The organism is Parvularcula bermudensis HTCC2503 (genome assembly GCF_000152825.2).
Lineage (GTDB): Bacteria > Pseudomonadota > Alphaproteobacteria > Caulobacterales > Parvularculaceae > Parvularcula > Parvularcula bermudensis.
Window position 1 is genome coordinate 2,389,146 of the sequence record NC_014414.1, and the last position, 57,041, is coordinate 2,446,186.

General features: G+C 60.8%; 55 protein-coding genes and 2 tRNA genes (1 of these 57 only partly in view). 24 read left to right on the forward strand and 33 right to left on the reverse strand.

Translation table 11 applies throughout. The features are described 5' to 3' along the window. Window positions 1–91: 91 nt before the first annotated feature. The 4 genes from PB2503_RS11185 to PB2503_RS11200 form a co-directional block, all read right to left on the reverse strand. Window positions 92–168, reverse strand: a tRNA-His gene (locus PB2503_RS11185). 95 nt (window positions 169–263) lie between these two features. Further along, window positions 264–1,067 (reverse strand): M48 family metallopeptidase, encoded by an 804-nt coding sequence (locus PB2503_RS11190; RefSeq protein WP_013301367.1) that lies wholly within the window; start codon window positions 1,065–1,067, stop codon window positions 264–266. A gap of 90 nt (window positions 1,068–1,157) precedes the next feature. After that, window positions 1,158–1,967: an SDR family NAD(P)-dependent oxidoreductase gene (locus PB2503_RS11195; protein ID WP_013301368.1), complete on the reverse strand. Its 810-nt coding sequence runs from the start codon at window positions 1,965–1,967 to the stop codon at window positions 1,158–1,160. Between the two features lie 79 nt (window positions 1,968–2,046). Then, complete coding sequence (locus PB2503_RS11200) at window positions 2,047–2,226, reverse strand: YdcH family protein (protein ID WP_013301369.1); 180 nt, start codon at window positions 2,224–2,226, stop codon at window positions 2,047–2,049. Between the two features lie 156 nt (window positions 2,227–2,382). On the opposite strand from PB2503_RS11200, the gene PB2503_RS11205 reads away from it, so the two are divergent. From PB2503_RS11205 to PB2503_RS11215, 3 genes are read left to right on the forward strand one after another with little or no spacing between them, the layout of a single operon-like run. Then, window positions 2,383–2,970, forward strand: coding sequence for a UbiX family flavin prenyltransferase (locus PB2503_RS11205; RefSeq protein ID WP_013301370.1), 588 nt, complete (start codon window positions 2,383–2,385; stop codon window positions 2,968–2,970). After that, window positions 2,945–3,520: a TIGR02444 family protein gene (locus tag PB2503_RS11210; RefSeq protein ID WP_013301371.1), complete on the forward strand. Its 576-nt coding sequence runs from the start codon at window positions 2,945–2,947 to the stop codon at window positions 3,518–3,520. The genes PB2503_RS11205 and PB2503_RS11210 overlap by 26 nt, the downstream gene beginning before the upstream one ends. Then, complete coding sequence (locus PB2503_RS11215) at window positions 3,510–3,791, forward strand: YdcH family protein (RefSeq protein ID WP_013301372.1); 282 nt, start codon at window positions 3,510–3,512, stop codon at window positions 3,789–3,791. Before PB2503_RS11210 ends, PB2503_RS11215 begins: the two co-directional genes overlap by 11 nt. Before the next feature lie 35 nt (window positions 3,792–3,826). Here the strand turns inward: PB2503_RS11215 and mgtE are convergent, their stop codons facing one another. From mgtE to glpK, 12 genes are all read right to left on the reverse strand, one after another. Continuing rightward, window positions 3,827–5,275 (reverse strand): magnesium transporter, encoded by a 1,449-nt coding sequence (gene mgtE / locus PB2503_RS11220; RefSeq protein WP_013301373.1) that lies wholly within the window; start codon window positions 5,273–5,275, stop codon window positions 3,827–3,829. Between the two features lie 101 nt (window positions 5,276–5,376). Then, a complete protein-coding gene (locus tag PB2503_RS11225) occupies window positions 5,377–5,625 on the reverse strand; it encodes a DUF1467 family protein (RefSeq protein WP_013301374.1) in 249 nt (82 codons plus the stop codon). Between the two features lie 3 nt (window positions 5,626–5,628). Continuing rightward, window positions 5,629–7,245, reverse strand: a complete 1,617-nt coding sequence (locus tag PB2503_RS11230) for a ribonuclease J (protein ID WP_049782055.1) — start codon at window positions 7,243–7,245, stop codon at window positions 5,629–5,631. A 55-nt stretch (window positions 7,246–7,300) separates the two neighbouring features. Further along, on the reverse strand, window positions 7,301–8,119 hold the full coding sequence (locus PB2503_RS11235) for a type III pantothenate kinase (RefSeq protein WP_013301376.1): 819 nt from the start codon (window positions 8,117–8,119) through the stop codon (window positions 7,301–7,303). 73 nt (window positions 8,120–8,192) lie between these two features. Next, window positions 8,193–8,969: a biotin--[acetyl-CoA-carboxylase] ligase gene (locus PB2503_RS11240; protein ID WP_013301377.1), complete on the reverse strand. Its 777-nt coding sequence runs from the start codon at window positions 8,967–8,969 to the stop codon at window positions 8,193–8,195. After that, window positions 8,966–10,408, reverse strand: a complete 1,443-nt coding sequence (gene nuoN / locus PB2503_RS11245) for an NADH-quinone oxidoreductase subunit NuoN (RefSeq protein ID WP_013301378.1) — start codon at window positions 10,406–10,408, stop codon at window positions 8,966–8,968. The genes PB2503_RS11240 and nuoN overlap by 4 nt, the downstream gene beginning before the upstream one ends. After that, window positions 10,408–12,045, reverse strand: coding sequence for an NADH-quinone oxidoreductase subunit M (locus tag PB2503_RS11250; protein WP_041535654.1), 1,638 nt, complete (start codon window positions 12,043–12,045; stop codon window positions 10,408–10,410). The genes nuoN and PB2503_RS11250 overlap by 1 nt, the downstream gene beginning before the upstream one ends. A gap of 20 nt (window positions 12,046–12,065) precedes the next feature. Then, complete coding sequence (gene nuoL / locus PB2503_RS11255; protein ID WP_013301380.1) at window positions 12,066–14,249, reverse strand: NADH-quinone oxidoreductase subunit L; 2,184 nt, start codon at window positions 14,247–14,249, stop codon at window positions 12,066–12,068. 7 nt (window positions 14,250–14,256) lie between these two features. Beyond that, the gene (nuoK, locus tag PB2503_RS11260) at window positions 14,257–14,562 is read right to left on the reverse strand and encodes an NADH-quinone oxidoreductase subunit NuoK (protein ID WP_013301381.1); all 306 of its coding nucleotides are present in this window, start codon (window positions 14,560–14,562) and stop codon (window positions 14,257–14,259) included. Window positions 14,563–14,565: 3 nt separating this feature from the next. Beyond that, entirely contained in the window at window positions 14,566–15,168 is a 603-nt protein-coding gene (locus PB2503_RS11265) for an NADH-quinone oxidoreductase subunit J (protein ID WP_013301382.1), read from the reverse strand. A 311-nt stretch (window positions 15,169–15,479) separates the two neighbouring features. Continuing rightward, window positions 15,480–16,562 carry a recombinase RecA gene (gene recA / locus PB2503_RS11270; RefSeq protein ID WP_013301383.1) on the reverse strand — a complete coding sequence of 361 codons (1,083 nt, stop codon included), beginning with the start codon at window positions 16,560–16,562 and terminating at the stop codon, window positions 15,480–15,482. A gap of 204 nt (window positions 16,563–16,766) precedes the next feature. Further along, window positions 16,767–18,245 carry a glycerol kinase GlpK gene (gene glpK / locus PB2503_RS11275; protein WP_013301385.1) on the reverse strand — a complete coding sequence of 493 codons (1,479 nt, stop codon included), beginning with the start codon at window positions 18,243–18,245 and terminating at the stop codon, window positions 16,767–16,769. A 129-nt stretch (window positions 18,246–18,374) separates the two neighbouring features. On the opposite strand from glpK, the gene PB2503_RS11280 reads away from it, so the two are divergent. The 7 genes from PB2503_RS11280 to PB2503_RS11310 all read left to right on the forward strand — a co-directional run bounded on the left by PB2503_RS11280 (window position 18,375) and on the right by PB2503_RS11310 (window position 24,315). Continuing rightward, a complete protein-coding gene (locus PB2503_RS11280; protein WP_013301386.1) occupies window positions 18,375–18,662 on the forward strand; it encodes a PilZ domain-containing protein in 288 nt (95 codons plus the stop codon). Between the two features lie 101 nt (window positions 18,663–18,763). Then, window positions 18,764–19,897, forward strand: coding sequence for a sensor domain-containing diguanylate cyclase (locus PB2503_RS11285; protein WP_013301387.1), 1,134 nt, complete (start codon window positions 18,764–18,766; stop codon window positions 19,895–19,897). Between the two features lie 56 nt (window positions 19,898–19,953). Then, complete coding sequence (locus PB2503_RS11290) at window positions 19,954–20,937, forward strand: cysteine synthase A (protein ID WP_013301388.1); 984 nt, start codon at window positions 19,954–19,956, stop codon at window positions 20,935–20,937. Continuing rightward, window positions 20,925–21,476: a GNAT family N-acetyltransferase gene (locus tag PB2503_RS11295; RefSeq protein WP_013301389.1), complete on the forward strand. Its 552-nt coding sequence runs from the start codon at window positions 20,925–20,927 to the stop codon at window positions 21,474–21,476. The genes PB2503_RS11290 and PB2503_RS11295 overlap by 13 nt, the downstream gene beginning before the upstream one ends. Further along, window positions 21,473–22,618 (forward strand): cystathionine beta-lyase, encoded by a 1,146-nt coding sequence (gene metC / locus PB2503_RS11300; protein WP_013301390.1) that lies wholly within the window; start codon window positions 21,473–21,475, stop codon window positions 22,616–22,618. The genes PB2503_RS11295 and metC overlap by 4 nt, the downstream gene beginning before the upstream one ends. Before the next feature lie 38 nt (window positions 22,619–22,656). Further along, window positions 22,657–22,980, forward strand: a complete 324-nt coding sequence (locus tag PB2503_RS11305; RefSeq protein WP_013301391.1) for a PEGA domain-containing protein — start codon at window positions 22,657–22,659, stop codon at window positions 22,978–22,980. Between the two features lie 72 nt (window positions 22,981–23,052). Beyond that, a complete protein-coding gene (locus tag PB2503_RS11310; protein WP_013301392.1) occupies window positions 23,053–24,315 on the forward strand; it encodes a hypothetical protein in 1,263 nt (420 codons plus the stop codon). Here PB2503_RS11310 and PB2503_RS11315 read toward each other — a convergent pair. Further along, on the reverse strand, window positions 24,312–25,472 hold the full coding sequence (locus tag PB2503_RS11315; RefSeq protein ID WP_013301393.1) for an anhydro-N-acetylmuramic acid kinase: 1,161 nt from the start codon (window positions 25,470–25,472) through the stop codon (window positions 24,312–24,314). The two genes, PB2503_RS11310 and PB2503_RS11315, sit on opposite strands and share 4 nt — an antisense overlap. Before the next feature lie 173 nt (window positions 25,473–25,645). Between PB2503_RS11315 and tyrS the strand changes: the two genes are divergently transcribed. Then, window positions 25,646–26,917: a tyrosine--tRNA ligase gene (tyrS, locus tag PB2503_RS11320; RefSeq protein WP_013301394.1), complete on the forward strand. Its 1,272-nt coding sequence runs from the start codon at window positions 25,646–25,648 to the stop codon at window positions 26,915–26,917. Continuing rightward, the gene (locus tag PB2503_RS11325; protein ID WP_013301395.1) at window positions 26,914–27,807 is read left to right on the forward strand and encodes a 50S ribosomal protein L11 methyltransferase; all 894 of its coding nucleotides are present in this window, start codon (window positions 26,914–26,916) and stop codon (window positions 27,805–27,807) included. Before tyrS ends, PB2503_RS11325 begins: the two co-directional genes overlap by 4 nt. Window positions 27,808–27,862: 55 nt before the next feature. On the opposite strand, the gene PB2503_RS11330 is transcribed toward PB2503_RS11325, so the two are convergent. Together PB2503_RS11330 and tig are read right to left on the reverse strand one after the other, a co-directional pair. Next, a complete protein-coding gene (locus PB2503_RS11330) occupies window positions 27,863–28,930 on the reverse strand; it encodes a hypothetical protein (protein WP_013301396.1) in 1,068 nt (355 codons plus the stop codon). A 139-nt stretch (window positions 28,931–29,069) separates the two neighbouring features. Continuing rightward, on the reverse strand, window positions 29,070–30,422 hold the full coding sequence (gene tig, locus PB2503_RS11335) for a trigger factor (RefSeq protein WP_013301397.1): 1,353 nt from the start codon (window positions 30,420–30,422) through the stop codon (window positions 29,070–29,072). 196 nt (window positions 30,423–30,618) lie between these two features. Here tig and PB2503_RS11340 point away from each other — a divergent pair, with 196 nt between their 5' ends. From PB2503_RS11340 to PB2503_RS11365, 6 genes are all read left to right on the forward strand, one after another. Further along, entirely contained in the window at window positions 30,619–32,424 is a 1,806-nt protein-coding gene (locus tag PB2503_RS11340) for a hypothetical protein (protein WP_013301398.1), read from the forward strand. After that, window positions 32,421–33,431, forward strand: a complete 1,011-nt coding sequence (locus PB2503_RS11345; protein ID WP_013301399.1) for a glycosyltransferase family 2 protein — start codon at window positions 32,421–32,423, stop codon at window positions 33,429–33,431. The genes PB2503_RS11340 and PB2503_RS11345 overlap by 4 nt, the downstream gene beginning before the upstream one ends. Continuing rightward, a complete protein-coding gene (locus PB2503_RS11350; RefSeq protein ID WP_013301400.1) occupies window positions 33,431–33,763 on the forward strand; it encodes a DMT family transporter in 333 nt (110 codons plus the stop codon). Before PB2503_RS11345 ends, PB2503_RS11350 begins: the two co-directional genes overlap by 1 nt. Before the next feature lie 131 nt (window positions 33,764–33,894). Beyond that, a tRNA-Arg gene (locus PB2503_RS11355) sits at window positions 33,895–33,971 on the forward strand. Between the two features lie 353 nt (window positions 33,972–34,324). Then, on the forward strand, window positions 34,325–34,801 hold the full coding sequence (locus tag PB2503_RS11360) for a DUF3299 domain-containing protein (RefSeq protein WP_013301401.1): 477 nt from the start codon (window positions 34,325–34,327) through the stop codon (window positions 34,799–34,801). Window positions 34,802–34,870: 69 nt separating this feature from the next. After that, on the forward strand, window positions 34,871–36,379 hold the full coding sequence (locus tag PB2503_RS11365) for an alkaline phosphatase (protein WP_013301402.1): 1,509 nt from the start codon (window positions 34,871–34,873) through the stop codon (window positions 36,377–36,379). A 205-nt stretch (window positions 36,380–36,584) separates the two neighbouring features. Here the strand turns inward: PB2503_RS11365 and hflX are convergent, their stop codons facing one another. From hflX to PB2503_RS11390, 5 genes are all read right to left on the reverse strand, one after another. Next, window positions 36,585–37,994 (reverse strand): GTPase HflX, encoded by a 1,410-nt coding sequence (gene hflX, locus PB2503_RS11370; RefSeq protein WP_013301403.1) that lies wholly within the window; start codon window positions 37,992–37,994, stop codon window positions 36,585–36,587. Between the two features lie 4 nt (window positions 37,995–37,998). Next, window positions 37,999–38,244, reverse strand: a complete 246-nt coding sequence (gene hfq / locus PB2503_RS11375; RefSeq protein WP_148235272.1) for an RNA chaperone Hfq — start codon at window positions 38,242–38,244, stop codon at window positions 37,999–38,001. Window positions 38,245–38,323: 79 nt separating this feature from the next. Further along, the gene (locus PB2503_RS11380) at window positions 38,324–39,736 is read right to left on the reverse strand and encodes a potassium transporter TrkG (RefSeq protein ID WP_013301405.1); all 1,413 of its coding nucleotides are present in this window, start codon (window positions 39,734–39,736) and stop codon (window positions 38,324–38,326) included. A gap of 11 nt (window positions 39,737–39,747) precedes the next feature. Beyond that, a complete protein-coding gene (gene trkA, locus PB2503_RS11385) occupies window positions 39,748–41,121 on the reverse strand; it encodes a Trk system potassium transporter TrkA (RefSeq protein WP_013301406.1) in 1,374 nt (457 codons plus the stop codon). Between the two features lie 80 nt (window positions 41,122–41,201). Further along, the gene (locus tag PB2503_RS11390; protein ID WP_013301407.1) at window positions 41,202–42,494 is read right to left on the reverse strand and encodes an adenylosuccinate synthase; all 1,293 of its coding nucleotides are present in this window, start codon (window positions 42,492–42,494) and stop codon (window positions 41,202–41,204) included. Window positions 42,495–42,696: 202 nt separating this feature from the next. On the opposite strand from PB2503_RS11390, the gene PB2503_RS11395 reads away from it, so the two are divergent. Continuing rightward, window positions 42,697–43,632, forward strand: a complete 936-nt coding sequence (locus tag PB2503_RS11395; protein ID WP_013301408.1) for a DMT family transporter — start codon at window positions 42,697–42,699, stop codon at window positions 43,630–43,632. Window positions 43,633–43,710: 78 nt separating this feature from the next. On the opposite strand, the gene PB2503_RS11400 is transcribed toward PB2503_RS11395, so the two are convergent. The 4 genes from PB2503_RS11400 to PB2503_RS11415 form a co-directional block, all read right to left on the reverse strand. Further along, entirely contained in the window at window positions 43,711–44,418 is a 708-nt protein-coding gene (locus PB2503_RS11400; RefSeq protein WP_013301409.1) for a TerB family tellurite resistance protein, read from the reverse strand. 111 nt (window positions 44,419–44,529) lie between these two features. After that, the gene (locus tag PB2503_RS11405; RefSeq protein ID WP_013301410.1) at window positions 44,530–44,739 is read right to left on the reverse strand and encodes a cold-shock protein; all 210 of its coding nucleotides are present in this window, start codon (window positions 44,737–44,739) and stop codon (window positions 44,530–44,532) included. Window positions 44,740–45,055: 316 nt separating this feature from the next. After that, window positions 45,056–45,547, reverse strand: coding sequence for an SsrA-binding protein SmpB (gene smpB / locus PB2503_RS11410; protein ID WP_013301411.1), 492 nt, complete (start codon window positions 45,545–45,547; stop codon window positions 45,056–45,058). 157 nt (window positions 45,548–45,704) lie between these two features. Beyond that, on the reverse strand, window positions 45,705–46,322 hold the full coding sequence (locus PB2503_RS11415; RefSeq protein ID WP_013301412.1) for a hypothetical protein: 618 nt from the start codon (window positions 46,320–46,322) through the stop codon (window positions 45,705–45,707). 219 nt (window positions 46,323–46,541) lie between these two features. On the opposite strand from PB2503_RS11415, the gene PB2503_RS11420 reads away from it, so the two are divergent. Both PB2503_RS11420 and PB2503_RS11425 read left to right on the forward strand, forming a co-directional pair. Beyond that, entirely contained in the window at window positions 46,542–47,855 is a 1,314-nt protein-coding gene (locus PB2503_RS11420; protein ID WP_013301413.1) for an MFS transporter, read from the forward strand. Between the two features lie 107 nt (window positions 47,856–47,962). Next, on the forward strand, window positions 47,963–49,300 hold the full coding sequence (locus tag PB2503_RS11425) for an ABC1 kinase family protein (RefSeq protein ID WP_013301414.1): 1,338 nt from the start codon (window positions 47,963–47,965) through the stop codon (window positions 49,298–49,300). Here the strand turns inward: PB2503_RS11425 and dapA are convergent. Continuing rightward, on the reverse strand, window positions 49,292–50,149 hold the full coding sequence (dapA, locus tag PB2503_RS11430) for a 4-hydroxy-tetrahydrodipicolinate synthase (RefSeq protein ID WP_238525772.1): 858 nt from the start codon (window positions 50,147–50,149) through the stop codon (window positions 49,292–49,294). The two genes, PB2503_RS11425 and dapA, sit on opposite strands and share 9 nt — an antisense overlap. Before the next feature lie 149 nt (window positions 50,150–50,298). Here dapA and PB2503_RS11435 point away from each other — a divergent pair, with 149 nt between their 5' ends. Continuing rightward, complete coding sequence (locus PB2503_RS11435) at window positions 50,299–52,521, forward strand: lytic transglycosylase domain-containing protein (protein ID WP_013301416.1); 2,223 nt, start codon at window positions 50,299–50,301, stop codon at window positions 52,519–52,521. 21 nt (window positions 52,522–52,542) lie between these two features. Here the strand turns inward: PB2503_RS11435 and PB2503_RS11440 are convergent, their stop codons facing one another. Further along, complete coding sequence (locus tag PB2503_RS11440; protein WP_013301417.1) at window positions 52,543–52,980, reverse strand: DNA polymerase III subunit chi; 438 nt, start codon at window positions 52,978–52,980, stop codon at window positions 52,543–52,545. A gap of 8 nt (window positions 52,981–52,988) precedes the next feature. On the opposite strand from PB2503_RS11440, the gene PB2503_RS11445 reads away from it, so the two are divergent. Together PB2503_RS11445 and PB2503_RS14880 are read left to right on the forward strand one after the other, a co-directional pair. After that, window positions 52,989–54,014, forward strand: a complete 1,026-nt coding sequence (locus PB2503_RS11445; protein WP_013301418.1) for a mitochondrial fission ELM1 family protein — start codon at window positions 52,989–52,991, stop codon at window positions 54,012–54,014. Then, window positions 54,011–55,336: a pentapeptide repeat-containing protein gene (locus tag PB2503_RS14880; RefSeq protein WP_083811074.1), complete on the forward strand. Its 1,326-nt coding sequence runs from the start codon at window positions 54,011–54,013 to the stop codon at window positions 55,334–55,336. Before PB2503_RS11445 ends, PB2503_RS14880 begins: the two co-directional genes overlap by 4 nt. A 42-nt stretch (window positions 55,337–55,378) precedes the next feature. Here PB2503_RS14880 and lipA read toward each other — a convergent pair whose 3' ends face one another. The 3 genes from lipA to eno all read right to left on the reverse strand — a co-directional run. Beyond that, window positions 55,379–56,332 carry a lipoyl synthase gene (gene lipA, locus PB2503_RS11455; RefSeq protein WP_013301420.1) on the reverse strand — a complete coding sequence of 318 codons (954 nt, stop codon included), beginning with the start codon at window positions 56,330–56,332 and terminating at the stop codon, window positions 55,379–55,381. A 31-nt stretch (window positions 56,333–56,363) separates the two neighbouring features. Continuing rightward, window positions 56,364–56,774: an FtsB family cell division protein gene (locus PB2503_RS11460; protein ID WP_158305849.1), complete on the reverse strand. Its 411-nt coding sequence runs from the start codon at window positions 56,772–56,774 to the stop codon at window positions 56,364–56,366. Window positions 56,775–57,002: 228 nt separating this feature from the next. Next, window positions 57,003–57,041, reverse strand: the final stretch of a protein-coding gene (gene eno, locus PB2503_RS11465; protein ID WP_013301422.1) for a phosphopyruvate hydratase. The gene runs 1,236 nt beyond the window's last position; the window shows 39 of its 1,275 coding nt (coding positions 1,237–1,275); the start codon falls outside the window, past its right edge — the gene reads right to left on this strand; the stop codon is at window positions 57,003–57,005.

Sequence of the window (57,041 nt, forward strand, 5' to 3'; positions counted from 1 at the left end):
CAGTGCTGCAATTCCGAGAACATTGCGCGAAATGTGTGCGCTAGTTTCTCCGCGGCCACATTCAAAATTCGCTGTAAGTAATTGAGTTTGCTGGTACCGCCTCCCCGGTTCGAACGGGGGACCTCTTGATCCACAATCAAGCGCTCTAACCGACTGAGCTAAGGCGGCCCTGAAGGCGGCGAGGATTAGGCGTCCTCGCCGAGAAATTCAAGTCGCGATCCGCCGTGCCTCTGGTCGTTGAACCGGGGCGCTGCGCGGTCAGATCAGGAACAGCGATAGCCCAAGCGCTGCGCTTCGGTCCGCAAAGTCGTGATCCGATTGTCCGAGCCGGGGTGGGTAGACAGAAATTCGGGGGGCCGCGACTGATTGGCCGATGCCCGCTGCATGTTCTGCCAGAACTCGATGGCTTCACAGGGATTATATCCGGCCTTCGCCATGAGCCTCAGCCCACCGACATCCGCCTCCAATTCCTGACTGCGACTATGCGGCAGGAGGAACAACGCCATGGCTCCAACACTCGCGGCTGTCAGGGCGCCCTGCTGGCATTGGTCACTTTCACAGGCGGTCGCACCGATCACCGCCCCCACGCCGAGGACACCGATTTGCGCCAAGGTCGACTGCGCCATACGTTCCTGGCTGTGGTTGAACCGCACATGGGCAACTTCGTGGCCGACCACCGCCGCCAGTTGGGCATCGTTCTCCATGATATCCATGATCCCGGTATAAACGCCGATATGGTTGCCGGGCAGCGCGAAGGCGTTGAGGTCGTCAGAATCAAAAACAACGTAATCCCACGTCGCGGGATCCTCTCCTAAGGCGCGAACGATCTTTGGGGCCACACGATTGAGCCGAGAGGTATAGCGCGTGTCCGTGGACACTTTCTCTTGCTCTTTGATTTGTGCCCATGCCTGGTCAGCCTGGGCGGCAATCGATCCCGCCCCGCCGATCAGTAATTGGTTTCGCCCAAGCTCTTCATTGTAGCTGCAGCCAGCAAGACCAAGGGTGAGGAGAGCGAGTCCGGCCACAGCAGACTGTGCGGCACGCTTGAACGGAGACAATGTGTGCATCGGAGCCCATACCTTTTCCACTAAGACAATCTTGTCCGAAAACCATCTGCGGCCAGCAAGCAAAACCGACGGTCTCGCCCTGAAATATCGCTAATCCTCGGACGGTAAGACTGAGCGCCGATGAACGGCCAGGCGTCCCCCATCGACGAAAACGCATTGGCCGGTGATAAAGGAGGCCTCCCCGGAAGCAAGAAAATGAACGGCGCCCGCCGCCTCCTCGGGCTCGCCCCTTCTGGCCAAGGGGGTTTCGGCCACGGCGGCAAGCCGCTGCTCGCGGGTCTCCAGTTCGACATCGTCGATTTCGGATTTGATGGCGGCGATGCCCACCGCGTTTGCTCGTGCCCCATAGGGTGACAAGGTCAGCGCAACGGCTTTGGTCAATTGCACGATGGCGCCTTGGGTCGCGACAAAGATCGCATGATCGGCACTGGCAGTTACGGCCTCGTTTGACACGACATTCACAATCGCCCCCGACCTGGCAACATCCACGCCGCCATCGCCTGGATTGCCCGCCTGCTTGATGATTTCGCGCGTGACCGCCCGGTTGAGGAGAAATGCCGCGCGGACATTGCGGTCAAAAAGATTGTCGTAATCTTCCTCGGTCGTCTCAAGCAGCGGCGCGGCTTTGAAAAAGGTCGCGCAATGGGCGAGGATGTTGATTTCGCCGTAGCTGTCGAGCGCCTCGGCAATAATATTGTGGACATCGAGCTTGTTGTGCAGCTCCGCCTCGATGAACACCGCCGTCCCCCCGGCATTCTCGATCTCCTCCTTCACCGCCTCCCCATGGGCCGGTTCCTCATCGGCCAGGATCAACCGATCCTTGGATTTTGCGAAACGGAGAGCCACGGCGCGGCCAACGCCACTCCCCGCCCCTGTCACGATAACCGATCGACCTGCCATGAATATGCTCTGTTCCACTAAAAAGGCCCTGGGCATACCATGCACCAGGGCCATCGGAAACGGGGAGTGATCGACGCACTCAGTAGGAATGCGCCTCTGATTGCAACGCGGACATCTCGTCCTTGATCGCCAGCTTCTGGCGCTTCAAATGCATCAAGCGTTGATCGTCTTGCTGCGGGCGTCGTTGCTCATCAGCGATTTTCGCCTCAAGCGCCTTGTGGCGCTGATCGAGACTATCGAGGCGGGCAAAGATCGTCATAGGACACTCCTTTCATGGCTGAACGGTCCCCTATGGGAGCATCGAATCCTTTCCGAAGTCACGAGAAAAAGGCTTAACAATGCAGTTTCAGGAAAATCTTGGAACAACCCGCTCTTTATCTTAATCGTCAATGCTTTAAGCGAGAAATGTTTGCCTATGTCGGAAAAGCAGCCCCGTTTGATTGTCGGTGTGAGCGGCGCCTCGGGAACGATCTACGCGCAGACACTCCTTGCGATGCTGGCGGACATGCCGGTGGAGACCCATTTAGTGGTCAGCAAAGCCGGGCGCCTGACGGCCGCCTATGAGCTTGGCGCCAACACCACCATCGGGCCTGCCGACCATACCCACGGGATTGCCGATATCGGGGCACCGATCGCGAGTGGCTCTTTTGAGACTCTGGGGATGATCGTCGCGCCCTGCTCGATCCGCACAATGGCGGAAATCGCCACGGGGGTCACCTCGACCTTGCTCACCCGGGCGGCGGATGTCTGCTTAAAGGAACGACGGCGACTGGTGCTGATGGTCAGGGAGACCCCGTTTCACCTCGGCCACCTGCGTACCATGACGGCGTTGACGGAGATGGGGGCGGTGATTGCCCCGCCGCTACCCGCTTTTTATGCCGCCCCTCAAACGATCGAGGATCTCGTACATCAGTCGGTTGCTCGCACGCTCGATCTGTTCAATCTCAAGGCGCCGTCCATTCACCGATGGGGAGAAGATGTCGACAGACCTGACCCTAACTGAGGATACGGCGGGGGAGCTGTTCTGGCAGTGGTCCTTGCAGCTCTATGGACACAGCGATGTTAAGGATCGCCTCCTCATCCTTCAAAATCGGTATCAGTATGACGTCAATATCGTCCTTTGGTGTCTGTGGACCGCCGTCATGGGCTGGCGCCTCCAGGACGACGATGTCGCCTCGATCACCGCAACAGTGGACGACATGGCCAATTATGTCGTTCGGCGCATAAGGGAGATACGCGTCTACATCACGACGCCGAAAGCGCATTTCCCTGATCGCCCGTTACGCCTTTTACGCGATCACCTCCTGACATCTGAATTGATGGGCGAGAAAATGATCCAAGAGCGACTGGCGCGGGAGACGGTGCAACGCCTCGGCACCCCCAACGCCAAGGACTGGGCGATGGACGCGCTCGCCTCGCTGCACTTCAATTTGGTATCAGAACGGCAACCTCTTGCGTGGTTGTCTGCGCAAAATCCCTCGCACGAGACTCCCCATACGCTTTTCGCCGGTGTAGTGGCCGCAGCCCAACAGGAGCCCGCCCATGACGGATGACGACCCCAAACGCCCTCGTTTCATCGCAATCGACGGCGACAGCGCAAACGGGGAACCGATGCCGCCCAAAGGGGCCAATGACGAGGCCAAAGAGATGCGCCTCACCGCGCTCGAACAGGAGCATCGCGACCTCGATACGGCCATCGATACCCTCGAAGAGCGCATGCCGTATGACCGGTTGACGATCCAACGGCTCAAGAAAAAGAAGCTCTCGATCAAGGATGAAATCGCCCGGCTACGGGATGAGCTGTGGCCTGACATCATCGCGTGAGGGGGCGAGCGGCCCCCTGCCCGGGCAAGGGGTCCTCACCCCACCAGAAAAATGGCCGCCAAGCCTAAAAAGGCGAAGAACCCAACGACATCGGTGACCGTTGTGACAAAGACCGCCGAGGAAACCGCGGGGTCCGCCCCGAAACGCTGAAGGGTGACCGGCACCAGAATGCCGGCAAGCCCCGCCGACAGCATGGTCACCACCATGGCGGCCGCCAGGACCGCTCCAAGGATGACCCCCTCCCCCGGCCCCCCTCCGCCGATCGCTTCGTACCAGATCCCCGCCGTCACCCCGAGCAGGACAGCAAAGGCGGCCCCGTTGATCAGTGACACCGCCGTCTCTCGCCCGACAACGCGAAAAGTATTCGCGCCGGTAAGATCCCGCGTGGCCAAATTCCTGACGGCCACCGTCAGCGTTTGCGTCCCGGCATTTCCGCCCATTGAAGCAACGATCGGCATAAGGACCGCAAGGGCCACCACTTGCTCGATCGTCGCATCGAAAAAGCTGATGACGAAGGACGCAAGGATTGCCGTGCCCAAATTGACAGCCAACCAGATAAAACGCGATCTGGCGATTTTCGGAACGGGTACGGAGAGACCGCTCTCTTCACGGTCCACCCCGCCGAGGGCGAGCAAATCTTCGTCCGCTTCGGTTCTGACCACTTCGACGACGTCGTCAACCGTCATCATCCCCACCAACCGGTCGCTCTCATCTACCACCGGTGCTGAGATCAGATTGTACTTTTCGAAAAGATACGCGACCTCCTCCTGGTCCATGAGAACCGGAACACGGACTAAATCGTCCGCCATCAGATCCGTCAGCCGTGTATCACGCGGTGCCTTCAGGAATCGGGACAAAGGCACGCTGCCCAGTACTTTATAGCCGGGATCGACGACGAAAACCTCATAGAAGAGATCGGGCAGTCGTCCCCCCGACCGAAGGCGGTCGATGATTTGCCCAACCGTCGAGAAGGAGGGGGCGGCGAACACCTCCCGCTGCATCAGGCGTCCCGCACTCTCATCGGGGTAATCAAGGCTCGCCTGCAAGGCCAGACGATCTGCCAGGTCGAGGGCGGCGAGGACCTCTTCCCGGTCGGCGTCGTCCATATCTTGGACGACAAAGGCCGCTTCATCGGTATCGAGCTCGGCCACCGCCTCGGCGATCTGCGCATTCGGCATCGCCTCGATAATCTCGTCACGGACCTCCTCGGCGAGCTCGGCAAGCGTCTCAGGGGCCAGTTGCGGCCCCAAGACCTCGACAAGGTGATAGCGTCGTCCCTCCGGCAATTGCTCAAGGAGGTCGGCCATATCGGCAGGCCGCAATTCCTCGCACAGGCCTCGGGTTTTCTCGTTATCCTCGTCAAGGAGGCTTTCATCGACGCTGCGAACGAACTCTGCGGTCAACGACATCCGCTCGTCGAGCGCGGCATCGTTCGCATCGACGGTGTCGTCCGTGAACTGACCCTCAGAAATCTCGGGCACCATAGCTGTGGCAGTCCTTCTCGTTGAGGGCCGATCCCGTGCTCACTACCTATCTGCCGCCCCGTCTTAAAAGGGCAGACAGGGCACGCGATCGGGAACGCTCCCTATCGCTCGTAAAGGGATATCCATCCAGAATTGATGACGACAAAGATGATGCCCCACACGATAGCGGCAATCCAGGTGGTGCGTCTGATTTTGAACCAAAGTTTCGGATCGACCGGGGCGCCCCGCTCCTGCCCGCGGACAAGCGGCTGCTCGTCCTCATAGGCATTCCGCACCCGCATCGGCAGAACGGCAAACAAGACGGTCCACCAAACGATCAGATAGGTGACGATGCTTCCTGTTACGCCCATGGTCTACGCCCTGATGATCGACGCCAAAATATCGCCTCTCTTCCCCCATCGTGGGGCGAGGATGGCGCGAATGGCGCGACGGATATGTGTTTCTAATTCTCGGTCATCGGCCATTTTCGGTCGAGGGAGGCTCGCCATCAATGCTTCGAGCGTCTCTTCGATCAATGGCAGGAGCGGCTCGCCCTCATTGTCTTCTTCAGGAACCCCAAGGGCAGTGACCGCCGGCCCACCGACAAGTCGCCCTTTGGCGTCGAACGCGACCGAGACGACGATCACCCCCTCCTCGGCCAGGCGTCGCCGAGACTTCAGCGCCCGACTGTCCTCCGGCAAAAGGATCCTGCCATCGAGATAGAGGCGCCCGGCTGGGACCTGATCGATCCGTACCGGCCCGTCCGGCGCCAAGCGAATCATATCGCCGTTCCGCGGAACAAGGGTGCGACCAACCCCTAATTCCTCCGCCAACCGCGCATGCTCTCGCATATGACGAGGCTCCCCATGGACGGGGATCGCGGCCTCGGGCTTCACCCAACCATACATATCGCGAAGCTCATCCCGGCAAGGATGACCCGACACGTGGATATACGTTTCTTCGGCGGTGATGACGGTCACACCGAGATCGGTGAGATCGTTGATCAGATCAAAAATCCCGCGCTCATTTCCAGGAATGATCTTTGAGGAGAAAAGGACCGTATCCCCCTCTCCCAAAGACAATTCGGGGTGATCCTCACGCGCAATCCGGCCGAGGGCCGCTCGGCTCTCCCCCTGGCTGCCCGTACACAGATAAAGAACCTTGTTATGCGGCAAATAGCCGGCTTCCGACGGCTCGACGAAGGAAATGCCCGGCGGCAGCAGTCCGACCTGCTGGGCGACGTCCATCATGCGCAGCATCGACCGCCCCAATAGACAGACACTGCGATCGGTGACTTGCGCGGCGCGGCAAACCGAAAGCAGACGGGACACATTCGAGGCGAAGGTCGTCACCGCCACCCGGCCCGTCTGTTCTCCGATGATCTGTGCCAAGGTCTCCGCCACATCGCTTTCAGACCCCGACCGTCCCTCCGACAGGACATTGGTCGAATCGCAAATCATGGCCATGACGCCTTCGCGCCCAAGGTCCTCAAGTGTCGTGCGATCGGTCACGTCCCCCAGCACCGGCATCGGATCGATCTTCCAATCGCCCGTATGCAGAACCGTGCCGAATTTTGTCCTGATCGCGATGGCATTCGGCTCAGGAATAGAATGGGTCAGTGTAATGAATTCAAGGTCGAAGCCGCCGAGGGAAAAGCGAGCGCCGAGATCGATAATCTTGATCGGCGGATTTTTGATGCCCACCTCATGAAATTTTCGGCGCACCAGCTCAGCCGTAAAGGGCGTGGCGTAGATATCGCAATCGAGGTCGGGCCAGAGATGGGCGACCGCCCCGATATGGTCTTCATGACCATGGGTCAGAACCAGACCGAGTAAATCGGCGCCATCATCCAACTCATCCAGCAGATAATTATGGTCAGGCGTAATGAGATCGATGCCGGGCCATTCATCCCCCGCAAAGGTCACCCCGCAATCGATCATCATCCACTGGCGCGCATTCGCCGGTCCCAAGGCGAACATGTTGAGATTCATCCCAATCTCGCCCGACCCGCCAAGGGGTAGGAAAATCAACTCATCTTGCACGTTGTTAGCCTTTCACCCCTGTCTTCTGTGAGGGGGCGTTTCCAAGCGGCTCGCCCTCCATCATCCGACGGGCGATTTCTTTGAGACCACTTATGGTGAGGTCGGCATCATAATGATCGATCGTCTCGGCCGCGCTACTGAAGAGCGAAGAGACGCCCCCCGTGGCGACGACCGTCAGCTCTTGGCCATATTCCTTCTCGATCCGTCTGACCATCCCATCGATCAAATCGACATAGCCCCAAAAGACGCCCGACTGCATGGCGCCGACAGTGTTGGTGCCAATCACCTTGGCCGGTCGCTCAATCCCCACGCGCGGGAGACGAGCGGCAGCGTTATAAAGGGCCTGCATGGATAAATGGATCCCTGGCGCGATGATCCCGCCCAGAAAATCGCCCTTCTCGCTAATGAGATCGAAATTCGTCGCCGTGCCGGAATCCACCACAACAGTAGGCCCCCCATAGGTGACAAAGGCGCCCACGGCATTGGCGAGGCGGTCCGCCCCCACTTCGGCGGGACGGTCGATCAGCACCTCGATCCCGGGGACCGTGGTTTCCATCACGACCAGGGCCTCTTTGCCGACATAGCGGCGCGAGAATGTCTGAACATTATGGAGGGCATGGGGAACAACGCAGCAGACGATGCAATCGGTGACGTCATCGAGACTGAACGCTCCCTCGATCCGAAAGATCTGGGATAACCAGACGGCATATTCGTCGGCCGTCCACCCGACCGAGGCGGAGGCGCGCCAGCGACCCACGGTCGTTGTTCCTTCGATCATCGCGAAGACCGTGTTGGTATTGCCGATATCGACGGCGAGGAGCATGCCGTTCCTTTCCTTCCGGCCTTTCTGTCGGGCCTTTCTGTCGGGCGACGATCACCCGTTGCGTGAAACTGACTTAGGCCGTTTGCCGACGCAAAAACACGTCCCCCGCCAAGAAACGCGTCACCTCCCCCTGATGCTCGAGCAGCAATGCCCCATCTTTGTCGAGCCCGCGAAAGATCCCCTCAAGGGTGCGATCGCTCAATCTGACGACCAAGGCCTGGTTGAGGCCCGTCGCCCGCTCCAGCCAGGCCGATCTGATGCGGGAGAAGCCGTGTGCGCCATAAATCGCCCACCATTCGTCGAAGCGCGCGTCGAGCGTCTCAAGAAAAGCGGTGGGGGGGGGAGGGGTAATCCATTGGCTGAGTGCCCGGCCTTCGGGCGGCGCATGGGGGGGCACCTGCGCCAGATTGACGCCGATGCCGATGGTGGCCGCCATCAAGCCCTCTAATCCTGCCACGGTTTCAACGAGGATCCCGCACACTTTCCCCCCCTCAAGGAGGACATCATTGGGCCATTTCAGGCCGATGATCGTCCGAGGAATCCCCACCGCCTCAAAAGAATCGACAATAGCGAGGGCCGCGAGGAACGAAAAAAGGGCCGGCGTTCGGCCGTGTTCCGGCGCCAATGGCCATAACAGCGTCCCGGAAAAATTATCGGCATGGTCTGACCACGCCCGCCCCCGCCGACCGCGACCAGCGGTTTGGTGATCGGCGATAACCCAACAGGGGGAGCGGTCCATTTCCCCCTGCATGCGGGCCAATTCGGCCGCGGTATCATTGGTCGAGCCGACAGCGCGATAGTGCCAGACGGGTCGCCCAGCTCGGGTCCGTCGCAGCTCTGCGTCACTCACCCTGAAAAGAGCGGCGCCGCCGCCGCGTCAGCGAGGCGATAAAGGGGGGGCAACAAAAACAGCAGGCCAATCGTCATCAATAGAGCGACCCCGGTAGCGGTCACGGACACGGCTGTGCCGCGTTCACTGACAAACACATCGCTGCCTGCAGAGAACCAAATTGTTTTGATGACGGAAAGATAGTAGAATGTCGAAATCACGCTCGCCACCACCCCAATCACCGTCAAGAGATAGAGGCCCGCCTCCACCCCGGCGGTGAACACCGCGAATTTAGCGAAAAATCCAAGAAACGGTGGGATCCCGGCCAGAGACAGGAAGAGCGCCGTAAAGGCGAGCGCCAACCCCGGTTGGCTTTGACTGAGACCCGACAAGTCGGAAATATTCTCCGCCATCCCCTCGGGCCGCCGCATGGCCAGAATGCAGGCAAAGGTCCCGAGGGTCATCAGCAGATAGATCCCCAGATAGACCACAACCCCAGTCACCCCGGCCTCCGTCCCGGCGGTCAACCCAATCAACGCATATCCAATATGGCCGATCGACGAATACGCCATAAGACGTTTGATATTGGTCTGCATAAGCGCCGAGATTGAGCCGATCCCCATAGAGAGGACGGCAATGATCCAGAGAACGGGCTGCCAGTCCGCGACAATCGTGCCGAACCCTTCGATCATGACACGGATAAAAACGATCATGCCCGCGACCTTGGGCGCCGCGGCGAAAAACGCCGTCACCGGCGTCGGCGCCCCCTCATACACATCCGGCGTCCACATATGAAAGGGAGCGGCGGACACTTTAAAGGCAAGACCGGAAAGCAAGAAGATCAGCCCGAAAGTCACGGCCACGCGATCCTCACCAGCGGCAATTTCGGCGGCGATGGCGTCGAGGCGAATTTCGCCGGTAAACCCGTAAATCAGTGAAATACCGTAGAGAAGCAGCCCTGAAGACAGGGCCCCAAGCACAAAATATTTCAGCCCCGCCTCAGTCGACCGAACCGAGTCGCGATTGAACGCTGCCATGACATAGAGCGCGAGAGATTGCAGTTCGATCCCCATATAGACGACAAGCAAATCGTTCGCCGTCACCATAATCCCCATGCCCACTACGGAGAGCAGCACCAGAATGGGATATTCAAAGCGCGCAAGGCGCTCTATCTCGAAATACCGGACTGAAAGGAAAAGGCTGACGATCGCCCCAATATAGACGAGGGCCCGCCCCGCCTTTGCCAACCCGTCAAGGCTGAAGGACCCGCCAAAGGCGGTGGCGCGGTCCGCTGCGCCAAACCATGCCAAAAAGAAGGCCCCCACCAGAGCAAGGATCGCTCCATAGAGCACAGGTCGTACGGGGTCGCTCTTCACCGAGACGCCGAACACCAACAGCGCCATGGACGCGAGGGCCAGCAAAAGCTCAGGCCCCAGAGCGGTCAAATCCTCGATCAACATTATCGTACCTCCGCCGGGTCGACAGCGCGCGCCGCGGTGACGCTCTCCATCTGCTCCGCCTCATCGCCGCCGGCAATGCGGATTTGCACCAATTCAGTCGCAGGACGGAATACCGCCAAGGTCGGAGACGGATGCACGCCAAGATAGAGGGCCATGGCGGCCAGCACCGTCAAGAGACTGAGCTCCCGGCGATCGAGATCAGGCATCGTCTTCACCTCGGGGTTCGTGACCGTCCCAAAGGCGACCTCACGATAAAGGCGAAGCCCATAGCTTGCGGCCAGAACCATCCCGAGCGCAGAAAGGGCCGCCACCCATGTATTGACCTGAAACGCGCCGACCATTGTCAGGATCTCTCCAACGAACCCGGACAATCCCGGCAGACCGACATTCGCCATGCTGAACAGCAAAAAGAAGAAGGCAAACCATTTCATGTGACCGACCAAGCCGCCATAGGCCGAGATTTCACGGGTATGGAGGCGATCGTAAACAATCCCGACACAGAGGAATAAGGCCCCGGATATAAATCCGTGGCTGAGCATCTGGAACAGGGCCCCCTCAAGCCCCTGATCGGTCATGGTGAAAATGCCCATGGTTACAAAGCCCATATGCGCCACGGAGGAATAGGCGATGAGCTTCTTCATATCCTCCTGCGCAAAGGCGACCAGCGAGGTGTAGAGGATTGCAATGACACTCAGCGTGAAGACCAAGGGTGCAAAATAAAGCGACGCATCGGGGAACATAGGCAAGGAGAAGCGCAAGAACCCATACCCCCCCATTTTGAGGAGAATCGCTGCGAGCACGATTGATCCAGCGGTGGGCGCCTGAACATGGGCATCCGGAAGCCAGGTATGGACCGGCCACATCGGCATCTTCACCGCGAAACTGGCAAAGAAGGCCAACCAAAGCCATTTCTGCGCGCCGTCACCAAAGCTGACCTGCTGGAGGGCCACCACGTCCGTCGTGCCCGTTTGCAGATACATATAAATAAGCGCGAGCAGCAGCAGTAGCGATCCAAAGAGGGTATAGAGGAAAAACTTGAACGCGGCATAGATGCGATTTTGAACCGTCAGCCCAAAGATCGAACGTTCGCCTTTCGACCCCCAAATTCCGATGATCAAGAACATCGGAATAAGTGATGCCTCAAAGAACACGTAGAACAGTAGCAAATCCAGGGCGCAGAAGACGCCGATGATCAAGGTCTCAAGGACGAGAAAGGCCACCATATATTCGGCCACACGCGACGAGATCGAGCGCCATCCGGCAAGGATCGCGATAGGCATAATGAAGGTTGTGAGAAGCACGAACAGGATGGATATACCGTCCACCCCCATTTTGTAGGTGATGCCCTGCGGCAGACAGGTCTCATCGACCGCCTGATCCACGCCCGCGGACGACGCCTCCGCACACCCCGTCAGCCACGCAGTCTGCTCGACGAGCTGATAGCCCTGCGCACTCTGATCAAATTGCAGATAGACATATCCCGAAAAAGCGAAGGTGAAGAGCGTCGTTGCCAGGGCGACCCATTTGGCCGCCCGCGCCGCCCCATCCCGCTCATCGGGGCGTGATGTCGCCTGCCGCAACATGATGAATGCGACCCCGACCAAAGGCAAAAAAGTCAGGATCGTAAGAAGCGGCATGTCCGCGAAGCTTTGGTCGATCACGCCCCACCTCGCAACATTGTGAAGAGAACAATCAAGGTCACCCCCGCCAGCATGATGAACGCGTAGGTGAAGACATAGCCGGTCTGTATCCCAACCAATCGCTTAGCACTTGAGAAGAAAAATCCACTCAAGCCATTGGGCCCAAGGCCGTCGATGGTCCGCTCATCCCCTTGGCGCCAGAGCGCACGCGCAAGGATACGCGCCGGTTCGAGGAAAATCCGACGATAAAGAACATCAATATACCAACGATTTTGGAGAAAGCCGTAAAGAAGCCCACCGCGACTGATGAGGCCGGGGCGAAGCGGATCGCTGGTTGCACGATATTGGGTGAAGGCCGCGAAGAAGCCAATCAGCCCCGCGATCAGGGGGGCCCATAAGACCCAGGCTGGGAAGTCGTGGTGCGCCTCCCCATGCCCTTCGGCCTTATGCGCCTCAGCCCCATGATCCGTGACAGAAGGGGCCGCCCCGTGATCTCCCTCTGCCCCCGAGATCTCGTGGGTCGAGCTCATCCCATGATCTGCGTTTACCGCCGCAGGACCAGCTTCGGCAGCGTCATAGGCGGCATCGTCATGGGCGGCCGCCTCATAACTGGCTTCAATATGTAAACTCTCCCCCCAAAAAGCGGTCTTCCCGGCACCGACAAAGGGTTTGTAGAAAGCCATCCCGGCAATCACGGCGCCAAGCGCCAGGGGGAGCAAAGGCAAGATCATCGTGTTCGGGACCGGGTGAGGATGCTTTTTCACCGCATCATCGGCGCGCCAGCCCCCATCAAAGGTGAGGAAGATGAGCCGCCATGAGTAAAAACCGGTCAGAACCGCCGCCAATATACCGAGCACAAACGCATAGGTCGCGAAGGGCACACCGAGCGTAATGCCCTCATAGGCCGCTTCAAGAATGTAATCCTTGGACACGAACCCAGCGAACCCGAAGGGCGCCCCGAAGACCTGAACCATCGGAATCCCCACACCGGTGATGGCCAGCGTCCCCAACAACATCGCCACGAAGGTGACGGGCATATGATTACGAAGCCCCCCCATGGACCGCATGTCCTGTTCATGGTGGCAGAAATGAATAACCGCCCCAGCTCCGAGAAAGAGAAGGGCCTTGAAAAAGGCATGGGTGGTGAGATGGAACATCGCCTGGGCGTACCCACCGACCCCCGCCGCGAAGAACATATATCCCAGCTGTGAGGCCGTCGAATAGGCGATAACCCGTTTGATATCCGTCTGCACGAGGCCGATCGTGGCGGCGAATATCGCCGTACTGGCACCGATGACCGTGACCAGCGCGGAGGCCGCCGGCGCAAGGGCGTAAAGATCCGACATCCGACACACCAAGAACACCCCGGCGGTCACCATTGTCGCCGCGTGGATCAGCGCCGACACCGGGGTCGGCCCCTCCATAGCGTCGGGCAACCAAGTGTGTAGCCCGAGCTGCGCAGATTTCCCCATGGCCCCGATAAAGAGGAGAACGCCGATCAGATCGAGCACGGAATATTGCCGATCCAGAAATGTCATGCTCGCTTCGGCGATGGGGATCGGCCCCTCCCCGCCCAAAGGCAGGATCACTCCATCGGCCAGGGCGGCGAAAATCGGATCGAACTTTACCGTGCCGAAAGCCACAAAGACCGCCATGATACCAAGCGCGAGACCGACATCTCCCACACGGTTCATCACGAACGCTTTAATCGACGCGTCATTGGCGCTGTCTTTATGGTGCCAAAATCCGATCAGCAGATAGCTAGCGAGACCAACGCCCTCCCACCCGAAAAACAGCTGCACCAGATCGTCGGCGGTGACCAATGCCAACATGGCGAAGGTAAAAAGCGAAAGATAGGCAAAGAACCGCGGCCGCGAGGGGTCCTCGTGCATATAGCCGATGGAATAGAGATGAACGAGTGAGGAGACGCTGGTCACGACGATCAACATCACCGCCGTCAACGTATCAAGGCGCATCGACCAGCTGACATTGAAGGACCCAGATTGGATCCATTGGAAAAAAGTGATCGTGTCCTTCGCGCCGTTCGCGCCGATATCGAGGAAGGTCAACCAGGACAAGAGCGCCGAAATACCGACCAGAACCGTCGTCACAATTTCCGCAGCACGCGGACCGGCCGCGACCGCGGCAGGCTTGGCCAGGATCGCGCCGAAAAGCGGAAGCAGGATGATCAAAGGTTCCATGGGCGGATCAATTCTTCATGGCGTCCGCCGCCTCGACCGAAATATCGCCGCTGCGCCGGAAGAAAGTCACGAGGATGGCCAGACCGATCGCCGCCTCCGCGGCGGCCACAGTCAACACCATAAAAGCAAAAACCTGCCCCTTGATGTCGTCGAGAAACATCGAAAATGCGACGAAATTGATATTCACCGCGAGGAGCATCAATTCAATCGACATCAAAATGATGATGACATTCTTCCGATTGAGGAAAATGCCCGCGACACCGATTGCGAACAAAAACCCGCCGACAAGGAGATAATTTTGCAGGCTGACCACAGATCAAATTCCTTTTCCTGTCGGCACGGACACCACCTCAACCCCGTCCTCACGGCGGCGTCCGACCTGTCGGGAGACATCCTGGGTCTTGATTCCCTGCCGCTGCCGGAAGGTCAGCAAGATCGCGCCGATCATCGCCACGAGGAGAACAAGACCTGCAATCTGAAAGAAGTGCACATATTCCGTATAAAGGACCATGCCCAATTGCTCGGCGTTATTGGGGCCGTCAGAGGCAGCGACCGGCGCCTGCGCCGCCGGGGCCCCACTCCATGACGTCACCATGACCCCGATCTCGATGACCAATGCGGCGGCGACGACGACCCCGAAGGGCAAATATCGCGCATAGCCCGCGCGCAACTCCGCAAAATCGATATCCAGCATCATCACGACGAATAGGAACAACACCGCAACGGCGCCGACATAAACGACCACGAGAAGGAAGGCGAGATATTCGGCCCCGATCAGAACGAAGAGGCCCGCCGTGGAAATGAAGGCCATGATCAAGCACATGACGGAGTGGACGGGATTTCGGGCGAAGATCACCCCAAGGCCCCAGACCACGACCGCCGTGGCGAATATCGAAAAAGCGAAATCCGCAAACCCCATGATCGTCCTTCGCTAGTTGCGCGGCACAGATCGCAGTCACCAACGATCTGTCCAATCGGCAAGGATGTCGCCGGGCGTTAGCCGAATTGCCAACTCGGTGAAAACCCCTTTTTGCGGTGCGGCGGAAATCCGCCTGGCGTTTTTCGTGATTGACAACCGCTGGCGACAGCCCAGCTGGCGATGAAAACCGATTCGTCACGAGCCGATTTTCAGGAAATGACCCAAATTCTCTCCGTTCATACGTTTGAGGGCGCCCCTCCCCTGCCGGAGCGCCGGGGCGTCAGTGAGGGATGAGGGATGAGGGCGCCCTGTTAGCCTCCCGTGCCGTCATCCGCGACTTCATCGTTGTCTTTGGGGCCGACAAGCATATCATCGGCGATCAGGCCCGCATTGCGCCGCACCGCTTGCTCAATGGCGGCGGCAATATCTGGATTATCCTTCAGGAAAGATTTGGCATTATCCCGACCCTGACCGATTCGCTCGGAATTATAGCTGTACCAACTTCCTGATTTTTCGACGATATTCCCTAATACCCCCAGGTCGAGCAATTCGCCGACTTTGGAGATACCTTCTCCATACATGATATCGAATTCGACTTGCTTGAAAGGAGGGGCAACCTTGTTTTTCACGACTTTCACCCGGGTCTGGTTACCGATGACCTCGTCCCGTGCCTTGAGGGCCCCGATGCGCCGAATATCGAGCCGGACGCTGGCGTAGAATTTGAGGGCATTCCCCCCCGTCGTGGTTTCGGGCGACCCGAACATCACCCCGATTTTCATCCGTATTTGATTGATGAAAATCACAAGGCAATTGGATCGTGAAATCGACCCCGTCAGCTTCCGCAATGCCTGGCTCATCAATCGCGCCTGGAGGCCGGGGAGGCTATCGCCCATCTCCCCTTCGAGTTCAGCCTTCGGCGTCAGGGCCGCGACCGAATCGATTACCAGCACATCGATCGCCCCCGACCGGACAAGGGTATCGGCAATCTCAAGGGCTTGCTCCCCCGTATCGGGCTGGGAAATCAGCAATTCATCGAGCTTGACCCCCAATTTTGAGGCATAGATGGGGTCCAACGCATGCTCGGCATCGATAAAGGCTGCCGTCCCCCCCGCTTTCTGCGATTCCGCTGCGCAATGAAGCGCCAGCGTCGTCTTCCCGGAACTTTCAGGTCCATAGATCTCGACGATCCGTCCCTTCGGCAACCCGCCGATCCCCAAGGCGATATCGAGGCCCAAAGACCCCGTCGAAATCCCCTCGATTTGGACAATTTTGTCCTGGGATCCGAGTTTCATCACAGATCCCTTGCCGAAAGCCTTGTCGATCTGTGACAGGGCCGCTTCGAGCGCTTTTGATTTATCCATACCGCCGTCGATTACCTTAAAATTTGCCGACATTGCCTATCCCAACCCTTCAGTGCTTGCGAGATCCAGTGATCTCTTTATTTGTACGCTTTTTGTTCCTGTCACGCAACGAACAAGAACACAAAAGGAACAAAAACACCTCTTATGGGGTCAGGCCCATCTTATCGAAATGAAGTGACGCCGATTCGGCCTTCGAATGAGAGAGCCGATCATGGGCGATCATGGGGTCCAATCACCTCACCGCGGACCGCTGAGGACGCGAGACACCGCATCTTGCCATCTGGCCGAAGCGGCCGTGCGGTCCTCCGCCCGCATTTTGGGACCAAACACGGCTTCGGTGCGCCGCGCATCTGCGGCCTCATCGAGGCTCGAATACCATCCGACGGTAAGGCCAGCCAGGACAGCCGCCCCCTGTGCCGTGGTCTCCGTGACGATGGGCCTGTCGATCTCAAGATCCAGAATATCGGCCAGCCGCTGGCACAGCCAATCATTAGCGACCATCCCGCCGTCGACTTTGATTCGCGTAATGTCCCCTGCATCGGCCCGCATTGCGCGCAAGAGATCGGCGGTCTGAAAGGCCACGGCCTCGAGCGCCGCGCGGGTAATATCCGCCGGTTGGGTATCACGGGTCAGGCCGAAAATGGCCCCGCGCGCATGGGGGTCCCAGTAGGGCGCGCCAAGACCGGTGAATGCGGGCACAAACACGACCCGCCCCTCCTCCGTCGAGGCCGCAGCGAGCCGCGCGGTCTCCTTTGCATCTTCGAAGAAGTGCAGATTATCACGTAGCCATTGGATGGCAGCCCCAGCGACAAAGATTGAGCCCTCTAGGGCATAGGTGGGCTGACCATCGAGCCGATAGGCGATGGTCGAGAGCAGCCGATGGGACGATTCTTGGCGGCGGGTCCCGGTATTGATGAGAGCGAAACAGCCCGTGCCGTAGGTCGATTTGACCTCCCCCACAGCAAAAGCAGCCTGCCCGACCATGGCGGCATGCTGATCGCCCGCCACCCCCCCAATCAGGATGGGATCCCCAAAAATCCCGGCTGCCGTCGTGCCAAAGCAAGCGGCGCAGTCCTGAACATTTGGCAGACATGCCATAGGCACACGGAATAGAGCACACAGCTCCTCGTCCCATGTCTGGCGATCGACATCGAACAGGAGGGTACGAGCGGCATTGGTGGCGTCCGTCACATGGGCGGTACCGCCGGTCAGATGCCAAATCAGAAAACTGTCCACCGTACCGGCCAGCACCTGCCCCGCTGCGGCCTTGTCCCTCGCCCCGGGAATGTGATCGAGGATCCAAGCGATCTTGGTGGCGGAGAAATAAGGATCGAGGAGCAGCCCGGTCTTCGACGTGACCATCGCTTCGGCGCCATCACGCCTGAGATCTGCGGTGGTCGCCGCCGTCCGTCGATCCTGCCAGACGATCGCCCGATGCAGCGGCTCTCCCGTGGTTCGATCCCAGAGAATAACCGTTTCGCGCTGATTGGTAATCCCAATCGCCGCCGGTCGACCCCGCGCGGCGATAATGTCTTGTCCCGCTTTGACTGTGAGACGCCAGATGTCTGCCGGATCGTGCTCGACCCAGCCATCGTCGGGATAATGTTGGGGCAGATCATACTGCGCCACCATCCCCGGGGCCCCCCACCGATCAAATTCGATCGCCCTGGCGCTGGTGGTTCCTTGATCGAAGGCGAGGATATAGTCTTCAGCCATCGTCACCGCTTAGGTGGTTCTGTAACCATAGAAAAGGCTGATGCTAACGGAAAAAAATCCCGCAAAAGTTGATTAATACCAATTATTCACGTTTAAGTGGCAGGAAGTTCCTTTCTAAGGTTCTATCCCATGACACTTTCGATTTTTCAAACATCGCTAGAACATACGCGTCGTCGCTATGTCCGGTACCCCGTCAAGGGAGCGGTCGAGATTAGTCATGACGGCCAAAGGGTTGGGTTCGGGAGCTTGGTCGATATCTCCAAAGGGGGGCTCGGCCTCACCTGTGACACGCCGCTGACTGTCGGCCAGACCTATGTCTTCCGCACGAGCACGGGGATCGTCAGGAAGGGCCGGGTCGTCCATTGCGTTGGGCTGACCCGATACGGGGTAGAATTCAAAAGTCTCGCAGAGGCATAGATCAACAACGAGCGAGGCGCCTTTTTCGCCGATCGTCACCTTATGGAAACCCCAAGCGACTAGTTATTCCCTCGGGGAAGTGATTGGGACCTTAGGATATTATGCTCGTTTATCCGCGGCCTCGCCTTGACATGGTCAAGGCAGAAATCGGTCAGCGCTATCAAATCCTCAAGGGATCTGCGGCGTATGACACCAATCATCTCGCCAGGACCGCGGCCCTCACCTTCGGGGTTCCAATCGTTCATGTCGCGCTTGTCGAGCGTTATCGGCGTTGGTTCTCCGCCGCCCATGGGGTCAATACAGCTGACGCCGAGGCCATTGAGACCTTGGGCGCGCTCTCCATCCTTTCGGATACCGGCTTTTGCATCGAGGATGCCCGGACCGAGCCCTATTTTGCCCAAGAGGCGGCGGTAAAAGGATCGCCCCATATCGCCTTTTTCGCGGGCACCCCGCTACGGGACCCAGGCGGCAAGCGCTTTGGCACCCTATGCCTCTTCGCGCCCGAGCCCCGCCGCCTCACCCCGCGCGAAGAGCGCACCCTTCAGAGTTTCGGCGACGTCATCAGCAGTGATTTATGCTTGAGGAGCGCCGCCCGCTATTGCGTCAACGATCTCATCGACGCCGAAAGCGACAAGATCCAGCTCTATGATCTGGCGATGACCGACCCCTTAAGCGGCGCCCTTAACCGGCGCGCCTTCACGATCCTTGCCCAACGCGAAGTCCGTCGCTCTCTCCGCCACCACAACGCCCTGTCGGCGGTGATGGTGGACATCGATCATTTCAAGCGCGTCAACGATACCTACGGCCACGCGGTGGGCGATGAGGTCATTGCTTCGGTCGCCGCCCTCATCAATCGGATCAAGCGCCAGGAGGATCTCCTCGGTCGGCTCGGCGGGGAAGAGTTTGGGCTTATCCTCCCAGACACGGATATCGAGCAGGCACTGCGCATGACCGACCGTCTCATCGAGGCAATTCGTGGGCTGAGCTTCACGGGCGGCAGCGGCACGTTTCGTATCACCGCGAGCTTGGGCGTTGCCAGCTTGCGGGGACATGATGACCCCCTCAGCGAGTTTCTGCGCCGGGCCGATGAGGCCCTCTACAAGGCCAAGGAAAACGGTCGGAACCGTGTCGAAGTCCATGGCGAAGATGCCCTTGGCCTCCCCTCGCCCTCGCCCCGGGATCTGTTGAGCCTCGTCTCGCAGGCCAGCAGCCCCTGCGAGACCAGTAGAGCCTGACGAGGATAGACGGCGAAGGATTGCCCCCATGGGGAGCCCCCCGCTAGAGGGGGCCTATGCAAACTCATCCTTCTGTTCTTTCCCTTATCGGGAACACCCCCCTCCTGAAGCTGCGTCGCGCGTCCGAGGAGACCGGCTGTCTTATTCTCGGCAAGTGCGAATTCCTCAATCCGGGCCAATCGGTGAAGGATCGCGCCGCCCTCTCGATCGTCGAAGCGGCGGAGGCGGCGGGCACCCTCAAACCCGGCGGCACCATTGTCGAGGGCACCGCAGGCAATACAGGGATTGGTCTTTGCCTCGTGGGGAAAGCCAAGGGCTATAAGGTGAAGATCGTCATGCCGCGGACGCAAAGCGCGGAAAAAAAGGATGCGATCCGACTTCTCGGCGGCGAGCTGATTGAGGTGGATGCCGTCCCCTACGCCAATCCCGCCAACTATATTCACCAATCTAAGCGCATCGCCGCAGAGACCGAGAACGCGGTTTGGGCCAATCAATTCGATAACACGGCCAATCGCGACGCCCATATTCGGACGACGGGGCCGGAGATCTGGACTCAGACCGACGGAACCGTCGATGGGTTTTGCTGTGCCGTTGGATCGGGCGGCACCCTCGCCGGCGTTTCGATGGCCCTTAAGGAGAGAGGCGACGTCAAAATCGCCGCCGCCGACCCGGAGGGCGCCAAGATCTATTCCTGGATCAAGACCGGTGAACTGGCGGGCGACGGAAGCTCCGTGATGGAGGGCATCGGGCAGGGTCGGGTCACCGCCAATCTCGACGGCGCTCAATTCGACGACGCCTATCGGATCCCCGACGACGAAGCCCTTCAAATCGTCTTTTCGCTGATGGAGGAAGAAGGTCTGTGCCTTGGGGGCTCGTCCGGAATCAATATTGCGGGCGCCAAAAGGTTGGCGAAGGATCTGGGGCCTGGGTCGACCGTGGTGACGATCCTTTGCGATTACGGCAATCGCTATCAGTCAAAGCTGTTCAACCCCGAATTTCTCCAATCGAAAGGCCTGCCGGTACCCCCATGGATGTCCTGAGTTCCCCACCGCGCACCAGGAAGCCTGAACGGATCGAAGCGGTCATCACCTATCTGGAACAGACAAAGCGACCGAGCAGCCCGAAACCCGCGCAGCCAAAGGGGCGTCACGCGATCCTGCGCTGCGAAGAGCCGCCGGTGAGCTTTTACCGCTATATCTACAGCGCCGTTGGCACCCCGCACAAATGGGTGAGCCGACGCTATCTGAACGATGATGACCTGAGCGCCCTCATCTGCAAACCGAGTGTCAACATATTCGTTCTGTACAGAGAGGGATGGGTCGCGGGGTTTGCCGAACTCGAACATATCGACACGTCACTGATCGAGATACGGTTTTTCGGCCTTGTGCCGGAGGCGAAGAATAAAGGCCTTGGCGGTTGGTTCCTGTATGAAATCCTCCAGATGGCGTGGCAACACGATCCCCAAAAAATACGGATAGAGACTTGTTCCCTAGACGATCCCGCCGCTCTGAGGTTGTATCAAAAAATGGGCTTCAGCGTTTACGGTCAGGCGACCGGTGTCATTGAGTGGTACGGATGAAGGGACCGACGAAAGACACCCATTTGGGCCGACCGACCAAAGGAAGACGTCTCATCAATCCAAGCGTGGAATGCGGATCGACCGTCCTGTTTTCCTCCTACGATGATTTCCGGGCGAATCGCCCTCCCTGGCATTATGGGCGCACCGGCACGCCGACCCATAGAGCCCTGGAAGAAAGTCTTTGCGACCTTGAAGGCGCCGATAACGTGGTGCTCACCGGATCGGGACTTGAGGCTTGTACCCTAGCGATCCTCTCCTGTGTCACGGCGGGGGGCCATGTCCTTGTGACCGACAGCGCCTATGAGCCGACCCGGACATTTTGCGACGGGCTGCTGCGCGGCTTCGACATCGAGACGACCTATTTTGACCCCCAGGCGGGGCGTGAGGAGATTGCCGCGCTTTGTCGCCCCACGACGCAACTCATTTTCTGCGAAAGCCCTGGCTCCCTCACCTTCGAGGTGCAGGACCTCCCCGCCATCGTCGCGGGCGCGGGGGAGGTGCCCGTCGCCGTCGATAACACCTATGGCGCCGGGGTATTACTCCGCCCCTTGGAGCTTGGATGCGCGATCAGTGTCCAGGCGCTGACAAAATATGTCGGCGGCCATTCAGACCTCCTGCTCGGCGCGGTGGCGACCGCGCCTAGGCTTTCCGCCAAGGTCAGGCGGATGGCCAGGATGCTCGGCATTTCCGTCTCAGGCCGCGATGTCGCCATGGCCCATCGCGGCCTTCGAACGCTGCATCGGCGCCTTGCCGTGCATGAAGAGAACGGCCTTGGTCTGGCGCGCTTTCTTGAAACCCACAGCGCCATCCGGCGGGTGCTGCATCCTGGCCTCGACAGCCACCCCCAGGCGGCGCTCTGGGCACGGGACGCAAGCGGCACGAACGGGCTGTTCTCGGTCATCGCGGATTGGGAGGACGAAGCCGTGACCGCACGGTTTATCGACCATCTCACGCTTTTTGGTCTGGGCTATAGTTGGGGCGGTTATGAGAGCCTTTGCCTGCCCGCCTGGCCCACCGCCAACCGGACCGCGGTTCCCTGGACCGAAGGGGGCCAAGTGCTCCGGTTCCATGCGGGGCTTGAGGACCTCGACGACCTGATTGAGGATGTCGCTGCGGCGCTCGCCGCCGCAACCTCGACATGAGCGATGGCGGGGATCCGATGATCGGAGGAAGGATAACCATGACAAAGGCAATGACCGCCCTCGTGATCGTGGCGCTCGGCACTCTTCTGGGATGTGCGGCGACCCCGTCCGCCGACAAGATCGTTTATGTCTCCCTCACCACAGCGCCGAGCGGCGCCCTTGTGACCTTCGAAGGGGGGGAGACCTGTACCACCCCGTGCGTTATCGGGGTGATCGAGAGCGTCCCGCTGACGATTGGGCGGATCGGCTATGAGGCGGTTCCGATGGAATTGACCCCTGACAGCCCGCGCCAACTCTCCGTCGATCTCAAACGTGTGGTCGAAGACGACAGCTTCACTATTGAGAGCCTGCCCGACCTGTAAAACCAAAAGGCCTCCCTCGTCAGTACCGTAACGGCATGGTAAACCTCCCGCCAGGGAGAGGGGAATTGCGACATGTCTATTCGGGACCGGCTTGAGACCTTTGTCCGCTCCGACCGGATCAAAGACGGTTGGCGCCTTTTTCTCGACGATGAGAATAAGGAGACCATCGCCCGGGAAACCTTTCCCTTTGTGACCGACGCCCTTGTCAGACAGATCGTTGCCGACAATGTAGAGACGCCGCTGGAAAGGCTTTGGTCGACAGCTCCCCTCCCCGCAATCCTCTTGAATTACGCCTTCTGGCCCTATGCCATCGGTCGCTTGGCTATGTTGATCGGTTTTGGCTTGTTGGGATTTGTCGCCTTGCTCGCCACATTGGTTTTGCTTCCTGCGGCGGAACCCCTGGCGGCGGTCCTGGCCCTTTCCTCGGGGAGTGCGGTCCTCCTCACACTGATTGCGATCTCGCTCCTGACCGATACGCAGATCAGCCGCTCACGGCTCCGGCAAGAGCCACGGCTGGGCCCCTCGGTCCAAAAAATCACCACGGCGATCAATCGAACCCACAAAGATTTGAAGTCCTTCATCGATGAGGTGAATGACCTTCAGGATACCTATCTGCGGGACGATTCCGTGACGCCGCCGCATGATGGCGAAGGCTATGCCCTCAGGGCGGGACGGATTTTGATCCTGCGGGACATTGCTCGACTGGCGGTGGCGAAATTCAGCGATCTACCGAGTACCCTCGCCGATAAGGAAGAAGCGCTTGGCCTGTCGGCGATACGCCGGCGGGTGGATGGCCTGACCTTTACGGCCCTCACCGTGATCCTTCTTGGGTTCTTCGGCATTCTGGTGGGTCTCACCCCCACTTGGCTGACGCTGTTCGGCGCGGAGATCCCCTCGCTCGGCCCCCCGATCTTAGGGGTGGCGGCGTTGCCCTTGCTCTTTTTCTGTATTGCGGCGGGCGTGATAATCTGGGGTGCCTATGAAGCGGTCAGAATCTATGACGAGGATCGGGCGGCCATCGTCATGGCCCTGAGAGACTTCGTTCTCAATGCCAAAGCAAAGTCAGCCGAAGCGATCGTCACGCTGCTGGCGGAGACCGGCCCTGAGGGCGTGGCCCGCAATGAGGCCCTGACCGCGTGGGAGACCAAATTGGTCGAAAAAGACGGCCTGAGCGATCTGCTCGGCCGGTTAGAGGTCAGAGTGGCGCGACCGGAAAAGGCCAAAAAGATCGCCTTCCCCCCGTCGGCCACTGTGGCCCCTAATCACAGCGGTCGGCCGCGGTCGTTGCAGCGCTTATCTCGACCGAAGGCGCCCCCCACCCTCTGGCAGCCCTAAGCGGTCAGAGGGTGAATCTCGCCCCCAAGCAAGGGTCGGGGGACATGGGTGGTCATCGGAAACGATATGGGCAATTCCTTCAGTCGACGGACCGCCAGAAAGGCAAAGGCCTCCGCTTCGACAAAATCACCCCGCCAGCCTAGCTCCTCACAGGCGACGACGGGGCTTGGCAACCGGTCGGCCAGCGCCGCCATCATGACCGGATTATGCCGTCCGCCCCCGACGACGACCCAGATTGACGGCGGCTCAGGGAGGAAGGCGGCAGCGCTCGCCACGCAACTCGCCGTAAAGGCCGTTAAGGTGGCGGCCCCATCCTCAAGCGTAAGCCCGTCGACCCCGCCGAGCTTGAAGTCATAACGATCAAGGGATTTCGGTGGCTTTCGCTTCAGATAGGGGCTGTGGCTCATCAAGTGGATACGATCCTCATGGATCTTTCCATTTGCTGCCAGCTTGCCCCCCTCATCCATGCGGTTGACCGTCTTTGCGCTGACCCATTGATCGATCAGCCCATTCCCCGGGCCACAGTCAAAGGCCATCAGACGGGCGATCGACCTGTCTTTGGGCAGGAAGGTAATGTTCGCCACACCGCCAATATTGAGAACCGCGATCGACCCATCGATCGCCGCTCCGCGGGCGCGGGCGAGATGGTAAATCGGGGCCAGGGGCGCCCCCTCCCCTCCATTGGCGATGTCCGCCCGCCGAAATTGATCGACAACAGGGATCTGAACTTCACTCGCAAGGTGACGCCCATCTCCAATTTGAAGGGTCTGGCCAGGGGCGGCCCGACCGGCAATGGCGGGCCGATGAAGGATGGTTTGACCGTGAAACCCGACCACATCCACCGCCTGGGGCGTGAGGCGATGGGCCTGCAGAAAGTCCCGCACGGCTTCGATATGCGCTGAGGTTACGAGGTCCGAGGCCTGATGAATTTCCTTAGCATCGCTTCGCCCCTCAAGCGCCGCTTTGGTGGCGGCCACCACGGCAGCCCGGGTTCCCGACGGATAGGGGAGAAAGTGCATAGGGCCGAATTCGGACAGGGTTTCTCCATCCGTCCGAAGCATTGCCACATCGACTCCGTCGAGGGACGTGCCTGACATGAGGCCGATAGCGGAATAGACCCGGTCGGGTGAGGGCGCGCGGATTGTTCTTGGAGCCATGGAAAGCGCCTTCCAGCAAATCTTCTCGCGAGAAGGGTAAATGCGAAATCTTGCCCTCTTCTTATCAGCAGCACGCCGCGAAAGGCAGCGATCGAAGCATGGGCGAGGCTTTCTTCTGCCCGAAGGATTGCCTAGACCGCTGAGCCGTTCGACCTCTTTATGGGCCCTCTCCTATGACCCGGTTTCAATCTGACCTCTTACGCGTCCTCGACGAGCGTGGTTTCATCCACCAAATCACCCATCCAGACGCCCTGGATCAGGCCGCCAAGCAGGGGACTGTCACCGGTTATATTGGGTTCGATGCCACCGCGGACAGCCTCCATGCCGGTCATCTGACCCAGATCATGATGCTGCATTGGCTGCAGCAAACAGGACACCGCCCGATTGCCCTGATGGGAGGCGGGACGACAAAAATCGGCGATCCGTCGGGGAAAGATACGCAACGAAAGCTGCTCGACGATGCGACGATCGCGGCGAACATCGCCGGTATACGGCAGTCCTTCGACCCCTTCTTGCAATTCGGCGACAGCGGCAATCAAGCCCTTATGGTGAATAATGACGACTGGTTGTCGAGCCTTGGATATATCCGTTTCCTGCGTGATTTCGGTGTCCATTTCACTATCAACCGCATGCTGACATTTGACTCGGTCAAACTGCGACTGGACCGTGAGCAGCCGCTGACCTTCCTCGAATTCAACTACATGCTCATGCAGGCCTATGATTTTTTCGAACTCAATGAGCGGTATGGCTGCACGCTTCAGATGGGCGGATCGGATCAATGGGGGAATATTGTCAACGGGGTCGAACTCTGCCGCCGGATCGCAGCGGCCGAAGGGGCCGAGGGCAGTAGAGATGTGTGCGGTCTGACCACACCGCTTCTCACCACCGCCTCGGGCAAGAAAATGGGCAAGACGGAAAATGGCGCCGTATGGCTCAACGCCGATCGCCTGAGCCCTTATGAATACTGGCAATATTGGCGGAATGTCGAAGATGCCGATGTCGTCACGATGCTGACCCGGTTCACGACCCTTCCCCTCGACGATATTCAGCGCCTTGGGGCATTAGGCGGCGCGGAAATCAACGAGGCGAAAAAGATCCTTGCCACGGAAACAACGGCCTTGCTGCACGGAAGGGAAGCCGCCGAGGCGGCTGCCGAAACCGCCCGACAGACCTTTGAGCAAGGCGGGGCGGCGGACGACCTGCCCAGCGTCACCGTCGCTGAGGCCGCCCTTGCTGCGGGCCTCCCCCTCTTCGAGCCGTTCACCGAACTTGGGTTGATCAGCTCAAAGAGCGAAGGACGACGTCATATCAAGGCGGGGGCCCTGAAGGTGAACGATGCCCCAGCGACGGAGGAATTTTCCCTCACCCCAGAGTATTTGATCGATGGGCGGATCAAATTGTCGATCGGTAAAAAGAAGCACGGCCTGGTGGTGATGAGCTCATGAGCGACACGGTGGTCCTGACATGGTCGGGCAGCGAAACGGCCCTCCAGTCCCTCGAACAGGGGCTGACCCATATCCTTTATCCCCCTGCCGAAGCCGTATCGCTGACAAAAGACGACCCCACGTCAGACGATGCGGAAAGTGGCTGGCGATTGGAGGCGTATTTCGCGCTTCCCCCCGATCTCGACCAGATCGCCGCACTGACCGCGCCTCTCCCCCTCGACCCCTGGGAGGAGGAGCTGCTTGAGGACCGGGATTGGGTGTCCCACGCGCTGGAAGGCTTGGGCATCGTCAAGGCCGGCGCCTTTGTGCTGTTCGGTCGCCACGATGCGGACAAGGTCAATGCCGAAGACGGACTGCCGCTTCAGATCGAGGCCAATCGCGCCTTTGGAACCGGTCACCATCCGACCACGGCAGGCTGCCTCGAGGCTCTCACGGCGCTCGCGAAAGGCGAACCACGGCGCCTTCTCGACCTCGGCACGGGGTCGGGGGTGTTGGCCATCGCCGCCCGTCGGTTATTCCCCGAAGCGCGCATCGTCGCCACGGATATCGACGCGCCCTCGGTGGCGATCGCGGCTGAGAACGCGGCGCTCAATAAGGCGCCGGGCATTGTTTTTCTCGAAGCCACTGGGGTGCCCCAAGAGGTGGCGGAGGAAGGGCCTTTTGATATCATCCTCGCCAATATTCTCGCCGAGCCTTTGATCAGCCTAGCACCTGCCCTTGCCGCGGCCCTCGCCCCCACAGGACAGATCGTTCTGGCGGGATTACTGGATCGGCAGGAAGACGGTGTGACGGCCGCCTATGGCCGCGAAGGGCTTACCCTCAAAGGCCGCTTCGACGGCGGGACGCCGACATGGCCGACCCTCCTCCTCTCTGCCCGCTCCGGAGGATGACGACGTCATTGCACGGCTGACGCCTCGCCTCGGCTCCCCCCCCCCTGAAAAGGCCCTAGGGGCGACGCGCAGCGTGGACCAGGGCCCCGCCAAGGCCGGCTTGAAGCGCCAGGAGAAACGTCTTTAGGGAAAGAAAAACGAGGGTGAACAGCACACCGATCCCGCCCTTGAGCCAAAGGGTCAGATCCCCGTCGGGAACGAAGGCTTCGTAGCTGGAAATCAGATAGGCCGAGCCCGCCTGGATATTGGCGAAAATGACCATGATGGCGATAAAACTGACCCATAAGGTCGCGAAGCTGATCACCGCATAGAGGGCAACAATGGCCATCAGTGAGAAGACATTGATCCCCGCCGACAGACCGAGGGCCGCGCCAAGGGCTCGCCCCTGGTCCGGGCGGTGGGCCGCCACGAGATAGGGATAGGCAAAGAGCCGGAGGATGACATAGCCGGCGACGAGGACAATCGGGATCGCGACGATCAGCTTCGCCGTCCCAAAGGCGATCCCGAAGCGCAAGAACCACATGTCGATGGCGCCCACCAACGCCCCGGAGGCGCCGAAAGCGGGGGCGGTGTCGATCGCATGCAGGCTCCCGGCCTCGAAACTCGAAACCTGCTGTCCCAGCAGCGCTCGCAGCGGTCCGCCCAGACCGTGACCAATCACCGAAATCAGCGCGCCCGCAACGATCAGCACGACCGCAAAACTGCCTGCCGCCGCGAGAACATATTTGAGATGTCGGGGACCGAAGGCGAGGTGCATGAAACGGTGATGGGGAACCTCGCCAGCCGCCGCATAGCGGACCAAAGGCACCATGACGCTCGCATAAAGAATGACGGCGATCAGCAGTCCCCCCCCAAGAAGAGGACCGAATGGGGGAGAGAATCCGGTCGCGGCCCCTTGCGCCAGAAACGTCGTGAACTGGGTAATCGGGCCTGGCTGCAATTGAAACTGGAGGGCCAGGGGCCGTTCCTGCTCAACGAGCCCCATTTGGATCATGACGAAGTCAAGCAGGAAGAGAAGCGCCACCGGCAGCCAGCTCAGTCGCAAGACGGTGCCGAAATGGCCGACCGCAAAGCCAAGGGCCTCATAGATCACGCCCATGACCGATAGTGTCGGTCGCCCCATATCCGCCCCCAAACCGCAGCCCGCACTCCCTCGAACGGTAGGACGGTGACCAGTCGCTGTCTATGACGAAGGCAGATAATGCGAGGGGGCATCGATGGCGATGCCCCCCTATGCCCGCTAATGCTCGTTAGAAGGCCCGTTAGTCCGCCGCCGGTGCCGGCTCGTCTTCGCCGGGATCCTTCATCAATTCCTCACGGCTGACCGTCGTCTCGGAAATCTCCGCTTTCTCGATAATGTGGTCGATGACCTTGTCCTCGAACAGCGGCGCGCGGATCTGGGCCAGGGCGGCGGGGTTCTGCTGCAGGAACTCGATCACTTGCTGCACCGGAACGCCAGCCTGCATGGCTTGCATCTGAATTTGCCGCTGAAGGTCCTGATCGGGCACGGTGACGTTCGCTTCCTTGCCGATTTCGGCCAGGACAAGACCAAGGCGGACCCGACGCTCGGCAATCTTGCGATAGTCAGCTTTCAGATCGTCCTCGGACTTTTCCTTGTCCTCCTCGTCCCGCTCGACATTCTCAACCTGTGACCAGATCTGGTTGAACTCCGCCTCGACCATGCCCGGGGGCAGGTCGAATTCGTGCTGTTCATCAAGCAGGTCCAGAATATCGCGTTTGAGGTGAAGGCGCGACTGAGTCTCGAACCGGCCTTCCACTTGCTCGCGCACCCGCGCCTTTAATTGGTCGAGGTCCTCCATACCGAGGGACTGGGCGAGTTGATCGTCGACCGTCGCCTCCTTCGGCGCTTTCACCGCATGGACGGTGATGTCGAAAGTGGCCTCTTTGCCCGCCAGGTGCGGCGCCCCGTATTCTTCGGGGAAGGTGACGGTGATGGTCTTTTCCTCGCCGGCCGTTACCCCGAGCAATTGCTCCTCAAACCCAGGAATGAAGGATTGGGAGCCCAGCACGATGGGGACATATTCGCCCGCTCCGCCGTCAAAGGGCTCGCCATCGATTTTGCCGACAAAGTCGATTTCGAGCTGGTCGCCATTCTCGGCCGCGGCGCCTTCGTCACGGGCCGCATATTGGGTATTCTGCTCGGCGATCTTCTTCAGTTCCTCATCGACTTCGTCGTCAGGAACTTCCGTCACCTTCTTTTGGAAACTCAGCCCGTCGATGGCGATCGGCTCGAAGTCGGGAAGCACCTCGACGTGGATGTCATATTCAAGATCCGCATCGCCCTCGATGACCTTCTCGATGATCCCGTCTTCAAAGTGCGGATGGGGCGGCATGGCGGGGCGGATCTTGGCGTCGCCAAAGGCTTTTTCCTGCGCCGCAGCCATTTCTTCCTGGATCAGTTCGGACATCATGCCCTTGCCGTACATCTTCTTCAGGAAAGACAGCGGCGCCTTTCCCGGTCGAAATCCTTTCAGATGAACCTGGCCTTTCACTTCCTCGAGCTTGGCATCGAGGCGTGTGGACAAATGCGTCTGGGGGATGACGACGTGGAATTCTCGGCTCAGCCCCTCAGCGGACTTCTCAGTGACGTTCATGGTGACCCTTTGGGCAACAACGCCGATCCAGATGGACGGCTGGGAAAACGGAAAGCAAGGCGGTTAGCGGTGCCTCTTCAGGGACGCAAGGCCGGGACGCGGCATGGCGGCCACTAATTCGGGCCAGTCGAGCGTAAACCGGACTTAAGGACGTTTCGGCGACACTCAGCGAAAGGACGGCCGGAAGCAATTATCGATGATCCTCTCCCCGCCCGCACTGCGCCTTGGCGATCGTGCATTTCCCATCTTCCCCGCCAAAGGGGAAGGGGGGATGATGATGAGCCTCGCTATCCTGGGGCTCAGCGGCCTACTGGCGGCCCTTTATCTTCCCGCAGGGACCTATATCGTCGATGAGGGAACCTATGGGTATCTTGCCCGCCGGGTCCTTGAGGGCGGGCGCCTCAATCTCGACATTCAAGACCATCATACCGGCCTCATCACCTATGCGAATGCAGGGGCGATGGCCCTGTTCGGCGACGATCTGCTCAGTTTGCGGGTCCCCCTCGCGGTGATGATGGTTGGCCAGACGGGCCTTGCGATGATCCTGCTCGCCCGCTTGCCTGCCCCCTACCCGCTCCTTGGCGGCCTGGTCGCCATGGCATTCAGTTACGGGGTGTGGATCAACCCCAACCCCAGTTGGTATGCGGTCTTTTTGAGCTTCGGTCTGGCCGCCCTGCTGACAACAGAGGGCCGTCTCGGCGTCCTGCCATTGGCCTTTGCCGCGGGGGTCGTCGTCGGGGTGATCTTCGGATTTCGTCAATCGACGGCCGTCTTTCTTGCCCTCGCCGTGTCCTGCCTCATCTTTCTGGTTCCCGCCAGGGACGCCGCCGCCCCTCGCCCCCTGGCGGCGACGTGGCCCGCGCGCGGGATTTTCGTCCTCGCCGCCGGGCTGATCGTTTATTACGCGCTCGCCAACCTGCAGAGCGCAGGGGCGGTGTTTTTCGCCTTGGGCCCCTTGGCCATCGTTCTGGCCTGCGCCCGGCGCGTCACCCTGGGCCCCGTCGAGACCGCCTGCCGCCTTGCCGCCCTCTGCCTGGGGGGGACCGTCGCGCTTTTGCCCTTGGTCGCGATCCATCTTGGCCAAGGGAGTTTAGGGCCCTGGCTCCACGACATTCTCATCGCCCCCCTGACCTTGATCGACCTCCCCTTTTTTGATGACGCCTCCTACTGGCTGCTGCCGCTTGCAGGCCTCGCCAGCCTTGCCGCCGGGGATCCGATGGGGCTTGTCATCTTCGGGTTTTGGACAAGTCTTCTGCTTGCGCCGCTGCTGGTCTCGGGCCTCGCCGCCGCAGCGATTCTCCGTGGCCAGATAGATGTCAAAACGCTCAGCCTCCCAATCATTGCGGGATTTCATGGGCTCGTCGCCGCGCATTACGAAATCCCCGTCTATCTGCTGCTCACCCCCGCTCTATCCCTGACGGCGTTGATCGCAATTGCGCCCCGTCGCTGTCGGGCCGCCGCCGCGGCCCTCGCTAGCTTCTGTGCCGGCATCGCGCTTCTCTTCGTCGCTGGACAGCCTCAGGCCGCCTCCCTCGCCGATCAGGCCCGCCTTCGTCCGACCGTCGCGGTGCCAATGGCGCTGGCGGGGGCACTCGGGGGCGAAGGCATCGTTCTGCCCGCCCATCTGGTGTCTCAGGAAGCCCAGACGGTCGCGATGATTACGGCCTGCACCGATCCCGGCGAAGCGATCTTCGCCGCCCCGATGAGCGGACATCTCTACTATCTCGCGGACCGGCCCGCGCCCTTCCGATATTGGGGGACGGCCTTCGGCTTGACCGATGAGACGGCCATCAAGACGGCGATCGCCCAGCTGACCGGACCCAAGGCCCCCGCGATGATCGTCCTCGATCCGCAAGACAAGTACCGCACCGCGGCCCTCGACACGGTGCTCGCCGAAAGCCTGCCGTTCTACACCCCCCTCGGCGCCATCGGCGCCCGTCGCCTTTACCTTCATTCCCGCCGCGCCCCGCGCGATGGCTGTCGCCTGATGGAAACCCCATGACCACCGAACGCCCGACCCTGACCCTCGTCATCCCCGCCCACAACGAAGCGGAGGGGCTCGGGCATCTCGTCGATGCCCTCGATCATACGCTGCGCCATGTCACCGATTACGAGCTTCTCGTCGTCGACGATGGGAGTACGGATAACACGGCCGGCGTCTTACGCAGTCTTCGCGAAGCGTGGCCGCATCTTCGCTACGTCATCCTGTCGCGCAATTTCGGTCACCAGGCCGCCGTGAGAGCGGGGTTGAGCCGCGCCAGGGGCCGGGCCGTGATCGTGATGGACGCCGATATGCAACATCCGCCATCGGTCCTTATCGAGATGATTTCGGCGTGGCGCAGCGGCGCGGACGTCGTCCATGCGGTGCGCCGATATGGGGCAACCATCCCCCTTTTCAAACGCCTGACCTCGGGGCTCTATTACCGCCTCCTCAATCTGATCAGCGATGCTCGATTGGAAACGGGGGCGGCGGATTTCTACCTTCTCGACGAGCGGGTAGTCCAGGATCTGAACGCCCTCACCGAACAACATTTGTTCTTACGCGGCGTGATCCCCAGCCTTGGATATCGGCGGCGGACCGTGCCCTTTACCGCCGGCGACAGGTCGACCGGGCAGTCTTCCTATAGCTTGAAAAAAATGCTGCGCCTTGCCCGTGACGGCGTCCTGTCGACAAGCGTGAAACCGCTGCGGATCGGCGTTTTGTTGTCGAGCCTCGTGGGCGGCGCCGCGGCGCTTTACGCCGCCTATGCCCTTCTCGTGGCGCTCCGCGGCGAGGCCCTGCCGGGCTGGACCTCGATCATTTTGGTGGTGTCCGTGATCGGGGCCATGCAGCTTTTGACCTTAGGGATCATCGGTGAGTATCTCGGCCGGGTCCTGGCCGAGGCCAGGGGCCGCCCTTCCTTCTTGATCGCCGATGACAGTCTCGACGCCGATCGCCATGTCGCCGCCCTCAGCGATGAGCCGTCCGGTCGGGAGGATGGTCCCTTTCGCGTTGAGGATGGGTCGTGATGAGCCTCCTTGCCACGCTCTTCGTCTACACCCTGCTGTCGGTGGGGGGATTGGCCATGGTCAAATCCGCGTCCGATATATGGTCGGTTCAGTTCATGGCGGGATCGACCCTCTACGGTCTCGGCTTTCTTATCTGGTTCGGTATCCTCCTTCGCGCGTTACCGCTCTCGGTCGGGTTCCCCATCGCCGCCGGCTCCCTGATCGTCGGCACCCAAATCATGGGCGCCTTTGTCCTGAACGAGACCCTCTCGCCCCAACACCTCATCGGGATCGCGCTGTTGATCCTCGGGCTTGCGGTTCTCGTCGCCGGGGGGGAGCGCCCCCTGCCCTGAAGGCGAAAGACCGGCGCGACCGTCGACGCGCCCTCCCATTGCGGGGCGAGCCAATCAGGGGGCATCGGCGCCAGGGAAGAAATCGCCCTTGAAACCCGCGACCAGCTTCGCCATACACCCCTTTCTGGTCCGCACCGGTAGCTCAGCTGGATAGAGTACTTGACTACGAATCAAGGGGTCGGGGGTTCGAATCCTCCCCGGTGCGCCATTTATTTGCGCTATCGCTTCGCTACTTGAGCGCGGCATTCCCTTTTGCGCTATCGCTTCGCTAGGTGAGCGCTGGTTTGGTTCGCGGTCAGTCCTCTCATCCGCGCCCATCCCGAAGCCTTGCCCATCCTGCGTGCGGAGGGGCGGTTCGGCTCCGACCAGCCCCTCGACAACCGCTACGGACCGGTTCGCGAAAAACCCTATGAGGGGGCTCATTCCTGGCAAGCCGCCCCGGCGCCGAAATCAGCACCCTGACCCCCCCTGAATAGACGAGTGGCCCAAATTTGTCTTTTCGTCCCCTTTCGAAATGGGCAACCACTTCGCCTTGGCGAGCGGACGCGCTAAGGCGACCCCATGAAGTTTGCCCTGATCCCGATGCTTGTCCTTTCCTTGGCCCTTCAGGAGGTCCCCCGATCGATCAATTGGGGCGCGCTTGTCCCCGCCGGGGATGAGGCGGCAAGTGCCGGCGACCCAACCGAAATTTCTCACGATACGGTGGGGAAGCAGTCTGGATCGGATCGTCCGGTCCGTTCGCTTGATGGTGAATATATCAGGATGCCGGGGTTCATGTTGCCCCTCGACTACACCGAAGAAGGCATGGTCACGGCCTTTCTCCTCGTGCCATATTACGGGGCGTGCATCCATGTCCCACCGCCCCCACCGAACCAGATCGTTTTTGTGAAAACCGAGGCTTCGCCCGTCCGGTCGAAAGGGTTGTGGGATCCCGTGTGGGTGACCGGGACCTTGCTCGTGGCCCCCTATGACAATGATTTGGGCGACGCGGCCTACACCCTCACCCTCGACAAAATTGAACCCTATACTGAGGATTGACGAGTGTCGCTCGATTGACACAAATGATCGCTAATCCTTTGACACATTCAGATCTTGCCGGGCTTTCCTATGGTTCTTGCCGTTATCGCCGCTTCCGCTCTCGCCATGCAATCGGCCAGCGTGTCCCCCGCCGGTCCGACCGATTGGGTCGCCCAGGGCGAGGCTGCTCTTGAAGCGGCGAAAGCGGTGACGCCAAGGGTCGGTCGGGCGAAAAACGCCATATTGTTCATTGCCGATGGTATGGATGTCACGACCATTACGGCGGGGCGGATCCTAGCCGGACAACAGCAAGGGAAGCTGGGCGAGGACCATGTGCTCGCCTTCGAGACGCTGCCCTTCACCGCCCTCTCCAAGACCTATACGACCAATATGCAAACGGCGGACAGTGCGGGGACCGCCACAGCGATGTTGAGCGGGCACAAGACCAAGTCCGGCGTCATCAATGTCGACCAGACCGTCCCACGGGGCGATTGCGCCGCAGCGGAGGGGAAGGCGTTGACCTCCCTAATGCATGTAGCCGCGGCAACCGATCGACAGGTCGGGGTGGTCAGTACAGCGCGCTTGACCCATGCGACCCCCGCCACCGTTTATGCGTCCAGCGCCGATCGAAATTGGGAAGCCGATCGCGACCTCCCCGAAGAGGCGGACGGCTGCACCGATATTGCGACGCAATTGATCACTGCCGCACAGTCTTTTCCGATCCGCGTAGCGTTGGGCGGTGGACGGCGCAATTTCCTGCCGCAATCCTCCGTCGACCCTGAATATGACGACAAGACCGGGGCACGCGAAGACGGTCGCAATCTGACGGCTGAATGGACGGCAATCGCTCCGGGTTATCTCTATGTGTGGAACGCAGAGCAGTTCGGTGCCCTGTCCCCCACCGAAGAGGGCGCCGTCCTGGGCCTCTTTGAACCTAGCCACATGAATTACGCCGTTGATCGTCAAGACGATGCCGCGGGGGAACCCTCACTGAGCGAAATGACAAGCTTCGCCATCGACAAGCTGTCACAGCATGAAGAGGGATATTTCCTTTTGGTCGAAGGGGGGCGGATCGACCACGCCCACCATGCCGGCAATGCCGCCCGCGCGCTGAACGATCTTATCGCCTTTGATGCGGCCATCGAGACCGCCCTGCAAAAGGTCGATCTCGACGAGACACTCATCATCGTGACGGCAGATCACGGACACACTTTGGTGCTTCAAGGCTACCCCCACCGCGGGAACCCCATCCTTGGCCTGGTGCGGAGCGTAAACGGCGCTGGGGCGCCCATCGACACACCTTTTCCCGGCGGGGACGGAAAGCCCTATACGACCCTCGTTTATGGTAATGGTCCGGGGTCGCCCTTTGCCCGCCCCTCCTCCGACCAGGCGATTGAGCGCCAGTTCGTGACCGATGACGAGGCGCAGGCCATCGACTATCGTCAGCAATCCATCGTGCCTGGGGGGTCCGAGACCCATGGCGGCCAGGACGTGACGATCCATGCGGTCGGGCCTCAGGCGCATTTGATCCGCGGAACGGTCGAACAGAACTACATCTATTACGTCATTCGAGACGCCCTGACCTATCAGGCCGAGTAAGGGCCAGACTGGCTGTCCTCAAGCCGGATCGATCGGAGGGGGCAATGTCTCTCGATTGGTGTTCGGACAGTCCTTACCCCAATCGGGTCCTACATCGCATCAGGACGCTCTAGAGCCGTTTCAGTTCAACCCGAGTGAAACGTCTCTAGATCTTTGTTTTCGCCATTTCTTCACGCGCACCGGGGGCCATTTGCGGTGAAAATGTCTAGGCGCGAAAGCCGGCCATGGCCGTGAAGCTCTCGTCATCGACCTTGCTTGCGAGCGACAGACCCGCGAACCGCGATCGGAATTGGCCGGCTGATTTCTCCGATAACCGGACACTGATCACGCGATGACCGACCTCGCCGGTCTCGACGATTTCGCGAATGTCCCCATGGGCATGGAGCCAGGCATCCGCAGCCCCATCCGCAGGTCCAAGCCGTACGTGAAACAGGGTGTAATCCTGGGTCAAGAGATGGTCGATCGCGCCGAACAGACCCTCAAGCCCCTCTCCGCTATGCGCACTCACGGCACTGACGAGTGGAGACAAGAGCGTTGCCTCCGCGAATGTCGATCGGTGCGCTGCCGTGAGTACTGCTGTATGCTGATCATCGGGACTAAGGAGGTCAATCTTGTTCCAGACCTCGATCACCTGCTGGGGACTGTCCTCATCGATGCCCAGCTCCCCCAGGACGGAAAGAACGTCGAGACGCTGGGCCTCATGCTCCGAATGGGAAATATCGCGGACGTGAAGCAGGATGTCCGCCTCGAGAACTTCCTCAAGCGTCGCCCGGAAAGCGGCAACCAGATCCGTCGGCAGATCGGAGATGAACCCCACCGTATCGGACAAAATGGCGCGCCCCACGCCGGGCAGATCGACCGCCCGCATGGTGGGGTCGAGGGTGGCAAAGAGGAGATCCTGCGCCGTCACCCCCGCCCCAGTCATCCGATTGAACAGGCTCGACTTTCCGGCATTGGTATAACCGACCAGGGCGATGACGGGATGGGGGGCCCTTTTGCGCTTCGCCCGTTGCAGGGTTCGGGTCCGGCGCACCTGTTCCAGCTGCGCCTTCAGCCGGTCAATTTTCCCCGCCAGAACCCGGCGGTCCGCCTCGATCTGCCGCTCCCCCGGCCCCCCAAGAAAGCCCGCGCCGCCGCGCTGACGTTCAAGGTGGGTCCAGGACCGGACCAGCCGAGACCGCTGATAGGTCAAATGCGCCAGATCGACTTGCAGGCGTCCCTCTTTGGTCTGCGCCCGCTCCCCGAAAATTTCGAGGATCAGCGCGGTTCGGTCGAGGACCTTGGCCTGCCAAGCCCGCTCAAGATTGCGGTGCTGAACCGGCGTCAACTGGGTATTGACGACCACTAGGCCGGGGGAGGGATCGGCATTGTCGATCAACTCCCCGATTTCCTTAACCTTGCCTGTCCCGAAATAGGTCGCCGGGCGGATATCCTGAAGACCCACGCCTAGGGCGTCGGTCACTTTGAGTCCAATGGCAGCGGTCAGGCCAACGACCTCATCGAGACGCTGGCTTGCGGTGCGGGAAACAGTGCCTGCGCGGCTCCAATCGGGGTGAATGACGATGGCATGATGGAGCGAACCTTCTCGTTTGGGGGGCTCGTCCAGAAAATCCACCAAATCAATCGTCTCCGTCTTCGTCGATCCGCAGATCGAGGGGTTCGCTCGGCATTATCGTCGATACCGCGTGTTTATACACGAGTTGGGCTTGCCCATCACGTTTTAGCAGCAAACAGAAATTGTCGAACCAGCTAATTGTTCCTTGAAGCTTCACGCCATTGACCAAAAAGATGGTCAAAAACGTTTTCGACTTCCGAGCTTGGTTGAGGAAAATATCTTGAAGGCCTTGTTTTTTCTCAGTCATTATCGCTGACCCTAACTTTTCGGGTTATCTTGTGCATTGCAACATCATACCAAATGCGTGCCACCGCAAGCCGCCAGGCGCATTATCCCATCCAGAATCGTCGACTGAGCATCATGAGGAACACCACAAGCTCCAAACGCCCCGAGATCATGGCGAAAACCAGCAGAACACGAAGGCTGGGATCGAAGATCCGATAATCGGCGGTCATCAGCGGCGCGTATTCGACAATCGGCCCGACATTGGCGAGGACGGCCACGGCTGTGGCGGCGGAAACTTCGAGGGAATGGCCGTAAAAGGCGACGGTGAGCACCACCGCCGCCAAGAGTAGCGCAAACGCCATCGTATGGATCCAGATGCCAAGCTCGTTCGGCTCGGAAGGCCGCCCCAGAACCGCCCCGGGGTGAGTGATCCGCCACAGCTCATCTCCCGTGCGACGAATGGCGACCATCCATCTTAGAATTTTTATCCCCCCCGCCGTCGACACCGCCGCGCCCCCGATCACCGCGCTGACGAGCAGCGGCGTGAGGGGCGGCACTTCGCCCAAAGTGGGCCCATTGGTCGACAGAAGAGAAATCGCGTTGAACGCCTGGGCGCCCAACCGGTCGAGATCCCCGGCACCGGTCGCCACCCAAAAGAGCAAGGCGACAAACGGCAAGACCGCGAGGAACGCCAGGGTTTCCTTGTCCCCGGCTGCGCCCAAACGACGTGCTCGGCCCAGCAACATCCCGGAAATGAGGAGGAAATTCACGGCCCCGAGCAGCATCATCGTCGCGGCGACATAGACGGCCCCATCGGGATAGGCGCCAATCCCGTTTGCGGCGGGGATGAAGCCCCCCGTCGCAATCAAGCTCATCGCCATGGCAAAACTGTCGATCACCGGGACACCGACGAGCACAAACGCCACCCCACCCCCCAGGGTCAGCCCGACATAGACCGGGAGAAAGGCGCGGAAGGCATGGTCGAACGCGCGCAGGAACGACCCACTCTCCCCGCGCGCGAAAGGCGGGACAATGGTTGAGACCCCGATGAATTCGGGCCGCACGAATACCGCGGCCGCCGTCGCCAATGAGATGAGGCCGCCAAGCCATTGTAACGAGGCGCGGTAGATCACGTCATAGGCGGTGGATCGCGCAATGGGGTCGGACAACCACCCCCCGGTCGTGGTGAGGGCCGACACCGCTTCGAACCATGCATCGCCTAAGGTTTCGCCATCCACCATCAAAGGGATCGAGGCCGCGAGCGGTAAGAACGTCCAAGCGATCACCAGCGCCAAAAGAAGCTCTCGCAGGCCGTTTCTGACCATCGGTCTTGGATCATATCCGCGATCGGCGGACAGGCAGAGAACTGCGACCGTCACCGAGGCAAAAAGGCCAATAACGTATCCGCCAAGCGATCCGTCCGCCGCCAGCGCCGAAAGAAGGGCGGCAGGCAACATGGCCGTCGCAATGCCGAAATGCGCATAGGCGGTGAAGCGGAGAACGGGACCGATACGCATGGATAACTGGACTAAAAATATTCGATCCCGACGCGGAACATTTTTTCCACGGCGGCAACGGTATCGCGCATGGCGAAGAGGATGACCCGGTCTCCCGGTTGGATGACCGTTGTGGGATCGGGAAGAAGGATCTTCGCGGCCCGTTCGATCGCGCCGATCACGACCCCGCGAGGCAGGGCGGCTTCTCGCAAGGGAATGCCCACAAGATTGGACGTCTCAAGAGCCACCGCTTCGATCAGTTCGCCTTGCCCCTCAAACACGGAGTAAACAGATTTGATCCGCCCCCGCCTGACATGCTGGAGGATCGTCGAAATCGTGATCGAGCGAGGATCAATAACCCGGTCGATGCCTACGGAATGGGCCAGCGGCCCATAAGCCGCCTCGTTGATTAGAATATTTGCGCGCCGCGCCCCCTCCCGCTTCGCGACGATCGAGGCGAGCAAATTGGTTTGATCGGAATTGGTGACCGAAACGACGGTCTCGGCATTGGACACCCCCGCCTCGCGCAGGATCTCCCGGTCGAGACCATCGCCCTGCAGCACAATCGTCCTTGAGAGGCGATCGGCGATTTGCGAGGCGCGCTCTTGTTCTCTTTCGATCAGGCGAATCTTCACTTGGCCGAGCCGTTCGAGGTTTCGGGCAACATCGAACCCGATATTCCCCCCGCCGATAATGATCACGCGCCGCGCCTGGCTTTCCTCTTGACCCAGAATACTGATGACGCGATCGACATTATCGCGGGCACAAACGATATAGACGCTATCCCCTGCCTGTAGCTGATCGTCCCCGCTGGCGCAAAAAAGGCTCCCGCCACGATCCACCGCCACGACGGTCATCATCAAATCGGGAAACAACTCCCGCACCTGGTCGATCGGCGTTTCGAGGATTGGGCAATCCTCGCCGAGCCGAAGCCCAAGGGCCCAGACACGCCCGTCCGAAAAGCTCTTGATATCGAACGCCCCGGGGGTCGTCAGTCGTTGCAGTACCGCATCGGCAACTTCACGTTCCGGGGAAATAATCACATCGATGGGAATATTGTCGCGGCTGAAAACATCCGCATATTGCGTTTCCAGATAGCTCTGCGCCCTGATCCGCGCGATCTTCGTCGGGATCGAAAAAAGGGAATGGGCGATCTGACAGCTGACAATATTGACTTCGTCGGAGGCGGTGACGGCGATGACCATGTCCGCCTCTTGGGCACCGGCTTCGCCCAACACGTCCGGATAACTGCCCGAGCCGACCACACCGCGCACATCAAGGCGCTCAGAGACCTGCTGGATTAATTTCGCCGAGCGGTCGATCACCGTGACATTGGCTTTTTCCTGAGCCAATCGCTGGGCGATCCCGTACCCAACCCTGCCCGCCCCGCAAACGATTGCGCGCATGTGGTGCCTTTCGCGTTAGAGTGTGTGGTTCTGCGCGGGTTTTGCCCGAAAGAAAAGGGCGAGAGGCGCCCCCCTCCCCGTCACGCCGCAAAGGGGTCCTTCACCAAGATGACATCCTCCCGCTCCGGCGATGTCGAGACCAGAGAGACGGGACAATCGATCATTTCCTCGATCCGCCGCACATAGGCGATCGCCGCGTCGGGCAGATCCGCCCAACGACGCGCGCCGACTGTACTGTCTGACCATCCGCTTAAGGTCTCGTAGATCGGCTCCAGCCGGGACTGATCGGTGACCCCGGCGGGCATGTAGTCGATCTCTTGCCCATCGATCCGATAGCCCGTGCAGACCTTGAGTTCCTCAAGGCCATCAAGCACGTCGAGCTTGGTCAAGGCGATCCCATCCACACCGGAGATCCGCAAGGACTGGCGCACCAAGGCCGCATCGAACCAGCCGCAGCGCCGTTGGCGGCCGGTGACGGTGCCAAACTCTCGCCCCCGCTCCCCCAGTCGCTGGCCGACCGCATCGTGCAGTTCGCACGGGAACGGACCGCTGCCCACCCGCGTCGTGTACGCCTTCACAATGCCCAGCACATAGCCGACCTGATTGGGCCCCACACCAGAGCCTGAGGCGACCTGACCGGTCACCGTGTTCGAGGAGGTGACATAGGGATAGGTGCCGTGATCGATATCGAGGAGAACCCCCTGAGCCCCTTCAAACAGGATGCGCTTTTCGGTGCGCCGCACCTCATCCAATAGCCGCCAGACCGGTCGGGCAAACGGCAACAGGATGTCGGCCGCCGCGGCAATCTCGTCGATCAAGGCATCCCGATCCAAGGGCTCCACACCAAACCCAGCCCGCAGCGCATTGTGGTGGGCCAGGAGGCGGTCGACCTTCATTTCGATGGCGTCACGGTGAGAAAGATCCCCCACCCTGATCGCACGCCGCCCCACCTTATCTTCGTAGGCGGGACCGATCCCACGGCCCGTCGTGCCAATCTTGGCCTCCCCCGCCGCGTTCTCCCGCAACCCGTCCAGGGCCCGGTGAAAGGGAAGGATGAGACAGGCATTGTCGGCAATAGCGAGCTGTTGGGGGGTGATCGTCACCCCTTGCGCCCTGAGGCGATCGACCTCGGCCGAAAAGGCTTCGGGATCGATCACCACGCCATTGCCGATCACACTCAATTTTTCCCCGCGCACGATCCCCGAGGGCAAGAGGGAGAGCTTGAAGACCTCGCCATCGATCACCAGCGTATGACCGGCATTATGCCCGCCTTGGAACCGGACCACGACATCCGCCCGGGCCGATAGCCAGTCGACTATCTTGCCTTTGCCCTCGTCCCCCCATTGGGCGCCGATCACCGCACAATTCGCCATGACGGTCCTCTCCATATTTCGTCGCGAAAGCGCGAGACAATAAGCTTCCGCGCCCTGAGCGCAATGGCTGACCGACGGCTTTCCAAAGCTTATCCCAAGCGCCAGGGGCGATTGCCTTTCCCCAATACCGATCGCAAAGCGATTTGTGATGTCGAGGATCTCTCCACCCCTTGCGCCCGCAGGCGCCCCAACGCGCCCGGCTTTGACCATTGCCCCCAAGCCACGGGACTGGGCACTGCTGGTCGGCGTCGTGATCCTGGGCGGATCCGCCTTCAGTGGGATCCGCGCGGCCCTGCTGAGCGCCGCCCCCCTGACGGTGGCCGCCGGACGGTTATGGGTCGCCGCCTTTGCTATGGCGATCATCATGCGCGTCGCGGGGGAGCGGTGGCCCGCCTTGATCGACCAGGGACGGCTCAATCCCCTATGGGGATCGGCCATCGCCATTGGCCTGATCGGCTATTCGATGCCGATGACGATGTTCCCCCTCGCCCAGCTCACCGTCCCCTCGCTCCTGGCGGGCATTTATATGGCGTTTATGCCAATCGCGACGGTTATTCTCGCTGCCGCGTATGCAGACGAACCGCTGACCAGGGGAAAGATGATCGGCACGGCCCTTGGCTTTGCCGGGGCCCTGACCCTGATCGGTCCGGCGGCCTTCAGGAATATTCTCGCAGCCGATGTCGTCGCACAGCTCATGTTATTGGCGGCCACGCTGGGCTACGCCATTGCCGCCGTCCTGCTGCGACGGGCGGCGCCGCTTGCCGCGCTCAGCTTCACCTCGATGATGCTGATCGCCGGGGCGCTTGGGGCCAGCCTCCCCGCCATCCTGATTGAGCGGGGCGATGGCCTTCCCACCCTGCAAGGGGCGGCCGCGATCGTCTATCTGGGCCTGTTCCCGACGGCCTTGAACGGCCTCATCATCACCCTGATGGTGAGAAGCGCCGGGGCGGGCTTTCTTGGGCTCGCCAATTATTTCACCCCCTTCGCAGCCATCGGTTTTGGCCTCGTCCTGTTCAACGAAGCCCTGCTCGCCAATCATCTTGCGGGATTGTTCCTGGCCTTGGCCGGGGTCTTTGTGGCGCAACCCCGCCCCCTCCTCACCCTCTTCAAATGGCTGCAGGACCGACGCGGCGTCTGACGATCTTTAGGCCGAGAGGAATGGCGCCGTCACCACCCTTACGCGAACCGGGGGCCACTTCGCTTGAAAAGGCTCAGTCTAGGTCGACGAGTGGCTCGCCCCCACAGCGATCGCCCCGGCCAGCTTCTCATAGGCCACATTGATCGTCGCCATGCGGTGCTCGGCGATTTTGACGAGGGCCGGCGGCACCCCCCGCGCGGTCAACGCATCGGGGTGATGCTCCTTCACGAGGGCATGATAAGCCGCCTTGATCTCGGCAATCGTCGCATGGGGCTCGACCCCCAAAATCACATGAGGATCATCGCGTTCAAAGCCCAAATGGGCGGCCTTGATCCGCCGCCAGCCACAGGGGCCGACCCCAAACGCGTCCGCCGCCTCCCGCAAGAGATCAAGCTCGGCGGGATGGGCGACCCCATCGGCAAGGGCGACATAAAACAGACAATCAAGCACGTCTTCGAGGATCGCCGGTTCGTCGCGGAATAGCCGTCCCACCTGGCGCGCATAGGAGGAAAAGCCCGCCACATCCTCCATCGCCAGACGGAAGACGGTCATGACATTGCGCTCTTCTTTCGGCGGATAGGTAAAAAAGGACCGAAACGCCGCCAGTTCGGACTCGCTGACGGCGCCATCGGCCCTGGCCATTTTGGCTGACAAGGCGATGAGCGCGATCGAGAAAATGGCCGCGTCACGCTTTCGCCGACGGGCCTCCATCGCCGCCATGATGGCGCCGAGCGTGCGGTCCCGCGCTTCGTCGAGGAGGGCTCCAATGCTTTCCCATAAAGTCATGAGACTGGGGTAGCGAGCCCCCCCGAATTTGTAACCTAAGTTTCTCTCAATTCGCTGTGATCGGCGCTGACCCGCCAGATGACGTCAGCGCCCGATCACGTCAGCGCAAGATCAGCTCATCAATTTCAGTTCACCAGCCGACGACCGGCCACGACGATCCTGAACCATCTCATAGGAGACGCGCTGATTGTCATCGAGGCCCTTCAATCCGGCCTCCTGCACCGCCGAGATGTGCACGAAGACGTCCTGCCCACCCTCATCCGGCTTGATGAAACCGAAACCCTTTTCGGCATTGAACCATTTAACCGTACCAGTCGCCATATCGGCGCCTCCTTACCCAAGACCCGCATCGCCCCACCATGAAGCGTGTCGGAATAGAAAGTCAGATCGGGCAGGAGTCGTGTGGCGTTACCGCCGATAGTCCATCGCCAAACAGTCTTTCAGTAAGCCCCCTATAGGCGACCTCGCAGATACCCGCAAGAATTGCCTGACACGCTGGCCCGTGGAAAATGACCGCGGCACAGCCGGCCCATGGGCATTTAGGGGATTATCGACGACGCCTTGGCGCTCTCTCCCATTTTCGGGCACAGGCGCTCAGGTCGGGCAAGCGCCCCTAGCGCTCAGACCGCGCGAAGGTTTAGCGGTTTTCCCGCAGGAGACGCTGCTTTTGCCGAGACCAATCCCGCGCCTTTTGCGTATCCCGCTTATCATGCAGCTTTTTGCCTTCGGCGAGGGCAATGGCCAGCTTGGCGATCCCCCGGTTATTAAAATACAGCCGGAGGGGCATGATCGTGAAACCTTTACGCTCCACCGCTCCCGTCAGGGTACCAATCTCTCGCCGAGAAAGCAGCAGCTTGCGGGGGCGCTTTTGGTCGTGATTTTCGCGATTGCCGGCGGAATAGTCGAGGATCGTGGCGTTGATGAGCCATATTTCCGTGCCGTTCGGCCCCGCCTCAGGCGAGCAATAGCTCTCCGCGATGTTCGCTTTGCCCTCCCGCAACGCCTTCACCTCCGTCCCGGTAAGGACAATTCCCGCTTCCACCGACTCATGGACATGATAGTCGAAACGGGCCCGACGATTCTCGGCAATTGTCTTGTTATGGGGATCGGATTTTCCGCGGGGGGCCATGGGGTGTGCGCTCGGGTGATAACGGACCAAGCCACGGGATATAGGGCGCGGTTCTCTTCGATCCAAGATCCGCGCCCGCATTGAGAAGGCCCCGGGGAGGGGTCAGGCGACCAAACTCCTTATGCCTTCTCTAAAAATGGGCCTGCGTGAAAGGGCCTCAGGCCGCGAGGTCGACATCCACCGTCTCGACCACGGTATCGAGAGCGGCGTCGCCGAAGGTCAACAGCCCTTCGAGGATATCGAGGCCGGTATCGACCACCTCTTCGATAATATCGGTCGCTGTATCGAGGGTTTCCTCGACGAATTCGAGCTTTGCATCGGTCACGTTCTCGATGAAATCAAGCGTGCTTTCGATGAACTCATCCCCGACGGTCGAGTCCTGACCGAACAGGAAATCGAGGGCTTCTTGGGTGACCCCCTCGGTAAATTCGAGGCTATCCTCGATAAGGCCGCCGGCGAAATCGACGGCAAATTCCACGCTGTCGTCTTTATATTGAATAACGGTCTCGAAGACTTCGGATTTATAGTCGATGGTCGATTCGATAAACATGTTGTAGTCGAGGGATATCACCGACTTCACGATGTCCCCTAGAGACTCAAAGGTGGTTTCGATGAGGCCCTGTGCCGTATCGAAGGTCATCGAAAGGAAATCGAAGGTGATTTCCAACGCCCCATCGATAATCTCAATCGCGCCATCGATGACGGCGACGACGACATCCGTGGCGATATCGAACACGCTGGTGACTGTAGACGCTAATTTATTGAAAAGACCCATTTTTCTCTCCTCTTGCCAAGGGGAACCCGATCCGGCCCTCACCCTGAGTGCCTGTATCGAGCGTTTAATCTCCCTTGTCCCGCTCTATTCGCAGTTGCAACAAAACCCGTTAACCGCGGCCTAGTCACCTGCCCCCATCGGCTTAGATGAAGGGCTGAACAAAACATCGACCAAGACCAATTGAAATAATCCGAACAAAAAGTCAGGAGACAGAATAGAGTGGACAAGACCGCCAAGGACCGGGACTGGCTCGATGAAGCGTTTGCGCGCATCGCGATAGATGATGAAGGTCGCGCGTGTAAAGATATTCCGGCGTCCGCATGTCATGAAGAATCGAGCAATTTCTTCCTACATGCCGCGTCGTTATCCCTAACCAAGAGTGGAGATGGATTGATCGACCCCAAACTTGTCCTGAGCTGGCTATTGACGGCGCATGGGGCGCCGGCAGTGACGGTGGGCCTGCTCGTGCCGATCCGCGAATCCCTTGCGCTCCTCCCGCAATTGTTCACAGCCGGGATGCTGCGTCGCCTCCCCAAGCGAAAATGGGCCTGGGCGATCGCCTCGGGGGTCGAAGGTCTTGCCGTCCTGGCCATGGCGATGGCTGCCTTCTTCCTGAGAGGTCCCCTATTGGGATGGAGTATCGTTGGGCTATTGGCGGTCTTCGCCCTTGCCCGCAGTGTTGCGTCAGTGACGTATAAGGATGTTCTTGGGAAGACGGTCGATCGGTCCCGCCGTGGCCGGGCCACCGGATTTGCCAGCTCGGCGGCGGCGATCAGCGTCATTGTCTTCGCTGTGCTTCTCTTTTCAGGACTCGTCGATCGGATGACCCTGGTGCTGGCCGGCCTGATCGTTGCGGGGATTGCGTGGATCCTTGCGGGCCTCTTATTCACCCGGCTGACCGAAGCGCCCGGGGCGACCGAGGGCGGGGCCACCGCCATCAAAGAAACGATCCGCCAATTCTCCTTGCTGCGAGAGGATCCCCAATTGTCGCTGTTCATCACCGTTAGGGGGTTACTGACGGTGACGGCCCTCGCCCCGCCCTTTATGGTGGCCGCAGGATCGGTAGGGGAACAGCCATACAATTCCCTTGGGCTCCTCGTCCTTGCCTCCGCGAGCGCAAGCTTCGTTTCGGGCTTTGTCTGGGGGCATCTGTCCGATCAATCGAGCCGCCGTGTGCTCTTCTTATCGGCGGCGGCGGGCGGTCTTATTCTCACGGCCACCAGCGCCGCTGCGTTTTTAGGGCTCCTCTCCACAATGGCGGTCCTTCCCCTCTTACTCTTTATATTGATGATTTCCTATGAAGGCGTTCGGGTGGGCCGGTCCACACATCTTGTGGACATGGCCAGTGAGGAGACCCGCGCCGCCTATACGGCATTGTCGAACACCCTCATCGGCGTCGTTCTGGTGCTCGGCGGCGCCTTTGGCGGCCTGATGAGCGTCACCGGGCCTGCAACCGTTTTAGCGGTCATGGCGGGACTTGCCCTCGCGGCCGTACCGCTGGCCATGCGGCTTGAGGATGTTCAGCAACGCTGAGCCCCCTTGCTTGCGACACAATTCCGCGAGGGGTCGAGGGGACCTCTTCTTTGGCTTTTCGGTCGCGAAGCGTACCCTATCTCATGGTCATCGATAGGAGCGGATAGATGGCAGCTGAGGATGATGATCGCCCTGGCCTGAAGGTTCCCTCGGGCCGTCTGTCGCGGATGGTGTCCATGGGGGGGCTCGCCGGCGGGATTGCGGGCAATATGCTGGTCGAAGGAGGGAAACGGTTGGCCAAGGGAGAGCGCCCCTCTCTCAATGAATTGCTGCTCACCCCCGGCAATGCGAACCGGGTCGCCGACCAGCTTTCCCGCCTGCGCGGTGCCGCCATGAAGGTGGGCCAGCTCATCTCCATGGATGCCGGGGAAATCGTCCCGCCCGAACTCGCCGAACTCCTCGCCCGTCTCCGCTCCTCCGCCCACGCGATGCCGGCCAAACAATTAAGGTCCGTCCTCAACGATCAATGGGGCCGGGGATGGATCTCGAATTTCGAGCGCTTCGACGTCACGCCCCTCGCCGCCGCCTCGATCGGCCAGGTCCATCGCGGCCTCACGAAAGACGGCCGGGACCTCGCCATCAAGGTTCAATATCCAGGGGTCCGAGAGAGCATTGACAGTGATGTCGACAATGTCATGTCACTGATCAAACTCTCAGGTGTGCTACCCAAGTCACTCGATTTGAAGCCCCTCCTCGATGAGGCGAAAGCACAATTGCACGAAGAAGCCGATTACCGGCGGGAGGCTGAATATTTGAGCCGCTTTGTGGCATTATTGGGTGAGGACGACAGGTTTTGCCTCCCCAAAGCCTATGACGATCTGACGACGACCGATGTCCTCGCCATGGATTACCTGCCCGGCAACCCCATCGAGTCCGTTGAACATCTCGACCAGGTGGAAAGAGATCGCGTGGCCACTCTCCTCTTCGATCTCTTCATCCATGAGATCTACAGCTATCGTCTCATGCAGACCGATCCTAACTTCGCCAATTTTCTCTATCATCCAAAGACGAAGAAAGTCGTGCTGCTCGACTTCGGCGCAACGCGCGAATTCGAAGAGGACTTTACCGAATGCTACCGTCGGCTCGCCGTGGGCGGCCTGTCGGGGGATCAGGAGATGGTGCGGGCAGCCGCGGCCGGGATCGGGTTTTCGACCGACGGGATGGCAACGGAGAAAGCCCAATTGCTGATGGACATGCTGTCGATCAGTCTCGAGCCTGTCCGGGAGAACGCCCCCTTCGATTTCGGGAAAAGCGACATTGCCCAGCGTTTGCGGGATAAGGGGTTGGCTTTCAGGCAGGACGGCGATTTCGGCCCCGTCCCCAAACCCCAGGCGCTCTTCCTCCACCGGAAGGTGGCGGGGATCTATCTTCTCGCCCATCGCCTGAAGGCCCGGGTAAATGTGCGGGCCTTGCTCAACCCCTTCATTCCCGAAGTCTCAGAGTAGGCCCAACTCATCGAGCGCGCGGTCGACCGCGGCCTTACTGCGCTCGCTGGTCGGCACGAGGGGCAGACGCAATTCCTCACGGCAGAGACCGAGGCGGGCCAGCGCGTATTTCGTCGGCCCGGGACTTGTCTCGACGAACAGGGCTTCGTGGAGGGCCGTCAAGCGATCCTGAAGCTCCAGGGCATCGGCAAATCGCCCATTGAGACACGCGTCCTGTAATTGAGCACATTGCTCGGGGGCGACATTCGCCGTCACCGAGATACAGCCTTGGCCGCCCATGGCATTATAGCCGACAGCGGTCATATCCTCACCGGAGAGCTGAATGAAGTCTTTGCCGCAGGCCCGGCGATGCAGCGCCACCCGACCCAAATCGCCTGTGGCGTCCTTCACCCCCACAATGGTGGGAACCGTCGACAGACGGGCGAGGGTTTCGACGGCCACGTCGGTCTGGGTCCGGCCGGGCACGTTATAGACCAGGATCGGCAGATCGGTGGCTTCCGCCAGGTGACGGTAATGGGCTTCGATACCGCTCTGTGGGGGTTTATTGTAATATCCTGTCGTGGCGAGAAGGGCGTCGGCGCCCGCCCCCTCGGCCTGTTCAGCCAAGCGGATCGCCGCCACGGTATTGTTCGATCCCGCCCCGGCAATCACCGGGATACGTCCCTTCACGGTCTCGACGCAATGGGTGACGACCGCGATATGCTCCCGCTCGCTCAGCGTGGCCGACTCCCCGGTGGTGCCAACGGGAATAACGGCCCGGGTCCCCGCCGCGATCTGGCGTTCGATCAGGGCGGCGTAGGCGTCATAATCGACCTCACCGCCTTTGAAGGGAGTTACGAGGGCGGTCATCGATCCCGCCATCCACTGAGTCACAGTCGCAAGAGAAAAAGCCATTCGTGGCAGCTAATCTCTGAAAATTCATACCGCAAGCATCTCTTACCGGACTGACGAAGCCCGAAGCCGTGCTATTATAATAAAACGACTATTTTGGTACTGCCATGCGCCCTTTGTATCTGTCTTTCTTGTCATTTCTGGCCATCGTCGGCGGGGGGCCAATGGCCGCCTCCGCCGCTCTATCCGCCCAGACAAAGGCCCCCTCGGCCGATCCGACGGTGCGGTATCTGAGCCAGACCGATGAGGCGCGGCTAAGGGGCCTCTTTGACGCCATTGAGCGGGGGGACAGCGTCACCGCACAGCAGCTTCGGCGCACCCTTGAGGGGGGAATTGCCTCGGCCCTTGGCGAATGGGCGGTCCTACGGGCTGAGGCCGAAGACATCGGCGCGGCGCGGATCTTCGCCTTTCTGGACGCCTACCCAAACTGGCCGAGCACCTCATGGCTGCAGGAGCAAGCGGAAGGACAGCTCGACGACCTCGCGCCCGCCGAAATCCTCCATTATTTCGATGGTCGGGACCCTGTGAGTTTCGAGGGATGGGTTGCCCTGGCGCGCGCCCGCCGCGCATCCGGCAGCGAAGCGGGCGCCACCGCCGCGATCAAAGAGCTCTGGATCGACAGCAATCTGGCGAACCGGCAGGAGGATCAGATCCTTGAGGAGTTTGGCGACCTGCTCACCCAGCAGGACCATATCGCCAAGGTCGACCGTCAATTGTTCGATATCCGGGCCACGGTCTCGCGCCGCCTCCTCCCCTATTTGCCGGCGAAGGAGCGGCGGGAGGCGGAGGCCAGGATCGCCCTCCTGCGGGCCGATGCGAATGGCCTTGCCCTCTACCGCGCCCTCCCCGCCGACAGTCAGGCCGATAGCGGCGTCCTCCACGCGCTGGTTCGCTATTACCGCCGGTCCGATCAGGACGATTTGGCGATCGAGACCGCCGGTCGCGCGCCCCTCTCCCCCACTGCCCTGCGGGATCCGGAAGATTGGTACGAGGAACGTCGGCTCCTGACCCGGTGGGCCCTGAAGAACGCGCGGTTCGAAGATGCCTATACGCTTTCGGCCTATTCAGGCCTCGAAGAGGGGGGCGATTTCGCCGAGGCGGAGTTTATGGCGGGGTGGGTGGCGTTGCGCTTCCTCCATGACCCTGAGCGGGCCGTCGCACATTTCACCTATCTGAACAGCGGCGTCGGCGCCCCTATCAGTCGGGGGCGGGCGGAATATTGGCTCGCCCGCGCCTATGAAGCCGCCGGCATTGAGAGCCAGGCGCGGCTCCACTATACCGTGGCCGCCGAGTTTCCTTACACCTATTACGGCCAGCTCGCCGTTGCCGCCCTTGGCGTCCCGGAGGATAGCCCCCCCTTCCCGGAGGCGCCGCCGCTCTCCGCCGCCGAGCTGACGACCTTTGAAAACTTGCCCTTGGTGCAGGCGATGCGTGTCCTTGTGCGGATCGATGAGGACGACCATTTCGACCGGTTCGCCAGGGCCCTCGACGATGAGCTTGACAGCCCCACCGCCGTCCGCGCCTATGAAGACCTCGTGCTGAGCGAGGGGAAATATTATCTCTCCGTCCGCGCCGCAAAGGTCGCGCGCAATAACGGGGCCGAGGTGCCAGAGGTGATCTATCCCCTCTATCCCGTGCCTCAGGCCGCGACCCGCTATGCCGAGCCCTCTCTGATTTTGGGACTCAGTCGTCAGGAGTCGGAGTTTAACCCCCGCGCCTATTCCCCGGCGCGCGCCAGGGGGCTGATGCAAATGCTCGCCTCCACCGCCCAGATTACCGCCCGCAAGGAAGGGATCCCCTATTCCACGTCACGGTTGATGAGCGACCCGGACTATAATCTCACCTTGGGCGCCGCGCATCTCAGCCACCTGATCGAACGCTTTGGCGGCAGCTATATCATGGTGATGGCCGCCTATAATGCCGGCCCCCATCGGGTCGACCAATGGATCGAGACCTATGGCGACCCGAGGGCTCGCGATGTCGACCCCATCGACTGGGTGGAATTGATCCCCTTTTCCGAAACCCGCAATTACGTGATGCGGGTGACCGAGAACACCCAAGTCTACCGCGCCCGGCTCAATAATCAGCCGCTTGGCTCGATGATCCTCGCCGATCTGACCCGCGGCGGCGGCTCCCCCGAGGCGATTGGGGTCCGCCCCTCCTCACCGCAATTGCTGCAAGCGGCCCTTTCGGGCAGTCAGGCGACCTTCGGCGAAAATGCCCTGTCCGTCCCCGGACGATTGCCCAAAGCGATGCAGGTCTTTGACAGTCTCAAGACGGTGGTGACGCCCGTCGGCGGGGGCGTTGCTCCTATTCCGGCCACGGAATAGATCACTGAAAAAGGGGGGACCTCAGCCCGCCTTTTGCCAGCGCCCCTCCGGGTCCTGGCGCCAATAGGTGGCCGCCTGGCCGCTGGCCTTGACCGCCCGCCACGCATCCCGCGCCGCCGCCGCCCCGTCCTCATCGAATAACAGGACGATCCGCTCCAGGCCCTCTCCCCCCTTCTCGACGCCCTCGGCAACGAGACTGAAGAGGATTTGCCGTCCAGGCGGCAGGGTCTCATCGGCGGTGAGCCAGATTGGCTGATCCGCCGCCGGGGGCCCCGCACCATGGGGCAGGAAGGAATCGTCCGCATAGGTCCAGAGCGCGTCATCCCAATAGCGCACCGCCGCCTCGTCGGGCAGCCTGACCACGGCGCGCCAGTCCCGCGCCAAGGAGCGTTCGAGCAGCACCGGCAGCACCGCCTCCGGCCTCGCCCGCTCACAATGATAAAACAGGATTTCGGTCATGCGCCTTTGTGACGACCCTTCGCGCCGGTGCCAAGCGCGGCTATGCCCGCCCCGATATGCAGAAAGATCCCCTCACCCTCTGGGCGGTATCGGATGGCCGTGCCGGCATGGCGAACCAGGTCCTCGGCCTGGCCGAGGCGCTGGCGCGCCGGACCCCCTGCCGGATCGTCGAGAAGACGATCGTCATCACCCCCCCCCATGACCGCCTGCCAAGGGGTCCCCTTGGCCCCTCCCTCGCCCGCCTAGCCCCGTCGAGCGATCCCCTCTCTCCGCCCTGGCCGGATATCTGGCTTGCCTGCGGGCGTCGCACGGTGCCCCTCTCCCTTGAGGTTCGGGCCATGGCGGGCGCCCCCTTTGTCGTGCAGACCCAAGACCCCAAGGCCCCGCTCGGCGGTTTCGACCTTGTCCTGCCCCCGGCCCATGACCAGCTGAGCGGCGCGAATGTCCTGCCGCTGATCGGCGCGCCGAACCGCCTCTCCTCGGTCAGGATGGCGAAGGACGCCCTGGCCCTGGAGGCGGAGGTGGGGCCCGCCGACAAGACCGCCGTCGCCCTGATCGGCGGGGACAGCAAGCAGTACAAGATGACCCCGAATGCGGTGAGCCTGATGCTCGAAGCCCTGGCCGCGGCGGAGGATGCGGGCCACCGTGTCCTGATCACCTTTTCCCGCCGCACCCCGGCCTGGGTCAAACCGCATTTCGCCAAAGGGTTGCCAAAGGCGTGGATTTGGGATGGCAATGCGGTGGGACAGATCGGCAACCCCTATTTCGGCCTTCTTGGCCTCGCCGACCGTCTTTATGTCACGGCGGAGAGTGCCAATATGCTGACCGACGCGGCCTTTACCGGCTGTCCCGTCCACCTGCTGCCCCTGCAAGGGGGGGCGGCGAAATGGCGGCGCCTGCACGCGTCGCTCGAGGCCCATGGCGTGCTGCGCCCCGATGCCGGGCCGGACGACCACTGGACCTATCCCCCGCTGCGAGAGACCGACCGTGCCGCCGACGCCCTCCTCGCCCTTTATCGGCGCGCCCGGAGATGAGGGGGACGCGATCAACGCCTCGCGGTCTCCGGCGGCTGACCTGGCGGGTCGGGCGATGGCTCGGCAGGGAGCGGCTCCGGACCCTCAATCAGGGGCGCACGGTACTGCGGCGGCCATGGCGGGACTGGCGGGCGTTCCTCAAGGGCATGGACGTTCTTGAGGGGGCGTTTTACCGGCTGTTCCTCATCGTCTTCGTCACTGTGGTTTTCAGTCTCGGCTGGCTCTCTGTCACCGGGCATTTGCCGGTCTTCGACGGCCTCATCCCCTCCGGCTATGGCGGGCGGAATGGGTGGGAGGAATTCCGCTCCCTGATGTTCGGCCTTGCGGGTCTCGCCGGGGCGATCTTTGGCCTTTATCAATTGGGCAATGCGTCGACCCGCACGCGGCTGACCCGGCTCGACACCGACACCAAGCGGGAGGCGGTGCGCAATGAACGCTTTGTCAGTGCCGCCCAATTGCTGGCCCATGGGGATGGGGCCGTCCGGATGGCCGGTATTTACCCCCTGGAGCGTCTGGCCACCGAAGACGGCCATGTCTATTTCCAAACCGTCATCGACGTGCTGGCGGGGTTTGTGCGGGAACGGACCAATCGCCCCGACTATCCCCCGCGCCTCGCGGCGGGGGAAGAGCCTGAGCTGGAGGCGGCATCGCCCGACGCCTCATGGGCTGACAGAAGAGCCCTTGAGGCGCGAAATGCCGAAAAGCGGCGCGATTGGTACGGACAATGGGCGCCGCCGACGGAGCCCATGGCCACGGCGCTCACCGCCCTCAGCCGCCTGACGAAAAACGCCCATGGCCGCGCCGTCGCCTTGCCCCGCGTCAACCTCACCGCCGCACGCCTGCCCCATTGGCGCGCTTCAGAGGTCTTCGCCCGAGAATGGGAATGGCGTGAAGCGGTTCTCGTTGAGAGCGACTTGCAGTCCGCGGACGTTCGCGGGGCCAACCTCAGCAAGGCCAACCTCAGCAAGGCCAACCTCAGCAAGGCCGACCTCAGCAGGGCCAACCTCATTGATGCCGACCTCAGCAAGGCCGACCTCAGCAAGGCCGACCTCGTCGGGGCCAGACTCATCTGGGCCAACCTCAGCGGAGCCGACCTCGCCGAGGCCAACCTCAGCGAGACCAGATTGACTGACGCCAAGGGGCTCACGGCACACATTCTCAATCGCTCCCTATGGCCTACGGCACGACCGCCTAAAGGAGCTGTCAGCCAAAGCGCCATCATCGAAGAGCTCGACAAAACCTGGTGCACGGACCCCGAGGACCCGACGCGCCTTCACCCTATAGGAAAGCAGGGCGCCCCACCGCCCTTGCCGGAAAAATAACGGGGGCGAGAAGAGGAGCCCTTCGACCTCTGACAGCCGCCCTCAGCCCCGCGCCGCCCGCGCCGCCTTGAGCTGGGCGAAATCCGCATCGGCGTGATAGCTCGACCGTGTGAGGGGGGAGGCGGAGACCATCAAAAAGCCCTTGGCCCGGGCGATGGACTCATAGGTCGCAAATTCCTCAGGCGGAACAAAACGGTCCACCGGGGCGTGTTTGCGGGTCGGCTGAAGATATTGCCCGATGGTCAGGAAATCGATCCCCGCCGAGCGCATATCGTCCATCACCTGCATCACCTCTTCCCGCGTCTCGCCCAGGCCCACCATCAGGCCGGATTTGGTGAATTGCCGGGGCGCCCGCTCCTTCACCCGCTCCAACAGGCGGAGGGAGTGGTAATAGCGCGCCCCCGGACGAATGGAGAGATAGAGCCGCGGCACGGTTTCGAGATTGTGGTTGAACACATCGGGGCCCGCATCGATCACCCGGTCGAGGGCCGCTGACGGTTTGCGCAGAAAATCGGGGGTCAGGATTTCGATGGTCGTGCCCGGCGCATGGTGCCGGATCGCCTCGATCACCTTGGCGAAATGGTCGGCGCCGCCATCTGCCAGATCGTCCCGGTCGACGGAGGTGATGACCACATGGTTGAGGCCCATTTCGGCGGTGGCGCGGCCGACCTTGTCCGGCTCCTCCGCATCGAGGGCGCCGGGCAGGCCCGTCTTCACATTGCAAAAGGCGCAGGCCCGGGTGCAGGTATCGCCAAGGATCATCATGGTGGCGTGCTTTTTCTCCCAGCACTCACCGATATTGGGACAGGCCGCCTCCTCACAGACGGTGACCAGCCCCTTGGACTTCACGATCTGTCGGGTTTCCTTATAGCCCTCTGAGACGGGGGCCTTGACCCGGATCCATTCAGGCTTGCGCCCGACGGGGCTGTCGGGCCGCTTTTGCTTTTCGGGGTGGCGACGCGCGGCCGCGCTGGCGGTGTCGATGAGAGTGACCATAGCCCTTAGATAGGGAATTGCGGCGGGTTTGTCAGCGCACCGTCGCCGCCGCCAGCGAAAGGGCCGCAAGGCGGGTCAAAGGGTCCTCCGGCAGCGGCGCTGCCTCCTCATCCGTGGCCAGGGCGGCGAGGCGGTCGAGATCCTCCATCCGCACCAGATATTCATCCGGCCGCGCCAGCCCGAGCACCGAGCGCACCTTTTCATCGAGGAGATCCTTGTCGAGCCGATCCTCCCGCAGGCGATCGGTCCGCTCCTCCAGCGCCGTTTTTTGGGATTGCAAGGCCGCAAGATGGTCTCGCCGTGCCGCGATATCCGCTTCGAGCCGCTCGGCGACGATCAGACCTTCGTCCGAATTCACCGTCAGGAGCGCATTATAACCGGTGGTGACCACCAAGAAGGCAGCCGCCACGGGCTGCAAAAAACCGACTACTGACAATGACAAGCCCAACCTCTCGATCCTCTCAAGGGCTTTGCTTTGGCCTCATCAAGGTGAAGAGAGTCTGAATCGCGGGGCCGTTTTTTCGGCTTTTCGTGAAAATGTCCGTTTACCAATATTACCGGAAGCCCGTCCTGTACCGCCCCAGGCCACCTTGTCGATAAGGGCGTCCCGAAACGATACAGGCTGATAAGGGGTGAGGCCGACTAGTCTTTGTCGCCCCCCCCCGCGGGATTAGCCCCGCAGGATCGATTTGCCGGCAAAGCGGGCGGA

Bases quoted from the DNA above. Each gene is read 5' to 3' on its own strand.
- PB2503_RS11190 (WP_013301367.1), bottom strand. From the start codon at position 1,067: ATGCACACATTGTCTCCGTTCAAGCGTGCCGCACAGTCTGCTGTGGCC.
- PB2503_RS11195 (WP_013301368.1), bottom strand. From the start codon at position 1,967: ATGGCAGGTCGATCGGTTATCGTGACAGGGGCGGGGAGTGGCGTTGGC.
- PB2503_RS11200 (WP_013301369.1), bottom strand. From the start codon at position 2,226: ATGACGATCTTTGCCCGCCTCGATAGTCTCGATCAGCGCCACAAGGCG.
- PB2503_RS11205 (WP_013301370.1), top strand. From the start codon at position 2,383: ATGTCGGAAAAGCAGCCCCGTTTGATTGTCGGTGTGAGCGGCGCCTCG.
- PB2503_RS11210 (WP_013301371.1), top strand. From the start codon at position 2,945: ATGTCGACAGACCTGACCCTAACTGAGGATACGGCGGGGGAGCTGTTC.
- PB2503_RS11215 (WP_013301372.1), top strand. From the start codon at position 3,510: ATGACGGATGACGACCCCAAACGCCCTCGTTTCATCGCAATCGACGGC.
- mgtE (WP_013301373.1), bottom strand. From the start codon at position 5,275: ATGGTGCCCGAGATTTCTGAGGGTCAGTTCACGGACGACACCGTCGAT.
- PB2503_RS11225 (WP_013301374.1), bottom strand. From the start codon at position 5,625: ATGGGCGTAACAGGAAGCATCGTCACCTATCTGATCGTTTGGTGGACC.
- PB2503_RS11230 (WP_049782055.1), bottom strand. From the start codon at position 7,245: ATGAATCTCAACATGTTCGCCTTGGGACCGGCGAATGCGCGCCAGTGG.
- PB2503_RS11235 (WP_013301376.1), bottom strand. From the start codon at position 8,119: ATGCTCCTCGCCGTCGATATCGGCAATACCAACACGGTCTTCGCGATG.
- nuoN (WP_013301378.1), bottom strand. From the start codon at position 10,408: ATGTTGATCGAGGATTTGACCGCTCTGGGGCCTGAGCTTTTGCTGGCC.
- PB2503_RS11250 (WP_041535654.1), bottom strand. From the start codon at position 12,045: ATGCCGCTTCTTACGATCCTGACTTTTTTGCCTTTGGTCGGGGTCGCA.
- nuoL (WP_013301380.1), bottom strand. From the start codon at position 14,249: ATGGAACCTTTGATCATCCTGCTTCCGCTTTTCGGCGCGATCCTGGCC.
- PB2503_RS11265 (WP_013301382.1), bottom strand. From the start codon at position 15,168: ATGGGGTTTGCGGATTTCGCTTTTTCGATATTCGCCACGGCGGTCGTG.
- recA (WP_013301383.1), bottom strand. From the start codon at position 16,562: ATGTCGGCAAATTTTAAGGTAATCGACGGCGGTATGGATAAATCAAAA.
- glpK (WP_013301385.1), bottom strand. From the start codon at position 18,245: ATGGCTGAAGACTATATCCTCGCCTTCGATCAAGGAACCACCAGCGCC.
- PB2503_RS11280 (WP_013301386.1), top strand. From the start codon at position 18,375: ATGACACTTTCGATTTTTCAAACATCGCTAGAACATACGCGTCGTCGC.
- PB2503_RS11285 (WP_013301387.1), top strand. From the start codon at position 18,764: ATGCTCGTTTATCCGCGGCCTCGCCTTGACATGGTCAAGGCAGAAATC.
- PB2503_RS11290 (WP_013301388.1), top strand. From the start codon at position 19,954: ATGCAAACTCATCCTTCTGTTCTTTCCCTTATCGGGAACACCCCCCTC.
- PB2503_RS11295 (WP_013301389.1), top strand. From the start codon at position 20,925: ATGGATGTCCTGAGTTCCCCACCGCGCACCAGGAAGCCTGAACGGATC.
- metC (WP_013301390.1), top strand. From the start codon at position 21,473: ATGAAGGGACCGACGAAAGACACCCATTTGGGCCGACCGACCAAAGGA.
- PB2503_RS11305 (WP_013301391.1), top strand. From the start codon at position 22,657: ATGACAAAGGCAATGACCGCCCTCGTGATCGTGGCGCTCGGCACTCTT.
- PB2503_RS11310 (WP_013301392.1), top strand. From the start codon at position 23,053: ATGTCTATTCGGGACCGGCTTGAGACCTTTGTCCGCTCCGACCGGATC.
- PB2503_RS11315 (WP_013301393.1), bottom strand. From the start codon at position 25,472: ATGGCTCCAAGAACAATCCGCGCGCCCTCACCCGACCGGGTCTATTCC.
- tyrS (WP_013301394.1), top strand. From the start codon at position 25,646: ATGACCCGGTTTCAATCTGACCTCTTACGCGTCCTCGACGAGCGTGGT.
- PB2503_RS11325 (WP_013301395.1), top strand. From the start codon at position 26,914: ATGAGCGACACGGTGGTCCTGACATGGTCGGGCAGCGAAACGGCCCTC.
- PB2503_RS11330 (WP_013301396.1), bottom strand. From the start codon at position 28,930: ATGGGGCGACCGACACTATCGGTCATGGGCGTGATCTATGAGGCCCTT.
- tig (WP_013301397.1), bottom strand. From the start codon at position 30,422: ATGAACGTCACTGAGAAGTCCGCTGAGGGGCTGAGCCGAGAATTCCAC.
- PB2503_RS11340 (WP_013301398.1), top strand. From the start codon at position 30,619: ATGATCCTCTCCCCGCCCGCACTGCGCCTTGGCGATCGTGCATTTCCC.
- PB2503_RS11345 (WP_013301399.1), top strand. From the start codon at position 32,421: ATGACCACCGAACGCCCGACCCTGACCCTCGTCATCCCCGCCCACAAC.
- PB2503_RS11350 (WP_013301400.1), top strand. From the start codon at position 33,431: ATGAGCCTCCTTGCCACGCTCTTCGTCTACACCCTGCTGTCGGTGGGG.
- PB2503_RS11360 (WP_013301401.1), top strand. From the start codon at position 34,325: ATGAAGTTTGCCCTGATCCCGATGCTTGTCCTTTCCTTGGCCCTTCAG.
- PB2503_RS11365 (WP_013301402.1), top strand. From the start codon at position 34,871: ATGGTTCTTGCCGTTATCGCCGCTTCCGCTCTCGCCATGCAATCGGCC.
- PB2503_RS11380 (WP_013301405.1), bottom strand. From the start codon at position 39,736: ATGCGTATCGGTCCCGTTCTCCGCTTCACCGCCTATGCGCATTTCGGC.
- trkA (WP_013301406.1), bottom strand. From the start codon at position 41,121: ATGCGCGCAATCGTTTGCGGGGCGGGCAGGGTTGGGTACGGGATCGCC.
- PB2503_RS11390 (WP_013301407.1), bottom strand. From the start codon at position 42,494: ATGGCGAATTGTGCGGTGATCGGCGCCCAATGGGGGGACGAGGGCAAA.
- PB2503_RS11400 (WP_013301409.1), bottom strand. From the start codon at position 44,418: ATGACTTTATGGGAAAGCATTGGAGCCCTCCTCGACGAAGCGCGGGAC.
- PB2503_RS11405 (WP_013301410.1), bottom strand. From the start codon at position 44,739: ATGGCGACTGGTACGGTTAAATGGTTCAATGCCGAAAAGGGTTTCGGT.
- smpB (WP_013301411.1), bottom strand. From the start codon at position 45,547: ATGGCCCCCCGCGGAAAATCCGATCCCCATAACAAGACAATTGCCGAG.
- PB2503_RS11415 (WP_013301412.1), bottom strand. From the start codon at position 46,322: ATGGGTCTTTTCAATAAATTAGCGTCTACAGTCACCAGCGTGTTCGAT.
- PB2503_RS11425 (WP_013301414.1), top strand. From the start codon at position 47,963: ATGGCAGCTGAGGATGATGATCGCCCTGGCCTGAAGGTTCCCTCGGGC.
- dapA (WP_238525772.1), bottom strand. From the start codon at position 50,149: ATGACCGCCCTCGTAACTCCCTTCAAAGGCGGTGAGGTCGATTATGAC.
- PB2503_RS11435 (WP_013301416.1), top strand. From the start codon at position 50,299: ATGCGCCCTTTGTATCTGTCTTTCTTGTCATTTCTGGCCATCGTCGGC.
- PB2503_RS11440 (WP_013301417.1), bottom strand. From the start codon at position 52,980: ATGACCGAAATCCTGTTTTATCATTGTGAGCGGGCGAGGCCGGAGGCG.
- PB2503_RS14880 (WP_083811074.1), top strand. From the start codon at position 54,011: ATGAGGGGGACGCGATCAACGCCTCGCGGTCTCCGGCGGCTGACCTGG.
- lipA (WP_013301420.1), bottom strand. From the start codon at position 56,332: ATGGTCACTCTCATCGACACCGCCAGCGCGGCCGCGCGTCGCCACCCC.